General features: G+C 65.8%; 52 protein-coding genes, 7 tRNA genes and 1 pseudogene (2 of these 60 cut by a window edge). 36 read left to right on the plus strand and 24 right to left on the minus strand.

The features are described 5' to 3' along the window. The 6 genes from dxs to H9L16_RS10180 all read right to left on the minus strand — a co-directional run. Positions 1–183, minus strand: partial view of a 1-deoxy-D-xylulose-5-phosphate synthase gene (gene dxs / locus H9L16_RS10155; RefSeq protein ID WP_187551594.1) — the 5' end (the start) only. 1728 nt of this gene lie to the left of the window's left edge; 183 of the gene's 1911 nt are visible here — the first part of the coding sequence; the start codon lies at positions 181–183; the stop codon falls past the left edge of the window. A gap of 161 nt (positions 184–344) precedes the next feature. Beyond that, on the minus strand, positions 345–2432 hold the full coding sequence (locus H9L16_RS10160) for a M13 family metallopeptidase (RefSeq protein WP_187554144.1): 2088 nt from the start codon (positions 2430–2432) through the stop codon (positions 345–347). A gap of 93 nt (positions 2433–2525) precedes the next feature. Next, a complete protein-coding gene (locus H9L16_RS10165) occupies positions 2526–3923 on the minus strand; it encodes a M16 family metallopeptidase (RefSeq protein ID WP_187551595.1) in 1398 nt (465 codons plus the stop codon). Then, complete coding sequence (locus tag H9L16_RS10170; protein WP_187551596.1) at positions 3920–5302, minus strand: M16 family metallopeptidase; 1383 nt, start codon at positions 5300–5302, stop codon at positions 3920–3922. Before H9L16_RS10170 ends, H9L16_RS10165 begins: the two co-directional genes overlap by 4 nt. Positions 5303–5411: 109 nt before the next feature. Then, positions 5412–5834: a DoxX family protein gene (locus H9L16_RS10175; protein WP_187551597.1), complete on the minus strand. Its 423-nt coding sequence runs from the start codon at positions 5832–5834 to the stop codon at positions 5412–5414. Continuing rightward, positions 5827–6240, minus strand: coding sequence for a DoxX family protein (locus H9L16_RS10180; protein WP_187551598.1), 414 nt, complete (start codon positions 6238–6240; stop codon positions 5827–5829). Before H9L16_RS10180 ends, H9L16_RS10175 begins: the two co-directional genes overlap by 8 nt. Before the next feature lie 271 nt (positions 6241–6511). Between H9L16_RS10180 and H9L16_RS10185 the strand changes: the two genes are divergently transcribed. The 5 genes from H9L16_RS10185 to H9L16_RS10205 all read left to right on the plus strand — a co-directional run bounded on the left by H9L16_RS10185 (position 6512) and on the right by H9L16_RS10205 (position 11038). Beyond that, positions 6512–7669, plus strand: coding sequence for a sensor histidine kinase (locus H9L16_RS10185; protein ID WP_187551599.1), 1158 nt, complete (start codon positions 6512–6514; stop codon positions 7667–7669). Further along, positions 7666–8427, plus strand: a complete 762-nt coding sequence (locus tag H9L16_RS10190) for a LytR/AlgR family response regulator transcription factor (protein WP_187551600.1) — start codon at positions 7666–7668, stop codon at positions 8425–8427. Before H9L16_RS10185 ends, H9L16_RS10190 begins: the two co-directional genes overlap by 4 nt. A 64-nt stretch (positions 8428–8491) precedes the next feature. Further along, positions 8492–9865 (plus strand): MBL fold metallo-hydrolase RNA specificity domain-containing protein, encoded by a 1374-nt coding sequence (locus tag H9L16_RS10195; protein ID WP_187551601.1) that lies wholly within the window; start codon positions 8492–8494, stop codon positions 9863–9865. Beyond that, positions 9865–10602, plus strand: a complete 738-nt coding sequence (locus H9L16_RS10200) for a sulfite exporter TauE/SafE family protein (RefSeq protein ID WP_187551602.1) — start codon at positions 9865–9867, stop codon at positions 10600–10602. Before H9L16_RS10195 ends, H9L16_RS10200 begins: the two co-directional genes overlap by 1 nt. 16 nt (positions 10603–10618) lie before the next feature. Continuing rightward, entirely contained in the window at positions 10619–11038 is a 420-nt protein-coding gene (locus H9L16_RS10205) for a DUF1801 domain-containing protein (RefSeq protein WP_187551603.1), read from the plus strand. A gap of 31 nt (positions 11039–11069) precedes the next feature. On the opposite strand, the gene H9L16_RS10210 is transcribed toward H9L16_RS10205, so the two are convergent. Continuing rightward, a complete protein-coding gene (locus tag H9L16_RS10210) occupies positions 11070–11417 on the minus strand; it encodes a hypothetical protein (protein WP_187551604.1) in 348 nt (115 codons plus the stop codon). Positions 11418–11485: 68 nt separating this feature from the next. Between H9L16_RS10210 and H9L16_RS10215 the strand changes: the two genes are divergently transcribed. Further along, positions 11486–11752: a hypothetical protein gene (locus H9L16_RS10215; RefSeq protein WP_187551605.1), complete on the plus strand. Its 267-nt coding sequence runs from the start codon at positions 11486–11488 to the stop codon at positions 11750–11752. Continuing rightward, on the plus strand, positions 11742–13061 hold the full coding sequence (locus H9L16_RS10220; protein WP_187551606.1) for a DEAD/DEAH box helicase: 1320 nt from the start codon (positions 11742–11744) through the stop codon (positions 13059–13061). The genes H9L16_RS10215 and H9L16_RS10220 overlap by 11 nt, the downstream gene beginning before the upstream one ends. Before the next feature lie 123 nt (positions 13062–13184). Here the strand turns inward: H9L16_RS10220 and H9L16_RS10225 are convergent, their stop codons facing one another. The 4 genes from H9L16_RS10225 to H9L16_RS10240 are packed head-to-tail and all read right to left on the minus strand — an operon-like array spanning position 13185 to position 17099. Continuing rightward, positions 13185–13979 carry a queuosine precursor transporter gene (locus H9L16_RS10225; RefSeq protein WP_187551607.1) on the minus strand — a complete coding sequence of 265 codons (795 nt, stop codon included), beginning with the start codon at positions 13977–13979 and terminating at the stop codon, positions 13185–13187. Between the two features lie 39 nt (positions 13980–14018). Then, positions 14019–15014, minus strand: coding sequence for an NADPH:quinone oxidoreductase family protein (locus tag H9L16_RS10230; protein WP_187551608.1), 996 nt, complete (start codon positions 15012–15014; stop codon positions 14019–14021). Positions 15015–15033: 19 nt separating this feature from the next. Beyond that, positions 15034–15867, minus strand: a complete 834-nt coding sequence (locus tag H9L16_RS10235) for an IclR family transcriptional regulator (RefSeq protein WP_187551609.1) — start codon at positions 15865–15867, stop codon at positions 15034–15036. After that, positions 15867–17099 carry an acyl-CoA dehydrogenase family protein gene (locus H9L16_RS10240; RefSeq protein ID WP_187551610.1) on the minus strand — a complete coding sequence of 411 codons (1233 nt, stop codon included), beginning with the start codon at positions 17097–17099 and terminating at the stop codon, positions 15867–15869. Before H9L16_RS10240 ends, H9L16_RS10235 begins: the two co-directional genes overlap by 1 nt. Positions 17100–17293: 194 nt before the next feature. Between H9L16_RS10240 and H9L16_RS10245 the strand changes: the two genes are divergently transcribed. Genes H9L16_RS10245 through H9L16_RS10285 form a run of 9 tightly spaced genes read left to right on the plus strand, consistent with a single transcriptional unit; the run spans position 17294 to position 28250 of the window. Beyond that, a complete protein-coding gene (locus tag H9L16_RS10245) occupies positions 17294–18028 on the plus strand; it encodes a 2-phosphosulfolactate phosphatase (RefSeq protein WP_187551611.1) in 735 nt (244 codons plus the stop codon). After that, on the plus strand, positions 18025–19083 hold the full coding sequence (locus tag H9L16_RS10250; RefSeq protein ID WP_187551612.1) for a phosphotransferase family protein: 1059 nt from the start codon (positions 18025–18027) through the stop codon (positions 19081–19083). The genes H9L16_RS10245 and H9L16_RS10250 overlap by 4 nt, the downstream gene beginning before the upstream one ends. A 43-nt stretch (positions 19084–19126) precedes the next feature. Then, positions 19127–21235, plus strand: a complete 2109-nt coding sequence (locus H9L16_RS10255; protein ID WP_187551613.1) for a 3-hydroxyacyl-CoA dehydrogenase NAD-binding domain-containing protein — start codon at positions 19127–19129, stop codon at positions 21233–21235. A gap of 8 nt (positions 21236–21243) precedes the next feature. After that, positions 21244–22422, plus strand: coding sequence for an acetyl-CoA C-acyltransferase (locus H9L16_RS10260; protein ID WP_187551614.1), 1179 nt, complete (start codon positions 21244–21246; stop codon positions 22420–22422). Between the two features lie 3 nt (positions 22423–22425). Next, positions 22426–24255: an acyl-CoA dehydrogenase gene (locus H9L16_RS10265; RefSeq protein ID WP_187551615.1), complete on the plus strand. Its 1830-nt coding sequence runs from the start codon at positions 22426–22428 to the stop codon at positions 24253–24255. A 10-nt stretch (positions 24256–24265) separates the two neighbouring features. Then, positions 24266–25048 carry an SDR family oxidoreductase gene (locus H9L16_RS10270; protein WP_187551616.1) on the plus strand — a complete coding sequence of 261 codons (783 nt, stop codon included), beginning with the start codon at positions 24266–24268 and terminating at the stop codon, positions 25046–25048. Then, on the plus strand, positions 25045–25941 hold the full coding sequence (locus H9L16_RS10275; RefSeq protein WP_187551617.1) for an SDR family oxidoreductase: 897 nt from the start codon (positions 25045–25047) through the stop codon (positions 25939–25941). The genes H9L16_RS10270 and H9L16_RS10275 overlap by 4 nt, the downstream gene beginning before the upstream one ends. A gap of 15 nt (positions 25942–25956) precedes the next feature. Then, entirely contained in the window at positions 25957–27120 is a 1164-nt protein-coding gene (locus tag H9L16_RS10280; RefSeq protein ID WP_187551618.1) for an acyl-CoA dehydrogenase family protein, read from the plus strand. An 11-nt stretch (positions 27121–27131) separates the two neighbouring features. Continuing rightward, complete coding sequence (locus H9L16_RS10285) at positions 27132–28250, plus strand: acyl-CoA dehydrogenase family protein (protein WP_187551619.1); 1119 nt, start codon at positions 27132–27134, stop codon at positions 28248–28250. 44 nt (positions 28251–28294) lie between these two features. On the opposite strand, the gene H9L16_RS10290 is transcribed toward H9L16_RS10285, so the two are convergent. The 6 genes from H9L16_RS10290 to H9L16_RS10315 form a co-directional block, all read right to left on the minus strand. Continuing rightward, positions 28295–28693 (minus strand): nuclear transport factor 2 family protein, encoded by a 399-nt coding sequence (locus H9L16_RS10290; protein WP_187551620.1) that lies wholly within the window; start codon positions 28691–28693, stop codon positions 28295–28297. Between the two features lie 35 nt (positions 28694–28728). Further along, positions 28729–30270: an exopolyphosphatase gene (ppx, locus tag H9L16_RS10295; protein WP_187551621.1), complete on the minus strand. Its 1542-nt coding sequence runs from the start codon at positions 30268–30270 to the stop codon at positions 28729–28731. A gap of 59 nt (positions 30271–30329) precedes the next feature. Further along, entirely contained in the window at positions 30330–32381 is a 2052-nt protein-coding gene (gene ppk1, locus H9L16_RS10300; RefSeq protein WP_187554145.1) for a polyphosphate kinase 1, read from the minus strand. Between the two features lie 34 nt (positions 32382–32415). Further along, positions 32416–33747, minus strand: a complete 1332-nt coding sequence (gene phoR / locus H9L16_RS10305) for a phosphate regulon sensor histidine kinase PhoR (RefSeq protein WP_187551622.1) — start codon at positions 33745–33747, stop codon at positions 32416–32418. 44 nt (positions 33748–33791) lie between these two features. Further along, positions 33792–34493, minus strand: a complete 702-nt coding sequence (phoB, locus tag H9L16_RS10310; RefSeq protein WP_187551623.1) for a phosphate regulon transcriptional regulator PhoB — start codon at positions 34491–34493, stop codon at positions 33792–33794. An 85-nt stretch (positions 34494–34578) separates the two neighbouring features. Then, on the minus strand, positions 34579–36234 hold the full coding sequence (locus H9L16_RS10315; protein ID WP_187551624.1) for a M48 family metalloprotease: 1656 nt from the start codon (positions 36232–36234) through the stop codon (positions 34579–34581). Positions 36235–36354: 120 nt separating this feature from the next. On the opposite strand from H9L16_RS10315, the gene grxC reads away from it, so the two are divergent. From grxC to H9L16_RS10330, 3 genes are all read left to right on the plus strand, one after another. Then, entirely contained in the window at positions 36355–36633 is a 279-nt protein-coding gene (gene grxC, locus H9L16_RS10320; protein ID WP_229796598.1) for a glutaredoxin 3, read from the plus strand. Further along, on the plus strand, positions 36630–37025 hold the full coding sequence (locus tag H9L16_RS10325) for a carboxymuconolactone decarboxylase family protein (RefSeq protein WP_187551625.1): 396 nt from the start codon (positions 36630–36632) through the stop codon (positions 37023–37025). Before grxC ends, H9L16_RS10325 begins: the two co-directional genes overlap by 4 nt. Before the next feature lie 139 nt (positions 37026–37164). Beyond that, positions 37165–38172, plus strand: coding sequence for an isocitrate dehydrogenase (locus tag H9L16_RS10330; protein WP_187551626.1), 1008 nt, complete (start codon positions 37165–37167; stop codon positions 38170–38172). Between the two features lie 105 nt (positions 38173–38277). Here H9L16_RS10330 and H9L16_RS10335 read toward each other — a convergent pair whose 3' ends face one another. Continuing rightward, complete coding sequence (locus H9L16_RS10335) at positions 38278–39045, minus strand: Bax inhibitor-1/YccA family protein (RefSeq protein WP_187554147.1); 768 nt, start codon at positions 39043–39045, stop codon at positions 38278–38280. Positions 39046–39141: 96 nt separating this feature from the next. Then, a tRNA-Leu gene (locus H9L16_RS10340) sits at positions 39142–39226 on the minus strand. A gap of 164 nt (positions 39227–39390) precedes the next feature. On the opposite strand from H9L16_RS10340, the gene H9L16_RS10345 reads away from it, so the two are divergent. The 12 genes from H9L16_RS10345 to H9L16_RS10400 all read left to right on the plus strand — a co-directional run bounded on the left by H9L16_RS10345 (position 39391) and on the right by H9L16_RS10400 (position 48894). Beyond that, positions 39391–39467, plus strand: a tRNA-Pro gene (locus H9L16_RS10345). Between the two features lie 50 nt (positions 39468–39517). Further along, positions 39518–39594 (plus strand) — tRNA-Arg (locus H9L16_RS10350). A 36-nt stretch (positions 39595–39630) separates the two neighbouring features. Beyond that, positions 39631–39707 (plus strand) — tRNA-His (locus H9L16_RS10355). 61 nt (positions 39708–39768) lie between these two features. Beyond that, positions 39769–39844 (plus strand) — tRNA-Lys (locus tag H9L16_RS10360). Positions 39845–40044: 200 nt separating this feature from the next. After that, the gene (tig, locus tag H9L16_RS10365) at positions 40045–41337 is read left to right on the plus strand and encodes a trigger factor (protein WP_187551627.1); all 1293 of its coding nucleotides are present in this window, start codon (positions 40045–40047) and stop codon (positions 41335–41337) included. A gap of 31 nt (positions 41338–41368) precedes the next feature. Further along, on the plus strand, positions 41369–41992 hold the full coding sequence (gene clpP / locus H9L16_RS10370) for an ATP-dependent Clp endopeptidase proteolytic subunit ClpP (protein WP_187551628.1): 624 nt from the start codon (positions 41369–41371) through the stop codon (positions 41990–41992). A gap of 137 nt (positions 41993–42129) precedes the next feature. Continuing rightward, positions 42130–43419, plus strand: coding sequence for an ATP-dependent Clp protease ATP-binding subunit ClpX (gene clpX, locus H9L16_RS10375; protein ID WP_187551629.1), 1290 nt, complete (start codon positions 42130–42132; stop codon positions 43417–43419). Positions 43420–43584: 165 nt separating this feature from the next. Then, a complete protein-coding gene (gene lon / locus H9L16_RS10380; protein ID WP_187551630.1) occupies positions 43585–46017 on the plus strand; it encodes an endopeptidase La in 2433 nt (810 codons plus the stop codon). Positions 46018–46233: 216 nt separating this feature from the next. Further along, positions 46234–46506, plus strand: coding sequence for an HU family DNA-binding protein (locus H9L16_RS10385; protein WP_187551631.1), 273 nt, complete (start codon positions 46234–46236; stop codon positions 46504–46506). 97 nt (positions 46507–46603) lie between these two features. Further along, a tRNA-Val gene (locus tag H9L16_RS10390) sits at positions 46604–46678 on the plus strand. Between the two features lie 49 nt (positions 46679–46727). After that, positions 46728–46804 (plus strand) — tRNA-Asp (locus tag H9L16_RS10395). 122 nt (positions 46805–46926) lie between these two features. Beyond that, complete coding sequence (locus H9L16_RS10400; RefSeq protein WP_187551632.1) at positions 46927–48894, plus strand: SurA N-terminal domain-containing protein; 1968 nt, start codon at positions 46927–46929, stop codon at positions 48892–48894. A gap of 102 nt (positions 48895–48996) precedes the next feature. Here H9L16_RS10400 and H9L16_RS10405 read toward each other — a convergent pair whose 3' ends face one another. Genes H9L16_RS10405 through gloB form a run of 3 tightly spaced genes read right to left on the minus strand, consistent with a single transcriptional unit; the run spans position 48997 to position 51447 of the window. Next, positions 48997–49785 (minus strand): enoyl-ACP reductase FabI, encoded by a 789-nt coding sequence (locus H9L16_RS10405; protein ID WP_187551633.1) that lies wholly within the window; start codon positions 49783–49785, stop codon positions 48997–48999. A 43-nt stretch (positions 49786–49828) separates the two neighbouring features. Beyond that, complete coding sequence (locus tag H9L16_RS10410; protein WP_229796653.1) at positions 49829–50656, minus strand: lytic transglycosylase domain-containing protein; 828 nt, start codon at positions 50654–50656, stop codon at positions 49829–49831. A gap of 11 nt (positions 50657–50667) precedes the next feature. Continuing rightward, complete coding sequence (gloB, locus tag H9L16_RS10415; RefSeq protein WP_187551635.1) at positions 50668–51447, minus strand: hydroxyacylglutathione hydrolase; 780 nt, start codon at positions 51445–51447, stop codon at positions 50668–50670. Between the two features lie 49 nt (positions 51448–51496). Here gloB and H9L16_RS10420 point away from each other — a divergent pair, with 49 nt between their 5' ends. From H9L16_RS10420 to dnaQ, 3 genes are read left to right on the plus strand one after another with little or no spacing between them, the layout of a single operon-like run. Next, entirely contained in the window at positions 51497–52171 is a 675-nt protein-coding gene (locus H9L16_RS10420; protein WP_187551636.1) for a methyltransferase domain-containing protein, read from the plus strand. Then, a complete protein-coding gene (gene rnhA / locus H9L16_RS10425) occupies positions 52168–52626 on the plus strand; it encodes a ribonuclease HI (protein ID WP_187551637.1) in 459 nt (152 codons plus the stop codon). The genes H9L16_RS10420 and rnhA overlap by 4 nt, the downstream gene beginning before the upstream one ends. Continuing rightward, positions 52626–53339, plus strand: a complete 714-nt coding sequence (gene dnaQ, locus H9L16_RS10430) for a DNA polymerase III subunit epsilon (RefSeq protein WP_187551638.1) — start codon at positions 52626–52628, stop codon at positions 53337–53339. The genes rnhA and dnaQ overlap by 1 nt, the downstream gene beginning before the upstream one ends. Positions 53340–53364: 25 nt before the next feature. On the opposite strand, the gene H9L16_RS10435 is transcribed toward dnaQ, so the two are convergent. Then, positions 53365–54069: a PP2C family protein-serine/threonine phosphatase gene (locus tag H9L16_RS10435; RefSeq protein ID WP_187551639.1), complete on the minus strand. Its 705-nt coding sequence runs from the start codon at positions 54067–54069 to the stop codon at positions 53365–53367. 588 nt (positions 54070–54657) lie between these two features. Between H9L16_RS10435 and H9L16_RS10440 the strand changes: the two genes are divergently transcribed. Together H9L16_RS10440 and H9L16_RS10445 are read left to right on the plus strand one after the other, a co-directional pair. After that, entirely contained in the window at positions 54658–55767 is a 1110-nt protein-coding gene (locus H9L16_RS10440; protein WP_187551640.1) for a glycosyltransferase family 2 protein, read from the plus strand. A gap of 159 nt (positions 55768–55926) precedes the next feature. Further along, positions 55927–56430, plus strand: a pseudogene (locus H9L16_RS10445) (transposase); the annotation flags it as partial. Positions 56431–56797: 367 nt separating this feature from the next. Here the strand turns inward: H9L16_RS10445 and H9L16_RS10450 are convergent. Beyond that, positions 56798–56959, minus strand: the end of a protein-coding gene (locus H9L16_RS10450) for a glycosyltransferase family 87 protein (protein WP_187551641.1). It continues 1002 nt past the right edge of the window; the window shows 162 of its 1164 coding nt (coding positions 1003–1164); the start codon falls outside the window, past its right edge; its stop codon occupies positions 56798–56800.

A 56959-nucleotide genomic window follows, 5' to 3' on the forward strand; every position in this document is an offset into this window, starting at 1 on the left:
CACGGTGGTCAGTTCGACCACCCCGAGGCCGGCCCCGAAGTGCCCGCCGGACTTGCCGACCGATTCGATCAGGTAGGTGCGCAGCTCGTCGGCGATGGCGCGCAGCTCGGTCGGCTCGAAGGTGCGCAGGTCGGCGGGACGGTCGATCCGGGACAGCCGGGGGTAGCGGGAAGCGTCGATCATGTCCCTATTGTCCCCCCGCCCGCGGGCAGGGGCAATGAAGACGATGAACGACTCTCGGGACTCACCGGGGACCACAAAAATGGAGGCCCGGACGTGCCGGGCCTCCAGGGGCGGGTGCGATATCAGGAAGGATCAGCGCCAATCGCCCGCAACCGCCTACATCACCAGATGACGACGTGGCTCTCGCCCGTGCGGACCATCGGGTCGCCGACCTTGCAGCCGAACGCCTGGGCGAACGCCGGCATGTTCGACGGCGCACCGATCGCGCGGAACGAGGCCAGTGCATGTTCGTCGGTCTGCAGGCGCTGCTCCAGTTCCTCCGGGGTGAAGTTGCGACGCCACACGGTGGCCCAGCTGTAGAAGAAGCGCTGGTCGCGGGTCAGGCCATCGATCTTCGGATCCGGTTGACCGGCGCTGGCCTTGATCAGGGCGTCATGCGCGGTCGCCAGGCCACCCAGGTCGGCGATGTTCTCGCCTAGGGTGTGGTTGCCGTTGAGGTTCTTGCCGTTGCTCGCCTTGTAGCCGTCGAACTGCGCGACCAGCTTGCCGGTGCTGGCCTTGAAGCTGTCCAGGTCCGCCTGGGTCCACCAGCCGGGCGAATCGAGCATCGTGCCCTTGGCATCGAAGCGGCTGCCCTGGTCGTCGTAGCCGTGGGTCATCTCGTGGCCGATCACCGCCACGATGCCGCCATAGTTCAGCGCGTCGTCCGCCTTCGGGTCGAAGAACGGCGGCTGCAGGATCGCGGCCGGGAAGGTGATCTGGTTGGCCAGCGGGTTGTACTGCGCATTGACCGTCTGCGGGCGCATGCCCCATTCGGTCTTGTCGACCGGCTGGCCGATCTTGCCGATGTCCCACTTGTAGTTGAACTTGCGCGCGGCCAGCACGTTGCCGATGTAGCTGTCGCGGGCGGTGGCCAGGCCGGTCCATTCACGCCACTTGTCCGGATAGCCCACGCGCGGCTGGAACGACGCCCACTTCTCCAGCGCCTTCTTCTTGGTGTCCGCGCTCATCCATTCCAGACCCTCGATGCGCAGCTTCAGCGCGTCGCTCAGGTTCTTGATCAGGGTTTCCATCTTGGCCTTGGATTCGGCCGGGAATGCGACCTTCACGTACATCTGGCCCAGCGCCTCGCCGACCTGCCCGTCGATGGTGCCGAGCACGCGCTTGCCGCGCTCGCGCAGTTCCTTCTGGCCGCCCAGGGTCTTGCCGTAGAACTCGAAGTTGGCCTGCACGAAGTCGCTGGAGAGGTAGGGCGCCGCGCCATCCAGCAGGTGGAATTTCAGGTAGCTCTTCCACTGCGCCGCCGGCACGTCGGCCAGCATCTTGCTGACTTCGGCGTGGTAGGCCGGCACCGACAGCGAGAACATCGCCGGCACCGCGACGCCCTGCGATTCGAACAGCTTGGTGAAGGGGAAATTCGGCGACAGCTTGTCGGCCTCGGCCGGGCTGACCGGGTTGTAGTACAGGCCGACGTCGCGCGAGAACTCCTCGCTGGACTTGCTGGCCTTGGCCAGGCGGGTTTCGAACGCGAGCACGTCCTTCGCCTGCGTTGCGGCCTCGGCGGTCGGCACGCCGGACAGTTCCAGCAGCTTGGTGGCATAGGCCACGTAGGCATCGCGGATCTTCTGGTAGTCGGGCTTGCTGTAATACGGCACGTCCGGCAAGCCCAGGCCGCCCTGGCCGGTGGCGGCGATGTTGATGTCGGAATTCTTGAAGTCGGGCATCGAGCCGATGCCGATCAGGTAGCCATTGCCATCGGCAGCGGAGGTGCGCAGGAACTCGGCCACCGCGGGGCCGTCGGCGAGCGCGTCGATCTTCGCCAGTTCCGGCTTAAGCGGCTCGACGCCCTGCGCGTTGATCTTCGCTTCGTCCATGCCGGTGGACCAGAAGTCGCCGACGATCTTGTCCACGCCGACATCGGCGTTCTTCGCGGCCGCCTGTTCGGCCAACTGGCGCTGCACGCCCAGCGAACGCTCGGCCAGCATCTCGAACGCGCCCCAGCTGCTGCGGTCGCCCGGGATCGGATTGGCCGCCAGCCACTTGCTGTTGACGTGTCCGTCGAAATCCACGCAGGCATTCTTGCCGGCATCCAGATCGGCCAGGGTGAACTGGTTGAACGGCGGCAGCTTGGACTCGTCCAGCGTGTAGGCAGGCGCTTCGGCCTTGGCAGTGGCCGTGCTTGCGGCGGTGGTATCGGCAGGCTTCTGGCAACCGGCGAGGACAACGCCGATGGACAGGGACAGCAGCAGGATCTTGGGTGTTTTCACGGGATTGCTCCGGTTGCGTAAAGGTGTCGTCCTGCTCGTCATTGCCGCGAAAGCGGTGCTGACGAGCAGGGATGGTCAATTGGGCGAGAAGCGCGGGTCGGTCAGCTTCATCTCGGTCAGCGGGCCATAGCTCTTGATCACGTCACGGATCGTGGCGGCATCGCCGATGGCGACGATGGCCAGGTCCTTGCTCTCCGGGAACACCGCACGCGCTGCGGCGATCTGCGCCGGCGTGGCGGCGGCGATGTTGCCGAGGTAGCCATCGATGGTCTCGCGCGAATCGCCGTACAGGGTCATGTCGACCAGTTGCGCGGCCAGTTGCGGCGCGGTTTCCAGGCCGGGTGCGTATTGCCCGGCCACATAGCGCTTGGCGGAGTCGATCGTCGCGGCGTCCAGTCCATCCTTGTGCAGGCGGTCGAGGGTGGCGATCGCCAGGTCGATCGCGGCCTTGGTGGTTTCGGTCTTGGTGAAGCTGCTGATCGCCACGGGGCCGGGCTGGGACGCACGTTCGATGCCCGAGCGGGCACCGTAGGTCAGGCCGGACTTCACCCGCAGTTCGGTGTTGAGCATCGAGGTGAAGCGGCCGCCGAACGCGGTCTGCACCAGGTCCTGCGCGGCTTCCGCGGGGTCGCCACGCTTGCTGCCGACATTGGCCAGCGCGAAGTAGGTCTGGGTCGCGCCGGGCTTGTCGATCAGCAGCACGCGACGGCCGGTTTCGCGCGCCTTGGCCTCGACTGCCGGCAGGCCGCCGCTCGCCTTCGGCCAAGCGCCGAACGACTGCTTCAGCTGCGCGGTCACCGCCGTGGCATCGAAGTCGCCCGCAATGGCGATGATCAGGCGGTCGCCGCCCATCTGCTGCTGGCGGAACGCTTGCAGGTCGGAAAGGGTGATCGTGGCCAGGCTGGTCTCGTCGCCGCCGGTGGAGCGCCCGTACGGATGGCCGCGGAACAGCCAGCCGCCGGTATAAGTGCCGATCAGCTGGCGCGGATCGGAATCCTTGGCATTGGCGATGCCGTCGATCGCCCGCTTGCGCAGCTTGTCGAACTCGGCACTGTCCATCGTCGGCCGCAGCAGCGCGTCGGCGAGCAGCGAGAGCATCAGCGCGCTGTCCTTGGACAGGAACTGCGCATTGGCGATGATCGCCTCGCGCGAGCTGCCGAAGCCCAGGCTGCCGCCCGCGCCATCGACGGTCTGCGCGAACTGCAGCGCGCTGCGGCTGCCCGCACCCTTGGAGAGCATTTCGCCGAGCAGGTCGGCGGTGCCTTCCTTGCCCGCCGCATCGGCCAGCGCGCCGCCGCGCACGGCGATGTTCGCGGCGACCAGCGGCACGTCCTTGCGCGGCATCAGCAGCACGGTGGCGCCGTTGTCGAGGGTGACGGTCTGGTAGTCGGGGAGCTTGATGTCTGCAGCGATGGCACTGTTGAACGCGAACGCGGCGACCAGCGCGATGGATACGTTGCGGAAGAAGCTCATTTCGCGGCCTCCTTGTCGGCGGCAGTGGCTGCGGCGGCGACCGGCTTGAGCAGGCCGGTGGTGCGGTTCTGGATGCGCAGGATCTTTTTCGCCAGCGCCTGCACGTCCGCGGCGGTGACGGCGTCGTAGGCGGCGGGAGCATCGAATAATTTCCGATAGTCGCCGTTGAACACCTCGTAGGTCCCCAGTGCGCGTGCCTTGCCGTTGATCGTGGCCATGCCGCGCCAGAACGCGGAGGCCTTGAGGTTGCGCGCCTTGTCGAGTTCGGCGGCGGTCACGCCGTCGCGCGCGACCTTCGCGAGTTCGTCGTCCAGCAGCGTTTCCACCTTCGCCATGTCGCCGCCCGGCGGCAGCATCGCGTAGATCCACAGCAGGCCGGGGTCGAAGCCGGCTTCCGCGAACGCACCGGCCTGGGTGGCCGCCTGTTCCTTCTCGACCAGTCGCTGGTGCAGGCGCGAAGACTCGCCCTGCGACAGGATCGTGGTCAGCAACTCGAGGGTCGGGAATTCCTTGCTGCCCGCGCCGATGCCGCTATGGAAGGCGTAGGCGACGATAGGCGATTGCGCGTCGGCGCGTTCCACCACCAGCCGGCGCTCGCCCTGCTGTTCCGGCTCGACGGTGGTGATCGGCGTCGGCTCCGGCTGCTTCGGCAGCGAGGCCAGATACTTGTCGGCCAGTGCGAATACCTGCGCCGGATCGACATCGCCGGCGACCACCAGCACCGCGTTGTTCGGTGCGTAATAGGTCTTGAAGAACTTCTTCAGGTCGTCGAGCTTCCAGCCTTCGATGTCGCTGGGCCAGCCGATGGTCGGGAACTGGTAGGGATGCGCCGTCCAGGCGGTCGCCTGCATCTGCTCCATCAGGGTGCCGAAATTGTCGTTGTCGATGCTGGAGCGACGCTCGCTGAAGACCACCTCGCGTTCGCTCTCGACCACCTTCGGGTCGAACGACAGGTTGGCCATGCGGTCGCCTTCCAGGTCGAAGATCGTCTCCAGTGCGCTGCTCGGGAACCAGTCGGTGTAGATGGTCAGGTCGTTGCTGGTGCTGGCGTTGTTGCTGCCGCCGGCGGCTTCCATCTGCCTGTCGAACTCGCCCGGCGCGCGCTTCGTGGTGCCGTTGAACATCATGTGTTCGAAGTAGTGCGCCAGGCCGGTGATGCCGGGATATTCGTTGCGGCTGCCGACCTTGTAGAAGGTGTAGTAATTGGCGTTGGGAATGTCGTGGTCGGGCCAGACCACGATCTTCAGACCGTTTGCCAGGGTCTTGCTGACGATGGCCTCACTGCCGGGGACCTTCGCCGACGGCTGGGGTGTCGCTGCTTGGGCCGCAACGGAGCTCAGGCCAAGCGCGATCGCGCAGGCCAGTGACAACAGGCGCATGGAGTTCCCTCGGGTGGGCAGGGCGAATCGCGCACCATGCACGAAACACCATGTCCCCGGCACCTGCCGGAAGTCGTGGCCGTGGCCTTGCCGAATCCGTTCGATTCCGTCAGCGCGACCTGAAGGCATGCCAGAGCGGTGCACGGATGCGCAGCGCCACCAGGGCGAGGCTGGCGATCAGCAACACGCTGTACTCCATGCCATTGCGACCGGCACCGACCACGAACCAGCCTTCCGGTGCATGCACCAGCACGATCCCCATCGCGTAGATCGCCACGAACAGGAGCGCGAACGGACGCACGCACACGCCGATGGCCAGGCAGGCCGAGCCGACGATTTCGCCAACGGTGACGCCCCAGGCCACCGCATGCGCCAGCGGAATGCCCTGGATGGCCAGCCAGTCGCCGAAGACCGGCGACGTGCCCGCGCTCAGCCGGTACCAGCCGTGGATGCCGATCAGCAATGCGATCAGCAGGCGGAAGCCGAGCAAGGCGCAATCGGGTGGCGATTGGAGTGGGCGGGTGTCATCCATGCGGGTCTGCCTCGTCGGTGCGGGAATCCCGACGCGATGCGGCTGCGGCATCGTGCGCCGCGACCACCAGCAACATCGCCAGCAAGGCCACGCTGTATTCGCTGCCGCCGGTGCCGTGTTCTCCGACGAACCAGCCGCTGTGGCGATGGATCAACCAGATCCCGGCGGCGACGATCACTGCCAGGCCACTGGCGGCCCAGCGCACACCGCGATTGATGATCAACAGACTGCCCGCGCCGAGTTCGCAACAGGTGATCGCCAGCACCCAAGCTTGTCCGTGCGGGAATCCCTGCGATTCCATGAACGCGCCGAATTGGGGGATGCTGCCATTGACGAAACGCATGGACGCATGCGCCATGAACAGCAGGGCGGTGACGATGCGCAGCACGCGCAGCGCATCGTGCAAGGAGCACCATGGAAAGGGTTGCAACCGGACGCCGGCAAAAAGAACGCCGCGGGTGGATTCCTTCCGGCCGCGCGGCGCAAGGGGAATGTTCGGTGCTTCCATGCGTGCGGTGCCTACTACGTTCCAGGGGTGCCAGTCGGTGTCGAAGCGGCAGCCCACCCTGTCCTGACTCCGCTGCATCGGCAAGCAACGTGGGACGAAGTGCACCGATGCGGTGGCGAACGCGACCCGCCGCGTTGCGGCTGGCAAGGGGCGGGCGTAGCGTTGCCACATGGAACCCGCCGGACACGCTCGTTGGTTGCCGCTGCCGCAGCGTTCGTGGTGGACGCTGTGGCTGTCTGCCTTGGTCGGTTGGACGGCCTACGGATTGCTCTACGCGCACCAGGTGATGTCGATGGCCGCGGACATGGGCAAGGAGTACGCCTGGGCCGATGTCTTGCGTACCAGCCTGGTCGGGATGTGGGGTTGGGTGCCGCTCACGGTGGCGCTGTTCTGGCTGGTGTCTCGCGTGCCGATCCGCCGCGGCAACGTGGCGCGTGCCTGCAGCATCCTGATGCTGGCTGCGTTGGTGATGGTCGTGGTGCGGGCGGTGTTCATCCACACGCTGGATCCGTGGGTCGGCTGGTACGAGAGCCCGCCGGATTTCTGGGCCGACGTGATGCCGACCAGTCTCTACAGCAACGTGCTGATCAGCTGGATCATGATCGGCGTCGCGCATGCGCTGCTGTTCTCCGACGAGGCACGTGCGCAGGAGCGGCGCGCGGCGGAGCTGCAGGGCTTGCTGGCGCAGGCGCGCCTGGATGCTATTGCGGCGCAACTGAATCCGCACTTCCTGTTCAACGCGCTGAACTCGATCGCAGAACTGGTCCACCACGACGCCGCGCGCGCCGACCGCATGCTGGTCGGCCTGTCCGCGCTGCTGCGCCGCAGCCTGGAAAGCTCGCGCCTGCAGTGGGTCGGCCTGCGCGAGGAGCTGGCATTGCTCGCGCAATACCTCGAGATCGAGAAGGTGCGCCTGGGCGAGCGCATGCAGGTGCATTGGCGCGTCGCCGAGGACTGCCTGGATGAGGCGGTGCCGCCGCAATTGTTGCAGCCGTTGGTGGAGAACGCGGTGGTGCATGCGATCGCGCGGCGGATCCGCCCCGGCAACGTGCGCATCGGTGCCGGCCTGGTCGCCGGTGCGTTGTGGCTCGAAGTCGAGGATGACGGCGCGGAAGGCCTGCCCGATATCGAGGGGCACGGCATCGGCCTCGCCAACACGCGCGCGCGCCTGCAGGCGCTGTATGGCGACGATGCCGCGCTGTCGATCGAAACCACCGACGCTGGCGGCACCCGCGTCAGCCTGCGCCTGCCACGGCGCGGTGCGGTTGTTGCCGCGCGCGACGAAAACATGCGCGACATCGTCTTCGATGAGGTGCTTGCGCGATGAGCACGATCCGGGTGGTGATCGCCGATGATGAGCCGCTGGCGCGCCTGCGTTTGCGCAGGTTGCTGGGGGCGATTGCGGGCATCGAGATCGTTGCCGAATGCGCCAGCGGCATCGAGTTGATGCAACTGCTGCCGGACTGTCCCTGCGACCTGCTGTTCCTCGACATCCAGATGCCGGGTGCCGACGGCTTCCAGGCGCTGGAGCACGTGGTTGCGCGGCCGCGCGCGGTGGTCTTCGTCACCGCCTACGCCGAGCACGCGGTGCGTGCCTTCGATGTGCAGGCGGTCGACTACCTGCTCAAGCCGATCTCCGCCGAGCGCCTGCTGCAGGCGGTGGAGCGTGCGCAACGCGCGCTGGCCAACGATGCGCCGCTGGCCGCGCCACCGACGATCCCGCGGCGATTGGCGCTGCCGATCGGTCGGCGCATGCAGATGGTCGAACTCGACGAACTTGACTGCGCGATGGCGCAGGCCAACTACGTCGAGCTGAAAGTCGGCGCGCGCAGCTTCGTGTTGCGGGAAACCTTGCAGGGCTTCCAGGCCCGACTCGATCCGTCGCGGTTCCTGCGCATCCACCGCTCGACGATCGTGCGCATCGATGCGATCCGCGAGGTCGAGCCGCTGGCTTCCGGGCGCTACCGGATCGCCCTGCACAGCGGCTTGCGCGTGGTGTCCGGGCGCAGCCATCGCGAGCTGGTGCGCGAGGCGCTCGGCCTGCGCGAGGCCGAATCGTCGCCGGCGGGACAGGCGCGCGCCTGAACCCTGCACGCGCGGGCCAGCGCGGCTGCGGTACGCTCGGGGGCAGGCCATCCGGGAGTTCGACATGCGTGTGCTTTTCCACGGCGCGGCCGGCGCGGTCACCGGTTCCATGCACCTGGTCGAAGCGGGCGGGAAACGCGTCCTGCTGGATTGCGGCCTGTGCCAGGGCAGCGCGGAGATGGAGGCGAGCAACGCCGATCCGTTTCCGTTCGATATCGCGACGATCGATGCGCTGGTGATCAGCCATGCGCACATCGACCACATCGGCAGGGTGCCGCTGCTGGTGAAGCGAGGCTTCCGCGGACCGATCTTCGCGCAGCAGGCGACCGCCGAACTGATGCCGATCATGCTGCTGGATTCGGCGTCGCTGGCCGAAAGCGATGCCGAGCGCTTCAATCGCCGGCGTGCGCATGGCGAGCCGGAACGCCAGCCGCTGTACACCAAGGATGACGTGGCCGACGCGATGGCCCAGGTCCGGCCACTGGCGTACGACACCCGCGACACCATCCTCGATGGCATCGACATCGCCTTCCGCGATGCCGGGCACATCCTGGGCTCGAGCATCGTCGAGCTGTGGGCGGACGGCAAGAAGCTGGTGTTCTCCGGCGACCTCGGCCCCACCGGTACGCCCATCCTGCGCGATCCGACCGCGATCCAGCAGGCGGACCTCGTCCTGATGGAATCGACTTACGGCGATCGCAACCACAGGGATCGCGCCGAAACCATCGTCGAACTCGGACGCATCCTCGACGAGGCCTGGCGCGACGGCGGCAACGTGCTGATCCCCGCGTTCGCGGTCGGCCGTTCGCAGGAACTGCTGTACTGGTTCGCCAAGTACTGGGACGAATGGCAGATGTCGCGCTGGCAGGTGTTCCTGGACAGCCCGATGGCAGGCAAGGTGGTGCAGGTCTATGGTCGCCACCACGACCTGTTCGATGAGGACGCGAAAGCCGTCTGGCGCGATGCGCCGAATCCGTTCAAGTTGCCCAACCTGCACGTCACCGCCGGCGCCGACGAATCGATGGCGATCAACCGCATCCAGCGCGGCGCGATCATCATCGCCGGCAGCGGCATGGCCAATGGCGGACGCATCCTCCACCACCTCAGGCAGAACATCGGCCGGCGCGAGGCGCACGTCGTGTTCGTCGGCTACCAGGGCGTGGGCACCATCGGCCGGCGGCTGGTGGATGGCGCGAAGTGGATCCGCATCCACGGCCGCGACTATCGGGTCAACGCGAGCATGCACACGGTCGGCGGTCTGTCGGCGCATGCCGACCAGCGCGGCCTGCTGGACTGGTTCGGTCATTTCGATCCGAAGCCGCAGCTCGCGCTGGTGCACGGCGAGGACAAGGCGCGCGAAGCGCTGGCCGGCGAGATCGGCGAGCGCGACGGCATCGAGGTCGTGCTGGTGCGGCCGGGCATGTCCCTCGACGCCTGATGTTCGGGTTCGGGCGCAGCGCGACGTTCCTGTTGCTCGCGTTGCTGGCGGAAATTGCAGGGACGGTCGGAGGCTTCGGCTCCTCGGTGTTCTTCGTCCCGGTGGCGAACTTTTATTTCGATTTCCATTCGGTGCTCGGCATCACCGCGCTGTTCCACCTGTCCAGCAACCTCAGCAAGCTCGGGCTGTTCCGTGGCGGCATCGACCGCGGGTTGCTGCTTCGGTTGGGCGTGCCGTCGGTCGCGTTCTCGGTGCTTGGCGGCATGGCCAGTGCCTGGGTGCTGACGCAGTGGCTTGAGGCCACCCTGGCGGTGTTCCTGCTTGGCTTGAGCGCCTGGATGCTGCTCAGGCCGCGTTGGCGGCTGGCGGCCACCACGCGTAGCGCAGTGCTCGGAGGCGCACTGTCCGGTGGCATGGCTGGCCTGGTCGGCACCGGCGGCGCCGTGCGTGGTGTGACGCTGGCGGCATTCGACCTGCGCAAGGACGTGTTCATCGCCACCTCGGCGGCGATCGACATGGGCATCGACCTCGGTCGCACCGTTGTCTACGCTCGCAACGGCTACATCCATGGCCACGATCTGGTCTGGATCCCGCTGCTGGCGGTGGTCGCGATCGCCGGCACCTGGCTCGGCAAGCGCATCCTGGCGCGGATGCCGCAGGCGATGTTCCGCCGCGCCGCGCTGGTGATGGTGTTCGGGATCGGCCTGGTGACCCTGTACCAGGCGTTGCGCGCATGATCGATGAGGAGGCTCCATGAGTGAATTGAAGACGCGACCGACGACCGCATCGGTGTCCGAATTCCTGGCGTTGCAGCCGGATCAGCGCCGTGCGGATTGCGAAGCAGTGTTGGCGATGATGGAAGCAGCCACCGGCGAGCAGGCCGAGATGTGGGGCGCGGCCATCGTCGGCTTCGGTCGCTATGCGTACAGCGGCAGTTCGAAGAAGGTCATGGAATGGCCGATCGTCGGGTTCTCGCCGCGCAAGACCGACCTGACGCTGTACCTAATGCCGGGCTTCGAAGGCCGTGCCGAATTGATGGCCAGGCTGGGCAAGCACAAGACCGGCAAGAGTTGCCTGTACCTGAAGAAGCTAGCCGACGTCGATGCGGGCGTGCTTCGGGAACTGATCGATTGTTCGGTGCAGGGCATGGAGCCGCAACGCGTCCGTCGCTGAGGCCCAGGCAACCGGTCGTGCCGTCGCGCCCTCAGCGCCGCTTGCCGACGACCAGCGAGGACAGCAGCAACAGGCCGCCGACCAGGCCGACGTTCTTCATGAAGTGCAGCAGTTGCGTGGCTTGCGCGTTGCCTTGCAAGGTCCAGAAGCGATGCGAGAGCACGGCATCCACCACCATCAACAACGCGCCAAGCAGTGCCATCGTCCGCAGGCGCCAGCCGGCGACCATGGCGATGCCGAGCAGCAGTTCGCCGGCACTGAAGGCGAGCGTGGCATTCGCGGTCGGCACGCCCTGCAATGCATGCCACAGGCGGTAGCCGCCCATCACGATGAACACGCTGGCCAATAGCCAGCTGGCGATGCGGATCTCGGGCTTCATGGCGATGCCGGTTGCGATGGAGGAGGCGAGCGTCGCATGGTCGCGTACGACGGGGAAGGGTTTACCTCGTGAACAGCGAATTCAGGATCGACGGGCACCGCGCCGGGGTTTGGCGTATGATCCGCCTCGTTCTGCGCACGGCTGATCGTTTTCCCGGTCACGCCTGCCGCCTCGGCGGCCTGCTTCTTCCACACGCCTTTCGTCGCGCAGACACGGCACCGGATCACCGGCGTCGTGCCATCGTCGACTCGCAGCGCGGTTCCAGGGAAACGCTCGGGTTCGTCCACGCCATCGCGTGGGCTTTTCTACACCGGAGCATTACCAATGACGTTTGAATCCCTCGGGCTTGCGCCCGCGTTGCTGCGCGCGCTCGCCGACAACGACTACACCACCCCGACCCCGATCCAGGCCCAGGCGATCCCGCTGGTGCTGTCCGGCCGCGACGTGCTGGGCGGTGCCCAGACCGGTACCGGCAAGACCGCGGCGTTCGCGCTGCCGGTGCTGAATCGCCTGTCCAAGGAAACCCCGCCGGCCGGCCCGCGCAAGCCGCGCGCGCTGGTGCTGGTGCCGACCCGCGAGCTGGCGGTGCAGGTCGCCGACAGCTTCAAGACCTACGGCCGTCACCTCAAGCTCAACGTGACCACGCTGTTCGGCGGCGTCGGCATGCAGCCGCAGATCGAGCAACTGCGCCGTGGCGTGGATGTGCTGGTGGCTTGCCCGGGTCGCCTGATCGACCATCTGGACCGCGGCAGCGTGAAGCTGGATGCGGTCGAAGTGCTGATCCTGGACGAAGCCGACCGCATGCTTGACATGGGCTTCCTGCCGGCGATCAAGCGCGTTCTCAACCGCCTGCCGAAGCAGCGCCAGACGCTGCTGTTCTCGGCCACGTTCGAGGCGCAGATCAAGCAGCTCGCGCTCGAGTTCATGAACAATCCGGAACAGGTGCAGGTGGCGGCGCAGAACACCATCGCCCAGACCATCACCCATACCGCGCATCCGGTCGACGGCTCGCGCAAGCGCGACCTGCTCATCCAGATCCTGTCGCAGCGCCACACCGACCAGGTGCTGGTGTTCGGCAAGACCAAGCATGGTTGCAACCGCCTGGCCGAACAGCTGGAAGAAGCCGGCCTGCCGACCGTCGCGATCCACGGCAACAAGAGCCAGGCCGCGCGCCAGAAAGCCCTCAAGGACTTCAAGTCCGGCAAGGCGCGGATCCTGGTGGCGACCGATGTCGCCGCCCGCGGTCTCGACATTCCCGATCTGCCGCTGGTGATCAACCACGATCTGCCGATGGTCGCCGAGGACTACGTGCACCGCATCGGCCGCACCGGCCGCAATGGCGCAGCGGGCCAGGCGCTGTCGCTGGTGTCGCCGGAAGAAGGTGGCCTGCTGCGGCAGATCCAGCGTCTGCTGAAGGTCGACCTGCAGATGGACGTGGTACCGGGCTTCGCGCCGAGCAAGCCGATCCGCCTCGATACGCCGATCCCGAAGAACGGCGGTGGTGGTGGCCAGCGTCCGCCGGGTCGTCCCGCAGCGCGTCCGCACGGCCGCCCGGCCGCGCGTCCGACCACGCATGCGGGCCCGAAGCAGCATCGTGCGGCCGGCCAGGGCGCGTATGCCGGCAAGCGCGGTTCGCGCGCGTAAGCGAAGCGACATCGCGATGACGAAGGGCCGGCAATGCCGGCCCTTTTGTTTGGGTTGAATCGGCCTTCAAGTCGTCATCCCGGCGTTTGCCGGGATGACGGCAAGAGCGACGCAGCGTCCGTGTCAGTCTTCCGAGGCGTGCTGGCGCAATTGCGCCGCGCGGGTCGCGCCCAGGTAGCGATGGATGCCGGCACGCATCAGGTACAGCAACGGAATCAACGCAATCGCGGCGAGCATCTTGTAGACGTAGTTGAGCGAGCCGACCGCCAGGAACAGCGAGGTTGGCCACTGCTGCGGGCCCAGCACGAAGGCGATGTACAGCACCACGAAGCTGTCGACCAGTTGCGAGACCGCGGTGGAGCCGGTGGCACGCAGCCAGGCGTGGCGTTCGCCGGTGCGCGCGCGGATGCGATGGAAAACCTGCACGTCGATCAACTGGCCGACCAGGAAGGCGACCAGCGAGCCGACGATGATCCACATGCCCTGGCCGAAGATCGCTGCATAGGCGGTCTGGTAGTCGGGCACACCCTGGTCCTTGGCCGCACCGACCCACCACGAAGCCGGGGCGAGGTGGATGGCGAGGTAGGCGAATACGAAGCTGTAGACGATCAGCCCCGCCGCCAGCCAGCTGATCATGCGCACGCCGCGCTTGCCGAAATACTCGTTGACCGTGTCGGTCATGATGAACACGATCGGCCACAACAGCGTGCCGGCGGTGAAGTTCAGCGAGCCCGTCTGGCCGAACAGGTTCCATTCCAGCGGCGCGATGCCGAGAGTGTCTTCCAGCGCGAAGATCTTGACCCCGATGAATTCAGCCAGCACCGCGTTGGCGCAGAAGAATGCGGCCAGCGCGACGAACAGGCGGGTGGCGCGATCATCCAGCAATCGCAGCGGCGAAACGGTAGTGGTCGTGTCCATCCGCCGAGTGTACGGTGACTCGGCCGGCCGTCGCGCCGCTTACCGCGCCAGCGACGGGACGATGACGAGCTTTCCGATCGCGTCGCGGCCGAGCAGGGCATCCAATGCTTCAGCAGCACCGGACAGCGGATAGCGCGCCGAGATCAGCGGTCGCAGAACGCCATCGTGCAACCAGCCCAGCAGCTGGCGGGTGTTGGCGGCATTGGCCTCGGGCTCGCGGCGAACGAACTCGCCCCAGAACACCCCGACCAGCGCGCTGCCCTTGAGCAGTAGCAGGTTGCTGGGCAGTTTCGGGATGCCGCCTGCGGCGAAGCCGACGACCAGATAGCGTCCGCCCCAGCCGACGCTGCGCAGCGCGGTCTCGGCGATGTCGCCGCCCACCGGGTCGTAGGCGATATCCACCCCGCGGCCGCCGGTGAGTATCTTGAGTTGTTCGCGAAAATCGTCGCGTGTGTAATCGATGACTTCATCGGCACCGCGCGAACGCGCCGCGTCGCGCTTGGCCTCGGTCGATGCCGCGGCGATCACCCGCAAGCCCATTTGCTTGCCCAGTTCCACTGCGGCCAGGCCGACGCCGCCACCCGCACCGAGCACCAGCAAGGTCTCGCCGGGTTGTGCTTCGGCGCGATCCTTCAGCGCGTGGTACGACGTGCCATAAGTGAGCAGGAAACTGCCGGCGAGCTCGAGTTCGTCGTCGGCAGTGTCGGCGGGCAGGGCGACGACTTGGCCGGCATCGGCCAGCACTTCTTCCGCATACGCGCCGAATGCGGCCGTGCCGACGACTTTGTCGCCGATCGCGAGAAACGACACATCGCTGCCAAGCGCGCTCACCGTGCCGGAAAACTCCGCACCGGGCGAGAACGGGAAGTCCGGCTTGAACTGGTATTTGCCGGCGACCAGCAAGGCGTCGGGAAAATTCACCGCAGCTGCCCGCACGCGGACGCGCACCTGGCCCGGCCCCGGCTCGGGCAGCGGCAGGTCCTTGACTTGCAGCGTGTCGGGCGTGCCCCAGGCTTCGCAGACAACGGCTTTCATCGATGCAGTCTCCGTTCGCTTAGAAGCGGCCTTCGGTGGCCTCGTACACGCGGTTGCGCAGCGCGACCAGGCGCGGGCCGAAGTCCTGGACGAGTTTCTCGCGGGTCATCACCGACAACCGGCCGCTGACGTTGAAGGCGAAACGGCGGGTGCGATCTGCGGAGATCATCGGCACGCCGACCGCGAACACGTCCGGGTTCCAGTCGCCCAGCGAGAACACGAAGCCATAAGTCTCGTAGTCCTGGCGGGCGCGCTCGATGCCTGCACGGACCTGCGTCCATGCCTCCGGGCTGGAGCTGCGCTCGAGTTCGGCCAGATAACCGTCGAACGCATCGCGCGATCGCGCGGCCAGGTCGGCCCGCCCCAACGCGGTCGTGCCGTGCGGCACGCGCGCGCCTTTTTCCAGGCGCATGTTGAACATCGCATCGCCCTGGCAGACCTCCAGCAGCAGCATGCGCATGCCTTCGGGCACTGCGAGCATCACCGCGGCCTGGGTGTAGTCGGCCAGTTCCTGCATCAGCGGCTGGGCGATGCCGATGACATCGTGGCCGGCCATGTAGGCGTGGCCGAGGCCGAGCACGGCCGGTCCCAACGCGTACTTTTCCAGCGTCGGCGAATACTCCAGGTAGCCGAGCGTGGCCAGCGTCTGCGACAGCCGCGACACCGTCGCCTTGGGTAGCCGCGTGCGCTTGGCAATGTCCTGGTTGCCGAGGTAACGGTTGTCCGGATGGGAGCGCACGTGCTCGAAGCAGCGCAGGATCGAGAACGCGCGCGCCACCGAATTCACCAGCTGCGGATTGCGGCCCTCCGCGTCGGCCGCGAGCGATTGCAGGTCGCGCTTCGGGTTGCCCATCAGGCGGCGTCCTTCGCCGCGTATTTCTTCAGTTCCAGCTTGGCGATGGTGTCGCGATGCACTTCGTCCGGCCCATCGGCCAGTCGCAGGGTGCGGTTGTGCGCCCAGGCCTTGGCCAGGAAGGTGTCCTGGCTGACGCCGGCCGCGCCATGCGCCTGCACCGCCCAGTCGATGACTTTTTCCGCCGCCTGCGGCGCGACCACCTTGATCATCGCGATCTCCGCGCGCGCCGCCTTGTTGCCCACGGTGTCCATCATCCGTGCGGCGTTCAGCACCATCAGTCGTGCCTGGTCGAGCAGGCAGCGCGACTCGGCGATGCGTTCGCGCCAGATCGACTGGTCCGCGATCGCGCGTCCGAACGCATGCCGCGAGGCCAGCCGCCCGCACATCGCCTCCAGCGCACGTTCGCCCATGCCGATCGCGCGCATGCAGTGGTGGATGCGCCCCGGCCCGAGCCGTCCCTGCGCGATCTCGAAGCCGCGGCCTTCGCCGAGCAGCATGTTGGCGGCGGGCACGCGCACGTCGACAAGGTCGATGTCCATGTGCCCGTGCGGCGCGTCGTCGTAGCCGTAAACGTCCATGGCGCGATTGACGCGGATGCCGCGGGTGTCGGCGGGCACCACGATCATCGAATGACGCTGGTGCGGTGCCGCATTCGCGTCGGTGATGCCCATGACGATGTAGACCTCGCAACGCGGATCGCCGGCGCCTGACGCGTACCACTTGCGGCCATCGATCACGTAATCGTCGCCGTCACGGCGGATAGCGCACTGCAGGTTGGTGGCGTCGGACGAGGCCACCGCCGGTTCCGTCATCAGGAAGGCGGAGCGGATGCGCCCATCGAGCAGCGGGGCCAGCCAACGCGCCTGCTGCGCCCCGCCGGCGTAGCGCGCCAGGACTTCCATGTTGCCGGTGTCCGGCGCGCTGCAATTGAATACCTCGGGCGACCAGTACATGCGGCCCATCAGTTCGCACAGCGGCGCGTAATCCAGGTTGGATAGGCCTTCCGGCGCATGCGGAGAGTTGGGCAGGAACAGGTTCCACAGGCCCTGCGCGCGGGCCTCCGCCTTCAGCCCCTCGATCACGGCGCTGGGTTGCCAGGGGTTGCCGGCCGCGCGGTTCGCGGCGTCCTCCTTGGCATAGGCGGCTTCCATCGGCCAGACGCGCTCCTGCAGGAAGGCATGCAGCTGGCGGTGGAGTTCAAGGGCGCGAGGGCTGGGAGTGAGATCCATTGGTTTCATGATGTGGAACACAAGTTCCGGCAATTCCCGGCATCCTATGGCCCATCAATGTCATACGCAAGTCCATGATATTCGGGAAATCCGCCCAGATCGTTGGAGATGATCCTGCTTGCGGTCTTCGGATCGGCGGTCTACATTATTCCGAACTACAGAATTGTATTCCATGATACGGAATATATGAATTCATGATCGAAGCCGCCACCCGTCCCAGCCTGCATGTCCTCGTACGCCGCGAGGACATCGATGTCTCGCGTCTCGAAGGTCGCGTGGTGGTGGTCATCGACGTGCTGTTCGCGACCTCGACCATCGTGCATGCGTTGGCCAGCGGCGCGTCGCTGGTCTATCCGGCCTTCGATGCCGACGATGCCCGGCGCGCGGCCGCTGCACGCCCCGATGCACTAGTCGCCGGCGAGTACCTGGCGCAGACCTTGCCGGAACACGCACCGGCCACGCCGCTGGCCTTGGCGGCCTGCCTGCGCGACGGCAGCGAGCTGGTCTACTTCACGACCAATGGCACCCGTGCGATCGCCACGTGCGAGGGCGCGTCGGCCGTTTATGCCGGTGCGCTGACGAATGCTGCCGCACTCGCCGCGCACATCGCAGCCACGCATCCGGGCGCGCCGGTGTTGCTGGTCTGCGCGGGCTCCGTGGGGCGTTTGTGCCTGGAAGACTTCATCGGCGCGGGGCATCTGGTGCAGGCGTTACGCGCCAAAGGCGACTACGCGCTCACCGATGCCGCGCTTGCAGCGGCGCTCGCTTGTGGCGATGTCGATCCAGCACAACTCTTGAATGCTTCGAGGGTGGGTCGAATGTTGTCGCGAGCAGGAATGGAGGACGAAATCGCGCACGCTGCCGCTGCTGATTCCAGTCCAGTGGTGCCGGTCCTGCGCGATCGTGTGCTGGTGAGGGCCGTCGCATGAGCGCGCCCTCGCTGTTCCCCGATGTCGAAGGCAATGCAGCACGGCTCCAGGCATGGTTGCAGGCGAATCTGGAGGGCTTCGGCGGGGTGATGGACGTCGAACGCCTGCATGGCGGCCGCTCCAATCCCGGCTGGCGCGTGCGCACCGCGCATCGTGATTGCGTGCTGCGTGCGCGTCCCGGTCCGCGCGCGAACCTGCTGCCATCCGCGCATGCGATCGAACGCGAATTCCGCGTGCAGCGCGCGCTGGCCGGCGGCGCCGTGCCGGTGGCCGCGATGCACGTGTTGTGCGAAGACGAAGCGCTGATCGGCGCCGGCTTCTATGTGATGGATTTCGTCGACGGCGACATCTTCCGCGAGCAGTCGCTGCCCGGCCTCGAACCGGCGCAACGCGCGGCGCGCTACGACGCGATGAACGCCGGAATCGCCGCGCTGCACCTGCTCGATGTCGATGCGCTGGGCCTGCGCGATTACGGTCGCAGCAGCCAGTATTTCGCCCGCCAGATCGATCGCTGGACCCGCCAGTACGCGGCCAGCCGCGATGGCGACATCCCCGACATGGACAGGCTGATCGCGTGGTTGCCGGCCAATCTGCCGCACGAGGCCGACGAGCCGGTCGCGCTGGTGCACGGCGATTTCCGCATCGACAACATGGTGTTCGCGCGCGGTGAGCCGCGCTTGCTCGCCGTGCTGGACTGGGAACTGTCCACGCTCGGTCACCCGCTGGCCGATTTCGCCTATCACGTGATGAGCTGGCACATCGCACCGACGGCACTGTCCGGACTGGGTGGCCTGGATCTGGATGCACTCGGCATCCCGAATGAACACGCCTATGTGCAGGCGTACGAGCGACGCACCGGCCTGTCAATCGGCGAGCACTGGAATTTCAGCCTCGCCTATAACCTGTTCCGGCTGGCCGCGATCCTGCAGGGCGTCGGCGCACGTGCGCGTGCGGGCATGGCCACCGATCAAGCCGCGCTGCAGTTCGCCGCGCAGGTGCCGTACCTGGCCGCGCTCGGCTGGGGCTTCGCGCAACGCGCCGGCAACAACGCATGAGTCCTTCCCGCATTTCCCTCCACGCCAAGGTACAGACGCCGACATGGCTGTAACCACGACTTCGCGCGACGGCATCGCCGTCATTACCTTCGAGAACCCGCCGGTCAACGGCATGGGCCTGGCCATTCGCCGCGGCATGACGGATGCGCTCGCAGCCGCCAATGCCGATGACGCGATCAGCGGCATCGTCATCACTGGCGGCGGCACGATATTTTCCGGCGGTGCCGACATCAAGGAATTCAACACGCCGCGCGCGGAGCAGGCACCCAACCTGCACGATGTCATCGCGGCGGTGGAAGCCAGCCCGAAGCCGGTCTGCATCGCCATCAACGGCACTACCTTGGGCGGTGGGCTGGAGCTGTCGCTGGGCGCGAACTACCGCGTCGCAAATGCGAAGGCCGAGGTCGGCTTGCCGGAAGTGAAGATCGGCATCCTTCCGGGCGCGGGAGGCACCCAACGGCTGCCGCGCGTGGTCGGGCTGGAAACCGCGTTGAACATGATCGTGTCGGGCGCGTCGGTGCCTGCCGGCAAGCTCGCCCGCACCGCGTTGTTCGATGCAGTGGTGGAAGGCGACGTGGTCGATGCCGCCGTCGCGTTGCTCAAGGACAGGATCGCCGCAGGTGGTCCGCATCCGCGCGTGCGCGACCGCAAGGTCGAACATGATGATGCCGAAGCCTTTATCGCCTGGGCGCGCATGGGCGTGGCCGCTGCGTCGAAACATTTCCCCGCGCCGCTGCGATGCGTGGATGCGGTAGCCGCATCGCTGAAGCCGTTCGATGTCGGCATGACGGTCGAGCGAGAAGGCTTCACCGTGCTGCTGAACTCGCCGGAATCCAAGGCGCTGCGCCATGCGTTCTTCGGCGAACGCGCGGCCGGCAAGATCGACGACATCGGCGCGGATGTCGTGCCGCGCGCGATCGACCGGGTCGGGGTGATCGGTGCCGGCACCATGGGCGGCGGCATCAGCATGAACTTCGTCAATGCCGGCATCCCCGTGGTGCTGGTGGAGACCGCGCAGGAAGCGCTGGATCGCGGCCTGGCCACCATCCGCCGCAACTACGAGGCCAGCGCGAAGAAGGGCAAGCTCACCGAGGCACAGGTCGAGCAGCGCATGGCGCTGTTGACGCCTTCGCTGGACTATGCCGCGCTGGGCGAAGCCGACCTGATCATCGAAGCGGTGTACGAGGACTACGCGGTCAAGCAATCGGTGTTCGAGAAGATCGAGGCCGTGGCCAAGCCCGGCGCGATCCTGGCGACGAATACGTCGACGCTGGACGTGGACCGGATCGCAGCGTTCACCAAACGGCCGCAGGACGTGCTGGGTCTGCACTTCTTCAGCCCGGCGAACGTGATGCGCCTGCTGGAAGTGGTGCGTGGTGCACAGACCGCAAAGGACGTGATGGCGACCGCGATGGCGATGGCCAAGCGCATCCGCAAGACCGCGGTGGTGTCCGGCGTCTGCGACGGCTTCATCGGCAACCGCATGATCGAACAGTATTCGCGGCAGGCCGGTTTCCTGCTGGAGGAAGGTGCGCTGCCGCAGCAGGTGGACCGGGCGATGGAAGCCTTCGGTTTTGCGATGGGGCCGTTCCGGATGGGCGACCTCGCCGGCAACGACATCGGCTGGGCGATCCGCAAGCGTCGTTACGTCGAACAACCCGGCATGGTCTATCCAAAGAACGGCGACCTGCTGTGCGAGATGGGCCGCTACGGCCAGAAGACCGGCAAGGGTTGGTACGACTACGTGCCGGGCGATCGCACGCCGCATCCGTCAGCCGAGGTCGAGGCGATGATCATCGCGCAATCGCAGGAACTCGGCATCACCCGTCGTGCGATCAGCGACCAGGAGATCGTCGAGAGGCTGGTGTATGCGCTCACCAACGAAGGCGCGCGTTTGCTTGAAGAAGGTATCGCCGCCCGCGCATCCGATATCGACATCGTCTATCTGTCCGGCTACGGCTTTCCGGTCTGGCGTGCTGGGCCGATGTTCCATGCCGACCAGGTCGGTCTGTACAACGTGCTCGCGGCGATGCGCGGCTACGCGCGCGGTCATCGCGGCGAGTGCTGGGAACCGGCACCGCTGCTGGTCGAACTGGCTGGTGCCGGTCTTTCCTTCAACCAATACACCGCGCGCCCGCGCGCTGCCGCGTGAGGTCCGCCGTGAAAGACGCTGTCATCGTTTCCACCGCGCGCACCGGCCTGGCCAAGAGCTGGAAGGGCGCCTTGAATCTCAGCCATGGGGCCACCGTTGGCGGCCATGTGGTACGCCACGCGGTCGAACGCGCCGGCATCGATCCCGCCGAAGTCGAGGACGTGGTGATGGGGTGCGCCACGCCGGAAGGCGCAACCGGCAGCAACATCGCACGGCAGATCGCGATCCGCGCCGGCCTGCCGGCCGGCGTGCCCGGGGCCACCGTCAACCGCTTCTGCGCCTCCGGCCTGCAGGCGATCGCGCAGACCGCGCAGCGCATCATCGCCGGCGAAGGCGAGGTGTTCGTGGCCGGTGGCGTGGAATGCATCTCCACCGTGCAGGGCACCATCAACCAGCACATGCTGGAAGACACGTGGTTGAAGCGGCACTCCCCGGCGATCTACATGCCGATGCTGCAGACCGCGGAGATCGTGGCAAAGCGTTACGGCATCGACCGCGAACGGCAAGATCGTTACGGCACCGAAAGCCAGTTGCGCGCAGCTGCTGCACAGGCCGCCGGCCGCTTCGATCACGAGATCGTGCCGATCACGGTGCGCATGGCAGTTGCCGATCCGGTGACCAAAGCCGTCAGCACGCGCGAGGTCACGCTGGATCGCGACGAAGGCGTGCGCGCCGACACCACTTACGAGGCCGTCGCGAAGATCCGCAGCGCGGTGCCCGGCGGCGTCATTTCGGCAGGCAATGCCAGCCAGTTTTCCGATGGCGCATCCGCCAGCGTGCTGATGTCGTCCGACGCCGCTGCACGCAAAGGTCTGCAAGCGCTCGGCATTTTCCGCGGTTTCGCGGTAGCCGGCTGCGAGGCCGACGAGATGGGCATCGGCCCGATGTTTGCGGTGCCGAAGCTGCTGAAGAACGCGGGCCTGACCGTGGACGACATCGGCCTGTGGGAACTCAACGAGGCGTTCGCCGTGCAGGTTCTCTATTGCATGGACAAGCTCGGCATCCCGCACGAGCGGCTCAACGTCAACGGCGGCGCGATCGCGGTGGGCCACCCGTATGGTGTCAGCGGTGCGCGCCTAGTGGGTCACGCGCTGATCGAGGGCAAGCGCCGTGGCGTGAAGTACGTGGTGGTGACCATGTGCGTCGGCGGCGGGCAGGGCGCGGCCGGCTTGTTCGAGGTCGCCTGATCGATGTCCGTGCCGCTGATCCCGCGCCGCGAGTTGAACTTCCAGCTGCATGACTGGCTGGACGTCGGTGCCCTGCTGCAGGCGCCGCGTTTCGCCGCGCATTCGGCGGAGACCTTCGACGCGGTGATGGACGGTTGCGATCGTCTCGCGTGGGAAGTGTTTGCGCCGTGCTACCAGAACGCCGACCGCGAGGAGCCGCATTTCGATGGCGACCGCGTCACCGTGCATCCGCAGGTCGCGGAGGCGGTGCGCGCGTTCGCCGGAAGTGGACTGGTGTCGGCGACCGAAGACGAATCCGTCGGTGGCATGCAGTTGCCGGTCGTGGTGGAGAAGGCCGCGCTGGTGAACCTCTACGCCGCCAACATCGGTGCCTGCGCGTATCCGTTGCTGACGATGGGCAACTCGCGCCTGCTGCTGGCGCACGGCACGCCGGCGCAGGTCGAGGCCTTCGCGCTGCCGCAGTTGCGCGGTGAGTGGACTGGCACGATGTGCCTGTCGGAGCCGCAAGCGGGCTCGTCGCTGTCCGACATCACCACCCGCGCGACCTACGAACGCGAATCCTCATTCGGCCCGCAATACCGGCTCGATGGTCGCAAGATGTGGATCTCCGGAGGCGAGCACGAAATCCTCGGCAACATCGTGCATCTGGTACTGGCGAAAGTGCCGGATGCCGATGGCAAGTTGCTGCCCGGCACGCGCGGTATCTCGTTGTTCATCGTGCCGCGTTCATTGGTGGACACGCACGGCAACGCGGGCGAACGCAACGACGTCACCTTGGCCGGCTTGAACCACAAGCTGGGCTATCGCGCGACGGTGAATTGCGCGCTCAATTTCGGCGAAGGGCGCTTCAAGCCGGAAGGCCGCGCGGGCGCGATCGGTTACCTTGTCGGCAAGCCGGGCGAAGGCCTCGCTGGCATGTTCCACATGATGAACGATGCGCGTATTGGCGTTGGCCTTGGCGCGGTGGCGCTGGGCTATGCCGGTTATCTGCACGCGCTGGAGTACGCACGCAATCGTCCGCAGGGACGGCTGCCCGGCCCGGCGGGGAAGGATCCGTCGCAGCCGCAACAACCGTTGGTCGCGCATGCGGACGTGCGGCGGATGCTGCTGGCGCAGAAGAGTTATGCCGAGGGCGGACTGGGCCTGGTGCTGTACTGCGCCAAGCTTGTCGATGAAGCCCGCATCGCCCGCGAGACCGGGAATGCAGCCGCGGCGGCGTCGTGCGACTTGCTGCTCGACATCCTCACCCCGATCGCCAAGAGCTGGCCATCGCAGTGGTGCCTGCACGGCAACGACCTCGCCATCCAGGTGCACGGCGGCTACGGCTACACGCGCGACTACAAGGTCGAGCAGCTTTGGCGCGACAACCGGCTCAACCCGATCCACGAAGGCACCCACGGGATCCAGGGCATCGACCTGCTCGGCCGCAAGGTGTCGATGTTCGATGGCGCGGCGTTCAGCGCCTACGGCGCGTTGCTCGATGCGAGCATCGCGCGTGCTGTCGACACGCCATGGGCGGCGCTTACCGATGCCTTGTCGATTCGCTTGGCGAGCCTGCGCGCAGTGACCGCATCGTTGTTGCAGGTCGCCGATCCGGTGGCGCGGCTTGCCAATGCAAGCGCCTACCTCGAAGCATTCGGCCACGTCACCGTCGCGTGGATCTGGCTGGATCAAGTGCTGGCGCTTGGCGATCGCGACGACGATTTCGCCCAGGGCAAGCGGCAGGCGGCGCGCTATTTCATGCAGTGGGAGCTGCCGCGCGTGGATGCGTGGCTGGACCGGCTGGCCGACAACGACGACACCGCACTGGCGATGCGCGACGACTGGTTCTGAAGGAGTAGACATGCAAGGCAACAAGACATTGTTCGACCTCGACGGGAAGGTGGCCCTGGTCACCGGCGGATCACGCGGGCTTGGCCTGCAGATCGCCGAGGCACTCGGCGACTACGGCGCGACCATCGCGATCTCCGCGCGCAAGCAACATGAACTCGATGCCGCGCTGGAGCATCTGCGCGCACGCGGGATCCGTGCCGAAGCCTTTGCCGCCGATGCCAGCAAGCCGGAAGCGCTGACGCAACTGGTCGACAGCGTGCTCGCTGCATTCGGCCAGGTCGATATCCTGGTCAACAACGCCGGTGCCAGTTGGGGCGCGCCGGCCGAGGACTATCCGTTGGAGGCCTGGGACAAGGTCTTCGATCTCAATGTGCGTGGTCTGTTCGCGCTGTCCCAACAGGTCGCGAAACGTTCGATGCTGCCGCGTAGCGGTGGCCGGATCATCAACGTCGCCTCGGTCGCCGGCCTGCGCGGAAACGCCGGCGGCTTGCTCAAGACCGCGGCGTACAACGCCTCCAAGGGTGCAGTGGTCAATCTCACGCGCGCGCTGGCGGCGGAGTGGGGCGGCCGTGGCATCACCGTCAACGCGATCGCGCCGGGCTTCTTCCCGTCGAAGATGAGCCAGGGCGTGATCGCCGCCGTGGGTGAAGAAGCGCTCATGGGCAACGCGCCGCTGCGACGTCTCGGTGGCGATGAAGACCTGAAGGGCGCGGCGCTGTTGTTCGCCTCCGATGCCGGCCAGCACATCACCGGCCAGGTGCTGGCGGTCGATGGCGGATACACCGCGGTATGAAGATCGAGATGCTAAGCGGGAAGGTCGCGGTCATCACCGGCGCGGGTTCGGGCTTCGGTCGCGAATTCGCACGCATCGCCGCAGCCGAAGGCATGGCGCTGGTACTCGTCGATGTGCAGGCCGACGCACTGGCCGAGACCGTTGCCGAACTCGACGGCACCGACATCCTCCATCGCACGCTGGATGTCACCGACGGCGACGCGATGGAGACGCTGGCCGCCGACACGTTCGCGCGATTCGGCTCGGTGAACCTGCTGTTCAACAACGCAGGCGTGGGTTGTACCGGCCTGATGTGGGAAGCCACCACGCGCGACTGGGAATGGGTGCTGGGCGTGAACCTGTGGGGCACGATCCATGGTGTACGCACGTTCGTACCGCGCATGTTGGCCACCGCGAAAGCCGATCCGGATTACCGCGGGCGGGTGATCAACACCGCCTCGATGGCCGGGCTGATAGATCCGCCGCTGATGGGCCCGTACAACGTCGCCAAGCACGCAGTGGTATCGCTGTCGGAAACGCTGCATCAGGATCTGTCGTTGGTCACCGACCAGATCGGTTGTTCGGTGCTGTGCCCGTCATGGGTGGCGACCGGCATCGCGAAGTCGCATCGCAATCGCCCGCACGACGATCCCACCCGCACGCGCGCCGCGGCATTGGGTGGAGCCATGGTGGAGAAAGCGATCGCTTCGGCCAAGGTCAGTGCGGATGATGTCGCGCGCCTGACTTTCGATGCCATCGCCCACGATCGCTTCTGGGTGCTGCCACATCCGCAGGCGGTTGAAGGCGTGCGCGAACGTGCCGATGCGCTGCTCGCAGGCGGCGCGCCCGCCGATCCGTATGCCGCGATCCCGCACGTGCGCCAGCAACTGGTCGCGGCGCTGCGTGCACCCTGACCGCATGGAGTTCGCATGGACCTGAATTTCAGCGCCGACGAGATCGCCTTCCGTGACGAGGTGCGTGCCTTCGTCGCCACCCACCTGCCCGCGGACATTCGCGACCGCGTGCAACGCGGCGACGAGCGCCATGTCGCCGACGACCTGCGCCGCTGGCAACGCATCCTGTTCGAACACGGTTGGGGCGCAGCGATGTGGCCCGCGGAGTTCGGCGGCACCGGCTGGGACAAGACCCGGCAATACCTGTTCGACATCGAGTGCTTTGCCGCCGACGCCCCGATCCAGTTGCCATTCGGCCTGAAGATGGTGGCACCGGTGATCATGCGTTATGGGTCGGATGCGCAGAAAGCGCGCTTCCTGCCGCGGATCCTCGACGGCACCGACTGGTGGTGCCAAGGCTATTCGGAGCCGGGCAGTGGTTCCGACCTGGCATCACTGAAGACCCGGGCCGAACGCGATGGTGATCACTATGTCGTCAATGGCCAGAAAGCGTGGAACACGCTGGGCCAGCACGCCGACTGGATCTTCTGCCTGGTGCGCACGGATGCGGCAGCCAAGCCGCAGCGCGGGATCAGTTTCCTGCTGATCGACATGAAGACGCCAGGCATCCGCGTGCAGCCCACGCGCCTGCTGGATGGCCGCCACGAGGTCAACGAGATCTTCTTCGACGACGTGCGGGTGCCGGTCGAAAACCTGGTCGGCGAAGAGAACGCCGGCTGGACCTACGCCAAATTCCTGCTTGGGCACGAACGCACCAACATCGCCGGGATCGGCGCGAGTCGTCGCGAACTCGCGCGACTCAAGCGCATGGCCGGCCATGCCAGACGGCATGGCGCGCCGTTGCTCGATGATTCGATCTTCGCCACCCGCATCGCCCAGGTCGAACTCGAACTGAAGGCGCTGGAAGTCACCAACCTGCGGGTGATCTTCGCCGAGGCACGGCAGCAGGCACCGGGGCCGGAGGCGTCGATGCTGAAGATCCGCGGCACCGAGATACTGCAACGCATCAGTGAACTGCAGATCGAAGCGCTTGGTCCGCGCGCACTGCAGTTCGACGGCGATGGCGAAGACGTGCCGCGTGCGGTCGGCCAGTACATGAACCTGCGCAAGTTGAGCATCTACGGTGGATCCAACGAGATCCAGCGCAACATCATCGCGCAGATGGTCCTGCAGCTCTGACAAGGACGACCATGGATTTTTCCTTCACCGACGAGCAGCAGATGCTGCAGGACTCGATCCAACGTTACCTGGAATCGAGTTACACGCTCGAACATCGTGCCGGCATCCTGGCCGGGAATGCCGGTTGGTCGCAATCAACGTGGAACGAATTGGCCGAGCTTGGCCTGCTGGCGCTGGACATCGATGAAGCCGATGGCGGCATCGGCGCCGGTCCGGTCGGCACGATGCTGGCCTCGCAGACCATCGGTGCCGGGCTTCTGGTCGAACCCTTTCATTCCAGCGCGGTCGTGGCGACGCGGGTGGTGTCGTCGCTGGCGCGGGGCACGCAACGCGAACAACTGCTCGGCGCACTCGCATCCGGTGAAGCCATCGCGGTGCTTGCCCATGACGAGGATGCCGACTGGTTCGCACCACGCACCAGCACCGCCGCGCGCGCGGGCGATGGCTGGCGCCTGCAAGGCCGCAAGGTCTGCGTCAGCCATGCACCGATGGCGCACTGGCTGCTGGTGAGCGCGCGCGTCGGTGACGGCGTCGGTGTGTTCGTGGTCGACCGGGACGCGGCAGGCGTTGCCTTGCGCGAATACCGTACGGTCGATGGCATGCGCGCCGCCGAGATCGATTTCGACGTCATGCTCGCCGCCGACACGCGGCTTGGCGATGCCGATGCGAGGCAGGCACTGGACGAAGCGCTGGATCGTGGCATCGCGGCGTTGTGCGCGGATGCACTGGGCGTGCTGGATCGCATCCTCGCCGCCACCGTGCAGTACACGCGCGACCGCGTGCAGTTCGGCACCGCCATCGGTCGCCTGCAGGCGTTGCAGCACCGGATGGCGGACATGTACATGCAGGTCGAGCAGGCGCGTTCGATGACCTATCTCGCCACGTCTGCCTGCCTGCAATCGGATGCGCGCGCGCGACGCGACGCGGTGTGCGGCGCGAAGGTCGTGGTCGGCCAGGCAGCACGCAAGGTGGGGCAGGAAGCAGTGCAGTTGCACGGCGGCATGGGCATGACCGACGAACTGGATGTCAGCCATTGCTTCAAGCGCCTGCTCGCGTTCGAGCTGCGCATGGGCTGTACCGACGAACACCTGGCGCACTATCGCGGACTTGTGCAGTCGCGTGCTGCATAGCGGCAAGGGACAATCCACCAAGCGGATGCATCGGCCGAATCGGATCACGCTTTCCGTTGCGCAGCCGCCAGCATCGCGCCCATGCGTTCATGTATGAGATTGACCGCCTTGAGCGGTCGGATCATCACCTTGAACTCGATGATCCGGCCGGCCTCGTTCCACTTGATGATGTCGACGCCATTGACCATCACGCCATCGATCTCGGTCTCGAATTCCAGCATGGCATCGTGCGGTCCGATGATCTGGCGCACGTAGCGAAAGGACGGGTTGAAAAACACCTGGAACGCGGCGGACAGATAGGCCTTCGCAAGCGCCTTCCCGTGCTGCGGCGTGTGCACGATCGGCGAGAGAAACACCGCGTCATCTGCAAGCAGGCTGTTCAGTCCCGAGGCGTCGCTGCTCGCGACGAGCTGGTGCCAAATCTCGATCGGATGTGGATTCATGGGCGGATCAGGCGTGGGTGTCCGGATGCATGGCGTTACTCCGCGGCAAGTTTCAGGGTCACGCCCAGGCCGAGCATGTCGTCCGGTTCGCCGGCCAGGTCGGCGCGCAGCAGCGGGCGGGCGCGCAGCCAGCGTTCGTCCAGCGTCAGTTGCAGGCGTTCGCCATCGGCCTGCAGGCGCAGCACCGGCATGTCGTCGGTTTCGTGCGCGCGATGCAGCAGCACCGCCAATCGCAGCAACGCCGCGACGTGCCGGGTGTTGGCCAGCAAGCGGTCGGGAATCATGTCGAAGGCCGACTTCGGGATGCCGCGTCGATGCGTGCGCACCAGCGCGGCCAGCACCCGCTGCTCCTGCTGCGAGAACCCGGCGATATCCGAGTGTTCCAGGATGTAGGCACCGTGCCCGTGATAGCCGCTGTGGGCGATGGCGAGGCCGATCTCATGCAGGCGTGCGGCGCGCGACAGCACGCGGCGGTCGTCACCATCCAGCGCCCACGCCGGCGCGACCTGGTCGAACAGGCGCAGCGCGCTGGCCTCGACCCGTGCGGCCTGCCCGGCATCGATGCCGTATCGGCGCATCAGCGCATCCACCGAGACTTCGCGCGGATCGTCGGCGCCGCCGCGGCCCAGCAGGTCGTACAACACGCCTTCGCGCAACGCGCCCTTGCTCACCTGCATGCGCTGCAGGCCGAGCGCGGCGAATACAGCCTCCAGCACCAGCACCCCACCGGCGATGATCGGCCGGCGGTCGGTGGACAGGCCGGGCAGGTTGATGTCCTCGATGCGGTCTGCCTGCAGCAGGCGTTCGCGCACCTGCGGCAGCGCCTCGGCGGTGATCGCGCCCTTGGTGAGTTTGAGGGCAGCGCAGATCTCGCCGATCGCCTTGTTGGTGCCCGACGAGCCGACCGCCTCGTCCCAGCCCAAGGATCGATACGTCGAGGCGAACTGCTGGAACTCGGCGGTGATCTCGGTCAGCGCCGAGTTCCATTTCTTCTTCGACAGGCGACCGTTGGGAAAGAACCGGCGGGTGCTGGCGATGCAGCCGGCCTGCAGGCTTTCCCGCTCCAGCGGCTGCATGCCGCGGCCGATGATGCATTCGGTCGAGCCGCCGCCGATGTCGATCACCAGCCGCAGCTGGTCGTCCTTGGGCGGCTGCGCATGGGCCACGCCCAAGTAGACCAGGCGCGCTTCCTCGCGGCCCGAGACCACTTCGATCGCATGTCCCAGCGCGGCTTCGGCCGGGACCAGGAAGCTGCTGGGCGCACGCAGCTGGCGCACCGTGTTCGTCGCCACCGCGCGCACATGAGCCGGAGGGATATCGGCGATGCGCTGGCCGAAGCGCGACAGGCAGTCGATGGCGCGCGCCTGCGCGTCCGCGGACATCCCGCCGAAGCCGTCCAGGCCCTCGGCCATGCGCACGGTCTCGCGCAGGCGATCGACCACCCGCAACTGACCCAGCACGCGCTGCGCCACGACCATGTGGAAACTGTTGGAGCCCAGGTCCAGCGCGGCCAGCATGTCGCCGTCGCGCGGCGCGGCCGAGCGGTTGGCCGGGGTGCGGCGCTGGGTCGTCCTCATGCGGTGTGCGGGCGGGGTGGCGTCATCCGCGCATTATCGCCGCATCGACGCATGCGGCGTCACGCGTACAGGTCTTCCAGCAACGACAACTGCGCGGAGAACGCGGCCTCGCCCTCGGCCGGGACGCATTGGACATAGCTGCCATCGGGCTGCACGTCCCACGCATTCTGGTTGTCGCGCAGGTAATTGAGCAGGCCTTCCTGATGCACGCGCTGTGCGCAGGCGGGATCCAGCAGCGGGAACGCGGTTTCCACCCGCCGTAGCAGGTTGCGCTCCAGCCAGTCGGCGGACGAGCAATACAGCTCGGGTTGGCCGTCGTTGCCGAACCACCAGGTTCGATGGTGTTCGAGGAAGCGACCGACCACCGAGCGCACCCGGATGTTTTCCGAAATGCCCTCGATGCCCACGCGCAAGGTGCAGGCACCACGCACGATCAGATCGACCTGCACGCCGGCCTGCGAGGCTTCGTACAGGGCGAGCATCACCTGCGGTTCGTTGAGCGCGTTCATCTTCGCCACGATCCGCCCGGGACGGCCCTCGCGGGCATGCGCGGTCTCACGCGCGATCCGGTCGATCACGCCCTTGTGGAGGGTGAACGGCGATTGCAGCAGGTGCTTGAGGGTCAGCGGCGCGGCCAGGCCGGACAGCTGCTGGAAGATCAGATGCACGTCGTTGCCGATGTCGGGATCGGCGGTCATCAGGCTGAAGTCGGTGTACGCGCGCGCCGTGCCGCTGTGGTAGTTGCCGGTACCCAGATGCACGTAGCGACGCAACGATTTTCCTTCGCGGCGCACGATCAGCAGCATCTTCGCGTGGGTCTTGTAGCCGACCACGCCGTACACCACCTGCACGCCGGCGTCCTGCAGGCGGTCTGCAAGGCCGAGGTTTGCTTCTTCGTCGAAGCGCGCACGCAGCTCGACCACCACGGTCACGTCCTTGCCCATGCGCGCCGCCTGGATCAGGGAATCGACGATCGCCGACTCCTTGCCGGTGCGATACAGGGTCTGCTTGATCGCCAGCACGTTCGGGTCTTCGGCGGCCTGGCGGATCAATTCGAGCACCGGAGTGAACGCATCGAACGGATGGTGCAGCAGCACGTCGCCCTGCTGGATCAGGTCGAACATCGCATCGACCTCGCGCGGGATGCGCGGCTGGAACGCCGGGAATTTGAGGTCCGGGCGCTGCACCAGGTCGTACACCTGGACCACCCGGTTGAGGTTGACCGGGCCGTTGATCTTGTAGACCGCGTTCGCGGGCAGGTCGAAATTCGCGAGCAGGCTGTCGACGATGTCCTGCGGGCACTGTTCGGCGATCTCCAGGCGCACCGCGCGCAGGTAGCCGCGTCCCAGCAGTTCGTCGCGCAGGGCCAGCGCCAGGTTGTCCACATCCTCCTCGTCGACGATCAGCTCGGAGTTGCGGGTGACCCGGAACTGGTAGGCACCGTTGACCTGCATGCCCGGGAACAGCTCGTGCACGAACGCCGACAGCACCGAGCTCAGGAACACGAAGTCGTGGAACTGGTCGCCATCGCCATCCTGGTCGGGCACGCGGATGATCCGCGGCAGCGAGCGTGGCGCACGCACGATCGCCATGTGGCCCTCGCGGCCGAACGCGTCCTTGCCTTCCAGCAGCACCACGACGTTGAGCGACTTGTTGAGGATCTTCGGGAACGGGTGCGCCGGATCCAGCCCGAGCGGCGACAGCACCGGCATGATCTCGTCGCGGAAATGGTCGCGCAGCCAGCGGGTCTGCTCCGGCGTCCACTGTTCGCGCTGCAGCAGGCGGATGCCTTCGTCGGCCAGCGCCGGGCGCAGTTCGTCGTAGAAGCAGCGGTACTGCGCCTGCACCAGGTCGGCGGCGCGGTCGTGGATCTTGTTGATCAGCACGGTCGGTGCCAGCCCGTCGGCTGCGGCCGGCAGCCCGAACTCGATCGCGTGGCGCACCGAACCGCCGCGGATCTCGAAGAACTCGTCCAGATTGGTGCAACTGATGCAGAGGAAGCGCAGCCGCTCCAGCAAGGGCACCGATGGATCCTGCGCCTGCGCGAGCACGCGGAAATTGAAGTCGAGTTGCGACAGTTCGCGGTTGGCGTACAGCGCGGGGTCGCGCAGCGAGAGTTCGCGGGGGCAGGCGAGGGGGTGGGGGTCATGGCGTTGTCGTGGAAGTGAGAGTGGCGTCGCGCGCGAGCACTCGGGCGGGACCGAAACGGCAGGCGAAAGTACTGCCCTTGCCGACCTCGCTGGCGATGTCGAGGCGGGCGTCGTGCAGGCCCAGCACGTGCTTGGCGATGGCCAGGCCCAGGCCGGTGCCGCCGGATTCGCGCGAACGACTGGTGGAGACGCGATAGAAGCGTTCGGTGATCCGCGGCAGATGAGCGGCGGGGATGCCGTAGCCGGAATCGCGCACCGACAGTGTCGCGCCGCCATCGCCATCGCGGACGAAGCGCACGTCGATCTCGCCGTCGGTGGGCGTGTAGCGCACCGCGTTGGCGACCAGGTTGGAGAAGGCGCTGTGCAGTTCCTTGGTCGAGCCGCAGAGGTCGATGCGTGCGTCATCGACCACGCTGATCCGGTGACGGCCCTGGCTGAGCGCCTCGGCCTCGCGGCGCAGGGTGGCGAGCATCGAGGCCATGCCGACGGTATCTTCCGGCAGGGTGTCGCGTGCTTCCAGCCGCGACAGCGTGAGCAGGTCCTCGACCAGTTGGGTCATGCGCTGCGACTGCCGTTGCATTTCCGCGAGCATCGGCGTCCAGTCCGGGTTGTCTTCCGGGTCGAGCATTTCCAGGTAGCCGTGGATCACGGTCAGCGGCGTGCGCAATTCGTGCGAGACATTGGCGACGAAATCGCGGCGCATGTGTTCCAGCCGCATCATCTTGGTCACGTCGCGAGCGACCAGCAGCCAGAGTTCATCGGAATACGGGATCAGCCGGAGGTGCAGGCGCAGGTCGGGATTGGCCGGCGACGCCACATCGATCATCGGCTCGGCGTTGCGCCCGCTGGCCAGCCATTGCGCCATCGGCAACGGCTGCAGCGCGGCCACGAGCGATGCGTCCTGGTGGCGCGGGTAATGCAATCCGAGCAGGGGCGTGGCGGCTTCGTTGAACCAGAGCACGCGCTGGGTATTGCGTTCGACCACCACGACCGCATCCGGCAGCGCGGCGGCGGCGGCACGATACGCCCGCAACATCGCCAGCAGCCGACGCTTGCGCGCACGCATCTCGTGCTGGCTGCGTGCGAGCAGGCGATCCAGTTCGTTCCAGACGCCGACACCCGACGATGGCGCGAGCCGTTGCCGCGCGGTCAGCCGCAGCAGCACGTTGCGCAATTTCCAGTAATGCCAGGCGACGACACCGAGCGCGGCAAGGGTCAGCGCCGGCCACGGCTGCCCCAGCAGCAGGCCCACACCCAAGCCCGCCACCAGCACCAGCGCGAGCTGGCCGAGCGTGCGGAACCAGGCGGAACGGGCGTCGGGCGACATCAGGGAAGTCTAGGCGCTCGCCTGACGGCGGGTGAACAGGTCACTCACGCGGAGGCCGAAAACCGGTAGCCCGCGCCACGCACGGTCTGCACCATCGGATCCAGCTGGTGCGGTTCCAGGGTCTTGCGCAGGCGGCGGATATGCACGTCGACCGTGCGTTCCTCCACGTACACGCTGCCGCCCCAGACGTGGTCGAGCAGTTGCGAGCGGCTGTACACGCGCTCTGGATGGGTCATGAAGAAATGCAGCAGGCGGTATTCGGTGGGGCCGATGTGGACCGGGGTCGGGCCGCTGGTGGAGTCGGCGAACACACGGTGGGCGGCGCCGTCGATGCGCAGCCCGCCGACCTGCACGCTGCCGTCCTCGTCGTCGTCGCGCGAGCGGCGCAACACCGCACGGATCCGGGCCAGCAATTCGCGGGCGGAAAACGGCTTGACCACGTAGTCGTCGACCCCGGCCTCGAGCCCGCCGACGCGGTCGTTTTCCTCGCCGCGCGCGGTGAGCATGATGATCGGGATGTCGCGGGTGAGCGCGTCCTTGCGCCAGCGCCGCGCCAGTTCCAGGCCGCTGGTGCCGGGCAGCATCCAGTCCAGCAGGATCAGGTCGGGCACGCGTTCGGCGATCGAAGCCTGTGCCTCGCGGGCGTCGCCGGCATGCGCGGGCTCGTACTCGCCCTTGCGCAGGGCGTACGCGACCATGTCGCGGATCGCGGGTTCGTCGTCGACGATCAGGATGTGCTTCTGCATGCCGGATCCTGCATGGCGGGGGAGTGCCGCGTCCTGCGGCGATCCTGCCATTACACGACGGTTTGGTGACGGTTTGGTGACACCGTCACCGTTCGGCCGCGGACCCGCCCGCGCGCACGCCCACGCTCAGCCGGCCGGTGGCTTCTTCGTCCTTGATGCCCTGGCGGCGCAGTTCGAGCACGGTCGGGGTGATCGCGGCGATCCGCGCCTCGATCCTGCTGCGCGCGTAGTAGTCGAGGGTGGCGCGCTTCTTCAGGTTGTTGAGCTGGACCAGCGCCTGTTCCGGACGGCCGCCGAGGAACGCGGCCTCGGCCCAGGCCTCGCCGGCGCGGACATCGTCGCCGGCGATCTCGTTGGCGCGGGCATAGGCCTGCTGGAACAGCGGATCGCCGCTGGCGGTGGTCGACAGGGGGCGCAGCACCGCGACCGCTCGGCTGCCGGCATCGCGGTTGTTGCGCTCGGCCAGCACCCGCGCATAACTCAGTGCGAGCGCGCGATGGGTCGGCATCCGCGCCAGCAGCAATTCAAAGCGCTTGTCTGCTTGTGCCAGCTGGCCGGCGCGGGCCTCGGCCTCGGCCACCGCGACCTGCAGCCACAGGTTGCCGGGGTGGGCGGCTGCCAGCGGGGTCAGCTCCTGCAGGGCTTCGCGGCCTTGGCCGGCCTGCTGGTGGGCGATCGCCAGTCCGTAGCGGCGGGCATCGTTCAGCGGCTCCTTGCTGCGCATCTGCTGGTATTCGCGGATCGCCTGCGCGGGCGTGTCCGCGCTCAACACGCGCAGCCGCTCGCGCGCCCAGCCGAAGTCGCCGGTCGCCCCCTGGCCGCGCTGGCCGGCAGTGGTGGTGGCGATGCTCAGGCCGGGCGGCAGCAGTGGATTGCTGCCGGCGGTGGTCGTGCTGGCGACGGTCGGGGCCTCCAGCTTGGCGGCACGCTCGCGCGCCTCGCTGACCCGGGTCAGGGTGACCGGATGCGTCTGCAGATAGCTGGGAACCCTGGCGCGCTCGTCGCCCTGGTTCATCCGCACCACCGATTGCAGGGTCTGGAAGAAATCGGCCATCGCTTCCGGGTCGTAGCCGCTGCGCGAGAGGTTGCGGATGCCGACACGGTCGGCCTCGGCCTCGTTGTCGCGGGTGTAGTCGATCTGCCGTTGCTGCAGCAGGCCCAGCCCGGTCATCACCGCGGCCGAAGTGGCATCACCGCTGGAATTGCCGCCGGCCTGTTGCGCTGCCACGATCGCGCCCAGCATGGCAAGCATGATCGGCAGGCTGTCGCGCTGCGCCTTCTCGGCTCCGCGCAACACGTGCTGCTGGGTGACATGGGCGATTTCGTGGGCCAGCACGCCGGCCATCTCGTCTTCGCGCTCCGCGGACAGGATCAGGCCCGCGTTCATACCGATGTAGCCACCGAGCGTCGCAAAGGCATTGATTTGCCGGTCGCGCAGGAGGAAGAAGGTGAAGGACTGCTGGGGGCGGTCGCTGGCACCGGCCAGGCGCTGGCCGACATCGCGCAGCCAGCCGTCGAGCAATGGATCTTCGAGGACGTAGCCCTCGTGGCGCAGCTGGGCCAGCACCATGTCGCCGTATTCGGCCTGCTTGGCCGGCGACAGCACGTTGCCGGCGGATGAACCTATGTCGGGCAGGCGGTTGTCCTGGGCGGTGGCCGCGCCGATCGCCAAGGCCAGGCCGAAGGCGAGGGCGGCGGGCAGGAGGCGGCGCGGGGCAGTGCGGTATCGGGCAATCGTCATGGGATCAGAATGCTGCGTTCGCGTGCGATCGGTGTGAACGGGGCTTGAGCAGCTGGAAAATACCCGCCGCTGCCCGCAGATACGACAAGATTGCAGCATCCGCGTTCCCGGAGATCGAACTTGAGCGACAACAGCCCCCCCGTGATCACCCTGTACTCCTCGGCCATCTGCCCATATTGCGTGATGGCCAAGAACTTCCTGAAGAGCAAAGGCCATGCTTGGACCGAGGTGCGGATCGACACCAATCCCGTCGCCCGCGAGGCGATGATGGCGAAGGCGCGCCGTACCAGCGTGCCGCAGATCTTCGTGGGCGATGTCCATGTCGGCGGCTATGACGACATGATGGCCCTGCATCGCGCCGGCAAGCTGGAGCCGTTGCTGGCGGGAGAAGGCGCATGAGCGGCGAAGGCGGCGAACAAGATCGCGTCAAGGCCTTCACCGAGTTCCGCCAGCGCATGAATACGCGCATCCTGGCCGAGCCCAACCAGGTCGTGCGCCGCTTCTTCGCGCTGGACACGCAGACCTACCAGGCCGGCGCGCTGGACGTGAAGACCAAGGAATTGTGCGGGCTGGTGGCGTCGATGGTGCTCCGCTGCGACGACTGCATCAGTTATCACGTTGCCCAGTGCAAGGAGGCCGGCGTCAACCGCGACGAGATGTTCGAGGCGTTCTCGATCGGCCTGGTCGTCGGCGGCTCCATCGTGATCCCGCACCTGCGCCGCGCCGTCGATTTTCTCGACACGCTGGAGCAGGGCGAAGCCACATCACCGGCCCCGCACGACCACGGTTGAACGCAGGCAGCCGGCCTGCGACCAAGGTCGGATGCCGGGGAAGGCGGCCACTTCGGGCATAATTGCGCCTGAAACCTTCTCGCGTTTCCCGCGCGGCCATGCCGCCGCGCGCTCCCCCTGCCCTGGAGCAAACACTGCAATGACTCAGACCATCACGGTCATCCGTGGCGATGGCATCGGCCCGGAAATCATGGATGCCACCCTGCACGTGCTCGACGCGATGCAACTGGGCCTGTCCTACGAATTCGCCGATGCCGGCCTGGCCGCCCTGGAAAAGCACGGCGAATTGCTGCCGGCATCGACCATGGATTCCATCCGCAAGCACCGCATCGCATTGAAGTCGCCGCTGACCACGCCGGTCGGCGAGGGCTTCAGCTCGATCAACGTCGAGCTGCGCAAGCGCTTCGACCTGTACGCCAACGTGCGCCCGGCCAAGAGCTTCCCGAACACCAAGTCGCGGTTCCCGTCCGGTGTCGACCTGATCACCGTGCGCGAGAACACCGAGGGTGCCTACATCGGCGAGGGTCAGTCGGTCTCCGAAGATGGCGAAACCGCTGTGCTTACCCAGAAGATCACCCGCAAGGGTTCCGAGCGCATCGTCCGCTATGCCTTCGAGCTGGCCCGCAAGACCGGCCGCAAGAAAGTCACCGTGGTGCACAAGGCCAACATCCTGAAGTCGACCTCGGGCCTTTTCCTCAAGACCGCGCGCGAAGTGGCGCAGTTGTACCCCGACATCCAGTGCAACGAGATGATCGTCGACAACACCTGCATGCAGTTGGTGATGAAGCCGGAGCAGTTCGACATCATCGTCACCACCAACCTGTTCGGCGACATCATTTCCGACCTGTGCGCCGGCCTGGTCGGTGGTCTGGGTCTGGCCCCCGGCGCGAACATCGGCACCGAGGCGGCGATCTTCGAGGCCGTGCACGGTTCCGCGCCGGACATCGCCGGCAAGGGCATCGCCAATCCCTGCGCGTTGCTGCTGGGCGCGGCGCAGATGCTCGACCATCTAGCGCTGCCTGAGCAGGCCGAGCGCCTGCGTGCCGCGATCATCGGAACGCTGGAAGCCAAGGATTCGCTGACCCCGGATCTGGGTGGCGAGGGCAACACGATGTCGTTTGCCAAGGCGATCGCCACGCGGCTGTGACGGGCGCGACGTAGATGGCGGGATTGCCCGGCAGTCTCGTCATCAGTGGTTCCAAAACGAAAAAGGGCACCTCGCGGTGCCCTTTTTCTTTCATCGCAACGAAGGTCAGTTGCGCGACTGCAGCTTGCTCAGCAGGCGCAGCATCTCCAGGTACAGCCAGATCAGTGTAACCAGCAGGCCGAATGCGGCGTACCACTCCATGTACTTCGGTGCGCCCTGCTCGACGCCGGTCTCGATGAAATCGAAATCCAGCACCAGGTTAAGTGCCGCGATCACCACCACGAAGCCGGAAAACGCGATGCCCATCAGGCTGCTTTCGTGGATAAAGCCCATGCCATCGAAGCCGAACAGGCGCATGCCGATGTTGACCAGGTAAAGCAGGGCGATGCCGCCGGTGGCCGCGACCACGCCCAGCTTGAAGTTCTCGGTCGCCTTGATCAGGCCGCTGCGATACGCCATCAGCAGGGCGGCCAGGGTACCGAAGGTCAGGCCGACCGCCTGCATGACGATCCCAGGGAAGCGCAGTTCGAACATCGCCGACACCGCGCCGAGGAACAGGCCTTCCAGCACCGCATACAGTGGAGCGGTGTACATCGCCCACTCTTTCTTGAACACCGTGACCAGCGCCACCACGAAGCCGCCGATCGCGCCGCCCCAGACATAGGGCATCACCGCACCGGGATTGCCCGCGGCCATCGCTGTGGAGAACTGCGACCAGGTGAACAACGCGCCGGCCAAGGTGATCACCAGCAAGAGCGCGGTCTTGTTGACCGTACCATTGATGCTCATCGCACCGGCATCGTTGCGGACCAAAGTGCCGCTGCCGAGGTCGAGGAACGTGTTGTCCTTGAGGGCCGGATTGCCGCTGCGCATCATGTCGTCGATTCCCGTGTGAGCGCGGCTCTCGCCGCTCGCGCAGAGCATAACGCGACTGGTATACGTTTTGCCGACAGTTGGGCTGTCTCTGGTTGGTGCGAAAGAGGGGACTCGAACCCCTACGCCTTGCGGCACTGGTACCTAAAACCAGGGCGTCTGCCAATTCCGCCACTTTCGCGCCGGCGCATTGTAGCGGCGACCGGCACCGGCCAGTAGCCGTGCTGATTCGCTTCCGCGGCGTCGTGCGTTGACACTGCGCGCCCGGGGCCGGACAATACGCGGCTGTTTCGTCGTACTGGTGTGTGCGGGAAGCTGCGAAGGCACCAGGTCGGGTTCCGTCGGCGGGGTATAGCGCAGTCTGGTAGCGCGCCTGCTTTGGGAGCAGGATGTCGGGGGTTCGAATCCCTCTACCCCGACCACTCCGGCGCGGCATTCTGGCAGTGGAGTTCGATGCGACAATCCGGAACGAGCGCCCGTAGCTCAACCGGATAGAGCACCGGCCTTCTAAGCCGGCGGTTGCAGGTTCGATTCCTGCCGGGCGCGCCAATGTGGTGGATGTTTCGTTCCAGTCAAGCAACTTTGGTGGGTGTAGCTCAGTTGGTTAGAGCACCGGATTGTGATTCCGGGGGTCGTGGGTTCAAATCCCATCATCCACCCCAATGTTGAAGTGATGCGACGCGGTTGCGCTGGCATCCCTGCAAACGCTACAATTTTTGTTCGGGGCCGTTAGCTCAGTTGGTAGAGCAGTTGACTCTTAATCAATAGGTCCAAGGTTCGAATCCTTGACGGCCCACCAAGTCCCACAAACGCCCGGCTTGCCGGGCGTTTGCTTTTTGGCTCACGAGATCCCCGGCTTGCCAGCGAATCCCGAAACGGGTGGCGGGATGCCGGCGGATCGGCCAAACTAGCGCGTTCCGCCGGGCACTTAGCTCGGCATCCGTCCAACCCCTTACGCGCAACCGGGTTCGCGCGAACCCGTGCAGGAGTCATCGCATCATGCAAGTCTCGGTCGAATCCACCGGCAACCTCGAGCGCCGCGTCATCCTCAGCCTGCCTGCGGGCGATGTCGACACCCAGGTCGGCGGCCGCCTGCGCGAGATCGCGCGTACCGTGCGCATCAAGGGTTTCCGCCCCGGCAAGGTGCCGACCAAGGTCGTCGAGCAACGCTACGGCGGCCAGGTTCGCGCCGAGATCGTCGACGGCCTGCTGCGCCAGGGCATGGACCAGGCCGTGCGCGAGAACGAATTGCGCATCGCCGGGGCCCCGCAGATCAGCCAGGACGTCGAGGCCGGCGAGGGCGAGCTGAAGTACGTCGCTTCGCTGGAGCTGGTGCCGGAGTTCGGTGACCTCGACATGACCAAGCTCGAAGTCGTCCGCAACACCTCGGAAGTCACCGATGCCGACATCGAGCGCATGCTCGAGAACCTGCGCCAGCAGCGCGCCAGCTGGAGCAAGGTCGAGCGCGCTGCCAAGACCGGCGACATGGCCAACCTGGAAACCGCCAGCATCCTCGACGGAGCGCGCATGCCGGCCGAAGGCTTCGAGAAGACCAGCACCGTGCTGGGCTCCGGTGCGATGTATCCGGAAGTCGAGGCCGCCATCGCGGGGATGCAGCCGGGCGAGGAAAAGACCATCGACGTGACCCTGCCGGCGGACTGGCACATGCCGCAATTCGCCGGCAAGACCGTCACCTCCACGTTCAAGCTGATCGACATCGCCGAGCAGGTGCTGCCGGAGGTCGATGCCGCGTTCATCCGCAGCTTCGGCGTGAAGAGCGGCGACCTCGAGCAATTCAAGGCCGAGATCCGCAGCAACCTGGAGCGCGAGCTCAAGGGCGCATTGATGAATCGCCTGCGTCGCGAAGTCGGCGAGCAGCTGATCGCCGCCTACGCCGACATCGAACTGCCGCCGCGCCTGGTCGAGAACGAGGCACGCGTGCTGCTCGCCAATGCCACCGAGCAGGCGCGTCGCCAAGGTCAGCAGATCGGTGCCGGCATCGAGGCGTTCCAGGATGCAGGCCGCAAGCGCGTGCTGGTCGCCCTGCTGGTCGGCGAGGTCGCTCGCCGCAACGAACTGCGTCTCGAGCAGTCCAGGCTGAACGAAACCATGCGCCTGATCGCCTCGACCTACGAACAGCCGGAACAGGTCATTGCGTTGTACCGCAACGATCCCCAGTTGATGCAGGGCCTGCAGAACCGCGTGATGGAAGAGCAGGTGATCGACTGGATCGCCGAGCGCGCCCAGCACACCGAACAGGCGATCGGCTTTCAGGAAGCGATCGGCCAGTAAACCGCACTCCCCCAGCTTCAAGCGAGAACCCATGGACCCGATCAAAGCCCTCAACCTCGTGCCGATGGTGGTCGAACAGACCAGTCGCGGCGAGCGCGCGTACGACATCTATTCGCGCCTGCTGAAGGAGCGGGTGATCTTCCTGGTCGGCGGCATCGACGATCACGTCGCCAACGTGGTCGTCGCGCAGATGCTGTTCCTCGAGGCCGAGAACCCCGAGAAGGACATCAGCCTGTACATCAACTCGCCGGGCGGCATCGTCACCGCGGGCATGGCGATCTACGACACCATGCAGTACATCAAGCCGGACGTGAGCACGATCTGCGTGGGCCAGGCCTGTTCGATGGGCGCGGTGCTGCTGGCGGCGGGTTCGTCCGGGAAGCGTTATGCATTGCCGAACTCGCGGGTGATGATCCACCAGCCGCTCGGCGGCGCCCAGGGCCAGGCCACCGACATCGACATCCAGGCCCGCGAGATACTGTCGATGCGCCAGCGTCTGAACGAGATCCTGGCCCATCACACCGGCCAGCCGATCGACACCATCGCTCGCGACACCGAGCGCGACAACTTCAAGTCCGCCGAGGCCGCCCGCGAATACGGCTTGGTCGACGAGGTGCTGGTGCGTCGCCCGGACGAATCGATCCAGGCCGGCTGAGGCCACGAAGGGGTGGCTTGGCTGCCCCGCAAAGCGCGTACTGGAGCCATTCCAGGCGAATTCAGGCCCTGCTTGGCCCGGCGGGGGCGTATGGTATCCTCGGGCCGAAGCCGCGTAGCGCGGCGAGTGAGCAACGAATGAGCGAAGACCGTCAGGGACGCACCACCGGCGACAGCACCAAGATCCTGTACTGCTCCTTCTGCGGAAAGAGCCAGCACGAGGTACGCAAGCTGATCGCGGGGCCGAGTGTGTTCATCTGCGACGAGTGCGTCGAGCTCTGCAACGACATCATTCGCGAGGAGTTGGAGGAGAAGGCGCAGTCCACGCGCAGCTCCCTGCCGAAGCCGCGCGAGATCCTCGAGGTCCTCGACCAGTACGTGATCGGCCAGCAGCGAGCGAAGAAGACTCTCGCCGTGGCGGTCTACAACCACTACAAGCGCATCGAGAGCCGGCAGAAGTCGGACGATATCGAGCTGGCAAAATCCAACATCCTGCTGGTGGGCCCGACCGGGTCGGGAAAGACGCTGCTCGCGGAAACGCTGGCGCGCATGCTCAACGTGCCGTTCACCATGGCCGATGCGACCACGCTGACCGAAGCGGGCTACGTCGGCGAGGACGTGGAAAACATCATCCAGAAGCTGCTGCAGAAGTGCGACTACGATGTCGAAAAAGCGCAGCAGGGCATCGTCTACATCGACGAAATCGACAAGATCAGCCGCAAGTCCGAGAACCCGTCGATTACTCGTGACGTGTCCGGCGAAGGCGTGCAGCAGGCGCTGTTGAAGCTGATCGAGGGCACCGTCGCCAGTGTGCCGCCACAGGGTGGGCGCAAGCATCCGCAGCAGGAATTCCTTCAGGTCGATACCCGCAACATCCTGTTCATCGTTGGCGGGGCATTCGCCGGCCTGGACAAGGTGATCCAGCAGCGCAGCAGCGAAGCCGGCGGCATCGGGTTCGGCGCCAAGGTCAAGAGCGTGGAGCGCAAGGCCGACATCGGCCAGGTACTTGCGCAGGTCGAACCGGAAGACCTGATCAAGTACGGGCTGATTCCGGAGTTCGTTGGCCGCCTGCCGGTAGTCGCGACGCTGGAAGAGCTCGATGAGCCGGCGCTGATGAAGATCCTCACCGAGCCGAAGAACGCGATCACCAAGCAGTTCAGGAAACTGTTCGAGATGGAAGGCGTTGAACTGGAAATCCGCCCCGATGCGCTTGCCGCGATCGCCAAGCGGGCGCTCAAGCGCAAGACCGGTGCGCGCGGCTTGCGCACCATCGTCGAGTCGGTGCTGCTCGACACGATGTACGACCTGCCGTCGCTGGAAAACGTCAGCAAGGTGGTGGTCGACGAATCGGTGATCGAACACAAGTCCGAGCCGTACCTGATCTACCAAAGCGTGCCGGCACCGGCCAAGGCCGCCTCCGCGGACTGACAGGCCCTTGGCGTGTGAAGGAGGCCGCCGCGAGGCGGCCTTCCTGTTTGCAGGAATCGATATCGACGTGCGTTCGGCACGCATCCCGCTTGCATCCCGCTGCGTATAACCCCATAACCGTCGCATGGCGGCGCCATCGCGCCGTATGACGTGAATGGAGTCCGCATGAGCAACCCCGCCGAACATCCTGCGCTTGTCCTGCCGGTGCTGCCGCTGCGTGACGTGGTCGTGTTCCCGCACATGGTGATCCCGTTGTTCGTCGGTCGCGACAAGTCGATCCGTGCGCTCGACATCGCGATGGAAGGCGACAAGCGGATCCTGCTGGTCGCGCAGAAATCCGCTGAGACCGATGACCCCGGCGCGGGAGATCTGCATCCCATCGGCACGCTTGCGCAGGTGCTGCAATTGCTCAAGCTGCCGGATGGCACCATCAAGGTGCTGGTCGAAGGCTTGGTGCGTGCCCGCGTGGATGGCGTGCGCGAAGAGGGTGGCGCATTGTCGGGTAACGCTGAGGTGGTGGATTCCGCCGAGACCCGTGAGCCGCGCGAAATCGAGGCGATCGCACGGTCGCTGATGTCGATGTTCGAGCAGTACATCAAGACCAATCGCAAACTGCCGCCGGAATTGATGCAGACACTGTCCGGGATCGACGATCCCTCGCGCCTGGCCGACACCATCGCGGCCCACCTGGGTGTGCGCCTGGCCGACAAGCAGAAACTGCTGGAAACGCTGGACACCGCCGAGCGGCTGGAAATGCTGGTGGGCTTGGTCGATGGCGAGATCGACGTGCAGCAGATGGAGAAGCGGATTCGCGGTCGGGTCAAGTCGCAGATGGAGAAATCCCAGCGCGAGTACTACCTCAACGAGCAGATGAAGGCGATCCAGAAGGAGCTCGGCGAGCTCGACGACGCGCCGAACGACCTCGACGAGATCGCCAAGAAGATCGCAGCCGCCGGCATGCCGAAGCCGGTGGAGACCAAGGCCAAGGCCGAATTCGCCAAGCTGAAGCAGATGTCGCCGATGTCGGCCGAGGCCGGTGTGGTCCGCAATTACCTCGATTGGCTGCTGGGCGTGCCATGGAACGCGCGAAGCAAGATCCGCAAGGACCTCAAGGCCGCGCAGGACGTGCTGGACGCCGACCACTACGGGCTGGAGAAGGTCAAGGAACGCATCCTCGAATACCTCGCGGTGCAGACCCGCGTGGCCAAGATGAAGGGCGCGATCCTGTGCCTGGTCGGGCCGCCGGGCGTGGGCAAGACCTCGTTGGGGCAGAGCATCGCCAAGGCAACCAACCGCAAGTTCGTGCGCATGGCATTGGGCGGCGTCCGCGACGAGGCCGAGATCCGCGGGCATCGCCGCACCTACGTGGGTTCCATGCCGGGACGGATCGTGCAGAACCTCAACAAGGTCGGTGCCAAGAACCCGTTGTTCATGCTCGACGAGATCGACAAGATGTCGATGGATTTTCGCGGCGATCCGTCCTCGGCGCTGCTCGAAGTGCTCGACCCCGAGCAGAACCACGCTTTCAACGATCATTACCTGGAAGTCGACCTTGACCTGTCCGAGGTGATGTTCGTGGCGACCTCCAATTCGCTGAACATCCCGGGTCCTTTGCTCGACCGCATGGAAGTGATCCGCATCCCCGGCTACACCGAGGAAGAAAAGCTCAACATCGCGATGCGCTATCTGGTACCGAAGCAGTTGACCGCGAACGGCCTGCGAGAAGGCGAGCTGAAGATCGCCGACAACGCGATCACCGACATCATTCGTTACTACACGCGCGAATCCGGCGTGCGCAACCTGGAGCGCGAGATCGCCAAGATTTCGCGCAAGGTGGTCAAGGAGATCGCGTTGAAGGGGCCCCAGCCCAAGGGCGCGAAACCCAAGACAATCAATGTCACCAGCAGGAATCTGGACAAGTATCTCGGTGTGCAGCGCTTCGACTTCGGTCGCGCCGAGGCTGAGAACGAGATCGGCCTGGTCACCGGGCTGGCTTGGACCGAAGTCGGCGGCGACCTGCTGCAGATCGAGTCAACGTTGGTGCCGGGCAAGGGGGCACTGATGTTGACCGGCCAATTGGGCGACGTGATGAAGGAGTCGGCGTCGGCGGCGTTGTCGGTGGTGCGCGCTCGCACGGAACGGCTCGGCATTGATCTCGATTTCCTGCAGAAATACGACGTGCACGTGCATGTGCCGGATGGCGCGACCCCGAAGGATGGCCCAAGTGCTGGCATCGCGATGGCGACTGCGTTGGTGTCGATGCTCACTCGCATCCCGGTGCGGAACGACGTGGCGATGACCGGCGAGATCACCTTGCGCGGCCGCGTCAGTGCGATCGGAGGCCTCAAGGAGAAGTTGCTGGCCGCGCTGCGCGGCGGGATCAAGACCGTGATCATCCCGGACGAGAACCGCAAGGATCTCGCCGACCTGCCGGCAGCGGTCACCAGGCACATGAAGATCATGCCGGTGAAGTGGATCGACGAAGTGCTGGACCTGGCGTTGGAAAGACCGCTGCCGGGGCGAGTGGTGTCGGGCGACGACGCGCAACCACCGCTGTCGAAAGCCGGGGATCGCGCAAGCAACGATGTCAAGCATTGACTCTCGGGATCCGTGCCATTCGTCGGCGTGACGCTGAAAGCCGCGCCAGTGCTTGCTTTCCGGGTTGCATGCAAAAAAGAGCGCTGGTATAAAGTTTCGCAACCGTGGCGTACCGCATCTGTACGTCGTGGCAAGCCCGGGATCGAGGCAGGTAGCGCCGCCGGATCCGGTCACCGAATACTTCTGTACCCATTCCGCAAGGGAGCAACCAAACAAATGAACAAATCCGACTTCGTTGACGCCATCGCCGATGGTGCCGAGCTGACCAAGGCTGACGCCGGCCGTGCGCTCGACGCGATGGTTGCCGCCATCACCAAGGCACTGAAGAAGGGCGACACCGTGACCCTCGTGGGTTTCGGTACCTTCTCGGTGCGCAAGCGTGGCGCGCGCACTGGGCGCAACCCGCGCACCGGCGAGACGATCAAGATCAAGGCGTCGAAGAATCCGGCGTTCAAGGCTGGCAAGGCGCTGAAGGACGCGGTCAACTGATCGCAGTCGCATCGTCCGAAAAAAAGCCCGGCATCGTCGGGCTTTTTTGTTGCGGGAAGGTTCCGCTGGTGGCGTTGCGCTGCGATAATCCGGGGGCGGGCACTTAGCTCAGCGGTAGAGCGGCTCCTTTACACGGAGCGGGTCGGGGGTTCGATCCCCTCAGTGCCCACCAAAAAAGCATTGCGTGCGCATTGCTCGCACGCTATGATGTTCGTCTCAGCGGAGTGGTAGTTCAGTCGGTTAGAATGCTGGCCTGTCACGCCGGAGGTCGCGGGTTCGAGTCCCGTCCACTCCGCCATTTATTGAGAAGCCTCGCAGCGATGCGGGGCTTTTTTTTTCAGTAACCGTGTCGCTGATGGATCGAACCCATTTGACGGCGGCGCGCTAGACTAGTCGGCTACGCCTCATCGTAATCCGACCATGCTGCAGACACTTCGCGACAAGACTTCCGGCTGGATCGCCACGGTCATCCTCGGCCTGCTGATCATCCCGTTCGCTTTCTTCGGAATGGAGTCCTACCTCACGCAAAAGGTGGACGCTTACGCTGCGCGCATCACCCAGCCGCCTGCGTGGTGGCCATCCGCGCCCCAGGCATGGCCGGTGAGCTACCTGTGGAAGACCCACGACATCGATGCGCAGGACTACCGGCAGCGGCTGGAGACGATGCGCATGCGGCTGCGCGACGAGCAGGGCGACAAGTTCGACAGCAAGGCGTTCGAGTCGGCGGAGAACAAGCGCCAGATCCTGGATGACATGATCGACGAGCAACTGATGCGGCTCGCGGCCGAGAGCGACGGCATCGTGGTCAGCGACGCCGAGATCCGCCAGGAGATCCAGCAGATCCCGGATTTCCAGGTCGATGGCAAGTTCGACGCGGATCGCTACCAGCTGCTGCTGGCTTCACAGAACCCGCCTCAGACGCCGCGCACGTTCGAGCAGACGGTTCGCGACAACCTGCAGTACGGATTGATCCCGAGCCGGCTGGCGCGGTCCGGGTTCGTCACCGACATGGAGCTCGATCGGCTCATGCGCCTGCTCGGTGAACGTCGTGACGTCAGTTTCGTGGTGATGCCGCCGATACCGGCGGACACGGCGCCGATCACGCCAGCGCAGATCCAGGCGTGGTACGAAGCGAACGCGCGCGACTATCGCAGCCCGGAGACGGTGCGCCTGGAATACGTCGAAGTCGACGCCAGCACGCTGCCAGTGCCGGTGGCTGATGAAGCCGCGTTGCGCAAGCTCTACGAGGAACAAGCTGCGAAGTTTTCGACCGCCGAGCAGCGTTCGGTCTCGCACATCCTGGTGCAGGTCGCGGCCGATGCCAGCGACGCTGACAAGCAGGCGGCCGAAGCGCGCGCGAAGAAGCTGGCGGATCAGGCCCGGGTGGCGGGTGCGGATTTCGCGGCCCTGGCACGGGCCAATTCCGATGACGCCGGCTCCAAGGCCGCGGGCGGCAGTCTGGGCTGGCTGGCCAAGGGCGGCATGCCCGGCCCCTTCGACGATGCGGCATTTGCAATGGCGGCCGGTGAAGTGCGTGGGCCAGTGAAGACTGATTTCGGCTGGCATGTGATCAAGCTCGACGAACTGCGTGGTGGTACCCGCCAGCCGTTCGAGGCGGTGCGTGCCCAACTGGAGCAGGAACTGGTCGAAGGCGGGCGCGAACGTGCGTTCAACGAGCTCAGCGGCAAGCTGGTCGATGCGGTGTACAAGAATCCGAATTCGCTGGAGCCGGCGGCAAAATCGCTGGGCTTGATGGTGCAGACCACCCCGGCGTTCCCGCGAGGTGGTGGCCCAGGTATCGCTTCCGATCAGAAGGTGTTGCGCGCTGCGTTCTCCGACACCTTGATCCGCGACGGCACCGCAAGCGACCCGATCGAGCTGTCGCCTACCCGCACTGTGCTGATCCGGGTCGTCGAACACAAACCGGAAGCAGCGTTGCCGTTGTCGCAAGTCGGCAATGCGGTGGTGTTGGCGATCCGTGCCGATCGCCAGCGCAAGGCGGCGGAAGCCGCAGCGGATACGCTGGTCAAGGCGGCGAAGGCCTCAGGCCTGCCGGCGGCGGCCACGGCCGCCACCTTGGCAATGGGCGAGGCGAATGACGTCCGTCGCGGCAGTGCCGTGCCTTCCCCTGAGGTGGTGGAGGCGTTCTTCCGCGTCCCGCGCCCGCAGGACAACTTGATCCCGGTCGGCAAGACAGAAGCCGGCGGACAGTTCATCGTGTTCGCGATCCGCGCGGTGCGCGATGGGGACATCGGCCAGGTCACCGCGGAAGAACGTGATCAGTTGCGCCAGCAGTTGTCGCAGGCGTCCGGCTTTCAGGCACAGAAAGCCTTCGTCCGCGCTGCGCGCGGCAAGTACCAGATCAAGGTTGCCGAAGACCGGTTGTGAGATGAGGCAACGCATGCCCGGTGATCGCCGGGCATGGCCAACGAAAACGCCCGGCATTGCCGGGCGTTTTCGTTGTCGAACAGGATCACGGGATGACGCGGATCATTCGATCCCGCTCATTCCCATGATGTTGTAACCGGCATCGACATAAGTGATCTCGCCGGTGATGCCGGCGGCAAGGTCCGAACACAGGAACGCGGCGGCATTGCCGACGTCCTCGATGGTGACCACCCGGCGCAGCGGCGCGACGGCCTCGAACTGGGTGAGCATCTTGCGGAAATTGGCGACGCCGCTGGCGGCCAAGGTGCGGATCGGACCCGCCGAGATCGCGTTGACGCGCGTGCCCTCCGGACCCAGCGCCATCGCCATGTAGCGCACGGTGGCTTCCAGCGAGGCCTTGGCCACGCCCATGGTGTTGTAGTTGGCCAGCGCGCGTTCCGCACCCAGGTAGCTCAGGGTCAGCACCGAGCCGTTGCGGCCCTTCATCAGTGGGCGCGCAGCCTTGGCGATTGCCGCCAGCGAGTAGGCGCTGATGTCGTGGGCGATGTGAAAGCGTTCGCGGTTGATGCCATCCAGAAAATCGCCCTCGATCGCCTCGCGCGGGGCGAACGCGATGCAATGCACGAGGATGTCGAAACCGTCCCTCCAGTGCTTGCCGAGGTGGTCGAAACAGGCGTCGATCTGGCCGTCATCAGCCACATCCAGCGGCAACACGATGCTACTGCCGTAGTTGGCCGCGGCGTCGTCCACCCGCGATTTCAGCTTCTCGTTCTGGTAGGTCAGTGCCAGCTCGGCGCCTTGGCGATGCATGGCATCGGCGATGCCGGTGGCGATCGAACGCTGACTGGCGATGCCGGTGATCAGTGCACGCTTGCCTTGCAGGAATCCCATGGTGTCTCCTTCGATGCCGCGCGGGTCGCGTCGAGCAATCCTTCTAGTTTGCCTCGTCGGGCGCGGTGCGGCCAGCGTCGGTGCCGATGGGTACTAGCGCGTCACGCGCGCCGGGATGCCATCCCGGATTGAGGGCGATGACGAAGTCCGCATCGAGACCTTGCGCGATGGCCCATGCGCGCAGGTCGCGTGTCGCGGCAGGCAGCCGTCGCGGGACCAGCCGCGGCACCTGTCGCTCGATCGCGCGTTGCCAGCGCGGGTTGTCGGCGTGCTGGTCGAACAGGCAAGCGATCGCATGCAGCTTGAGCGGATAGCTGCGGGTGATGCCGGACAGTCGCGCGGCACCTTTGCGACGCGACGCGCGCAATGCGCCTTCGCCGGCGTTGTATGCCATCGCTGTCTGCCGCCAGTCCTGGCCGAACATCGCGTGCAGGCGATTGAGGTAGCGAACCGCTGCCCGGGTGGAAGCGACCACCGACAGTCGATCATCCACCTTGCCGTGCACGCTCATGCCGTGGCGGCGCGCGGTGCCGGCGGTGAACTGCCACAGGCCAGCAGGGCCACCGGTGCTGCGTGCATCGGCGCGGTAGCGGCTTTCCACGAACGGAATCAGCGCGAATTCGCTCGGCAGGCCTGCCTCGCGCACTTCATCCAGCACGTAACCGAATACCGCGAGGGCGGTTTCATCCTGATCCGCGAGGTGTTCAGCGACGTGTGCGTAATGGCTGCGCCAGCGCGCGCTGGGCTTGCGGCAATCGGGATCAGCCAGGCCGACGTGGAAGCGCTGCATGATCTCGCCGCCGCTGCGGGTATGCGGCGCAGACGAGGCGAGCGCGATTGCACTGGCGAACACCAATGCCCCCGCGAACATGCGCACCCGCCTCATCCGCGAAAGCCGTCCTTCCAATGGCGCAGACTGGCGAAGACCTCGGCCGGCGATGCCAGCGCATGCCCTGCATGCGTTTCTGCCGAGGCGCGCACAGCGGGGTCGTCGCAGCGCAGGAACGGATTGCAGGCGCGCTCGACGTGGAGGGTGGCCGGCAGGGTGGACTGACCGGTCTGGCGCAACTGGCGAACCTCGCGTGCGCGTTCACGCAGCGCGATGTTGCCGGGATCGACCGTGGTCGCGAAGGCGGCGTTCGCCAACGTGTATTCGTGCCCGCAGCAGACCCGCGTCTCGCCCGGCAGGGCGGCCAACCTTTCCAACGAGACGTGCATCTGCGCCGGCGTGCCTTCGAACATCCGCCCGCAGCCCAGGCTGAACAGTGTGTCCCCGCAGAACAGCAGCGCGCTGCCGTCGAGGTCATCGCCGTGGAAGGCGACATGGCTGCGCGTATGCCCTGGAATTTCGATGGTCGTGAACTGCCACGGCCCGGCATCAACCGAATCACCCTCTGCCACGCGCCGGGTGGCGATGGGGATACGGTCGTCGTGCGGCGCGATCACCGGCACATGTGGCCAATGCCGCAACAGGTCCGCCACGCCGTCGATATGGTCTTTGTGGTGGTGGGTCAGCAGGATCGCGTGCGGCGGTGGTGCGCCTGCAAGCGCAGCGAGTACCGGCGCGGCCTGGCCGGGATCGACGATCACGCTGCCACCGGCCGCGTCGCGCAGCAGCCAGACGATGTTGTCCTCGAACGCTGGGACCTGTTGCAGCGGCATTTGTCCAGTCCGTGACGGGTCGCGGGCTTTCCCGCAGAATCCGGCGGGTATGTCGCCGACCTTGCCGCCGTCCGTGTTCCGCCGTCAACCCGATGCCGTCGCCGCCGAGGCCTGGTTCGCGGGCCGGGCCGGGCAGGCGATCCTGGCCAGCCAGGCCGAATGCCTGCGCGTGGCCCTGCAGCAGCGCACCGGCCAGGCGGCCCTCTGGTTGCGCCCGGCCGCAGCGGAACAGGCGTGCATGCTGGAAGACAGCGCTTTGTTGCGCTTGTGGCCGGATGCCATCGGGTTTGGCGGCGATCTTCGCTGCGCCCTGCCATTGCCGTTGGCCAGCGAGTCCTGCGGTGTGGTCCTGGTCCAGCACTTGGCCGATGCCTCCACGGACCCGCTGGGCTTGCTGGACGAATGCGCGCGCGTGTTGCTGCCCGGAGGCTGGCTGTGGCTGCTCGCCCTCAACCCGCTGTCGCCGTATCGCTGGCGCTGGCGTGGGCAGGGCCTGCGGGTGTCGGAGCCGGTGACTTGGCGTCGACGGCTACGCGCGGTCGGGTTGGTGCCGGATGCTGTGTCGCAGGGGCTGGGCCCGAGCTGGGAGGTCGCCCACGATCCCTGCCTGCAGGACGGCGCCGGCCTGCGTGCCGCCTTCCTGCTGCGCGCGCAGAAGCGGCGTCTGCCGATGACGCCGGGGCGCGGCCAACGCGTGCTGCGCCTGCAGGCAGGTTCCGCATGAGCGCCGCGCGCAAGCAGATCGAGGTGCATACCGATGGTGCTTGCCTCGGCAACCCCGGGCCGGGCGGCTGGGGCGCGCTGTTGCGATGGCGCGAGGTCGAACGCGAGCTGTCCGGTGGCGAACCCGATACCACCAACAACCGGATGGAACTGATGGCCGCGATCGCCGCGCTGGAGGCCTTGCGCGAGCCCTGCGACGTGATCCTGACCACCGATTCGCAATACGTCCGCCAGGGCATCCTGGACTGGCTGGCCAACTGGATCCGGCGCGGCTGGAAAACCGCCGGCGGCGATCCGGTCAAGAACCGCGACTTGTGGGAACGCCTGCAGCTGGCAGCCGCGCCGCACAAGGTCGACTGGCGCTGGGTGAAGGGCCATTCCGGCCATCCGGAGAACGAGCGGGTGGACGTGCTGGCACGCACCGCGGCGGAACAGATCAGGGACAAGGCAGGCTGATGCGTCAGGTCGTACTGGACACCGAAACCACCGGCCTGGAATGGCAGAAGGGCAATCGCGTGGTCGAAATCGGCTGCGTGGAGCTCGTCGAGCGCCGTCCCACCGGGCGCACCTTCCACGCCTATCTCAATCCCGATCGCGACATGGAGCCGGGCGCGCAGGAAGTCACCGGGCTGACCCGCGAGTTCCTGTCCGACAAACCGCGTTTCGCCGAGGTGGCCGACGAGTTCCTGGACTTCATCGACGGTGCCGAGCTTGTGATCCACAACGCCGCGTTCGATGTGGGTTTCCTCGATGCCGAATTGGGTCGGCTGGAGGGTCGCGGCAAGATCCGTGAGCGCTGCGCGGTCGAGGACACTCTGTTGATGGCGCGGCAGCGCTTCCCGGGCCAGCGCAATTCGCTGGACGCGCTGTGCAAGCGACTTGGCGTTGACAACTCGCAGCGCCAGTTGCACGGCGCGCTGCTCGACGCGCAGATCCTGCTGGATGTCTACATCGCGCTGACATCCGGGCAGAGCGAGATCGGTTTCGCCAGCGATACGGCGCCGCGTGCAGCTGAAACGGTGCAGTTCGTCGCACGCGTCGCCGATCCGTCGTTGCGGCCACGTGTGCAGGTCACGAGTGAGGATGCCGCCGCGCATGCCGCGCGGCTGGCGGTATTGCAGAAAAAAGCCGGGCGTTGCCTGTGGCTGGAGATCGAACAGGCCGGTTGAACTGGTCCGTTGAACCGGTCGCGAGTTAGTGGCTGCGCACCAGCACCACGGTCACATTGTCGGAGCCGCCGCCGTCAAGCGCGGCGGCGACCAGTCCGTCCACGCATTCCTGCGCGCTGCATTCCTGGTGCGCGAGCACGCGGGCGATGCTGCGGTCGTCGACTTCCTCGGTCAGGCCGTCGCTGCACAACAACAACTGCATGCCTGGCCGCAACTCGCCGCCCAGGGTTTCCACGTTTAGCTGCAACGGATCGGTCACGCCCAGCGCCTGGGTCACCACGTTGCGGTGCGGATGGCTGCGCGCCTGGTCGGCGGTGATCGCGCCCTGCGCGATCAGTTCCTGCACGTAGCTGTGGTCCTGCGAGATCTGGGTCAGCGCGCCGTCCCGCCACAGATAAACCCGGCTGTCGCCGACCCATGCCACCTCGAAGCGATTGCCGTTGACCCGTGCAGCAACCACGGTGGTGCCCATCGGCAGGCTATCGCCGCGGCGCTTGGAGCAGCGGATGATTTCCTCGTCGGCGGTGCGGATCGCCTCCGCCAGGGTGTTGCCGGCGCGAACCTCGCGGACGATCGCCTCACGCGCCAGCGCGCTGGCGACTTCGCCGTACTCGTGCCCGCCCATGCCGTCCGCGACCAGCCACAGCCCCAGCTCGCTGTCGCCGTAATAGGTGTCCTCGTTCAACTCCCGGCGCAGGCCGACGTGGGTCAGGTGTCCGAATTCGATCATGCGGGCGGCATTCGTCCGGGAGTCAGAGGTGGTAACGAAATCGCACGGACGAACCGGACGAGGCGGATAAAGTAACGTGTTGCAGTGTAGAAGAGGTACGAAGGGTGGGCTATCCCGTTTCCACGGACTGCTGCGTTGAGAGTCTATGGGCTTGATCTTTTGCGTCCAGCCTAGGCTGCATGCGCGGGTAGTGGATACGCCGCCACATCTCGCAACAGACCCGCAGTTGCTTCATCGGGCCAGCTAAAGCTTGAGCACCAGCAACTCCTGGTCTGTGACCGTGCCTGCGCCGGGGAGCGATCCCTGGTAAAGATCGCGAATCATCGGGGATCAGCGTAGTGATCGTGCAAGAAGCTATGCAAAGACCTGACTCCGCCTTGTCAGAAAATATCGACATCCGTACACTGGCCTGCAGCACTGCTGCGCCGTGTCGTTATGCAGTTTGCGTTGGTCAAGTTCCAGGTTCACCCTCATCTTCATTCGGGATTGGTGAGTGCCAATCCAGCCTCAAGCTTTTGATCATGCCGCCGCCTTTGCTCGGCCAGGCGCGCTTTTGATCAAGAAGCTACGACGTGCACGGAGGCACTGATGCTCAAAGGTCCGCTCCATGATTCCGGTCCTGCGGCTTTGGTCAGTGTGATTGTGCCGGCCTACAACGCTTCGACGACGATCAACATGTGCCTCGCACCGCTTTTGCAAATGCAGAGCCGGGGCGAGATCGTCGAGATCATCCTGGTTGATGATGGCTCTACAGACTCAACGGCGGATGATGCAGCTGCAGCCGGCGCGCGCGTGATGGAATCGGGTGGCAGATTGGGCCCTGGGGCTGCCCGAAATGCGGCGGCACGTGTGGCCAGAGGCGACGTCCTATGGTTCGTGGACGCCGACTCGGTCGCGCACGAGAATGCCGCACGAATGGTCACTGCAGCCATTTCACAGGATGGCGTCGATGCTGTCTTTGGCTCCTACGACGATCAGCCCGCGGCAGCTGGCTTCTGGTCACAGTACAAAAATCTCGTGCATCACCACTACCATCGCCAAAGCAATCGGGAGGCGGAAACCTTTTGGGCAGGGTGCGGTGCTGTCAGGAAATCGGTTTTTCTTGATGTTGGCGGCTTTGATGCGTCTGCATTCACTGAACCCTCAATCGAGGATATTGAACTTGGCTGGCGATTGCGGCAAAGAGGTTCGCGAATTCTGCTGATACCGGAACTCCAGGTCACGCACCTCAAGGTCTGGAGTTTCCTGAATCTGCTGCGCACCGAAATCTTCTGCCGGGCTTTGCCTTGGTCGCGCCTGATTCGGTCACGCACGGGGTGGGTCGATGCCTTGAACGCAAGCAGGGGCGAAAGGCTTCGTGCCTTCATTCCGTTGGCGATCCTAGCCAGCATTCCTATCGCGCTGGTGCCTCTTTGGGTGCCGGTTGCCGCCCTTGTGGTGGCGATGGCCGCGAACGGAAAGCTGCTCGCATTGTTCCATCGTAGACGTGGCCCCTTGTTCGCGGTGAGCGCGATGTTGTTCCATCAGGTCTATTACCTCTACTGCTCGGGTGCTGTCGCATGGTCGTGGCAGGAACAAATCTGGGCAACGCTGCGCCGCTTGCTCGGTGGTCGGCACAAGGCGTCTTTTGAGACTCTCGATCGCGGGTCGTTCTCAGACGATTCGGGTGATCCCATATTGACTTCAGTGAAAGAGTAGGTGCTTGTCTGGGATATATGGGCAGCTGCGTACAGCGCCGTCCCGTCGTTTCCGGCGTCCCGTGAGGGATCCATCCTCTCGTGGCCGATAAAGAACGAGCCTGTGTGAAAACCCTGCCTCTGCTGGAAAGGTCTGAGCACCGGTCGATGGGTGCTTTGCATGAAGCGATTCGTGGATGGAGTTGATCGTTCTCAAGGCCTCCTGCTTCCTGATCGACTGGAGAATTACGTCCGCGAAGACAACCCGGTGCGGGTGGTCGATGCTTTCGTCGAAGCACTCGATCTGAGCCAGCTGGGCTTCGAGGCCGCCAATCGTGTAGCAGGCGGGCGGCCTGCATATCATCATGCTGCGCTGCTCAAGATTTACATCTACGGCTATCTCAATTGCATCCAGTCCAGCCGGCGCTTGGAGCGGGAAGCACAGCGGAACCTCGAACTCGTCTGGCTAACCGGTCGGTTGGCGCCGGACTTCATCGCCGACTTCCGCAAGGACAACGGCAGCGCGATCACCGCAGTGTGCAGCCGCTTCGTCGGCCTGTGCCGGAGCATGAAGGTCTTCTCGCACGCGATCGTCGCGATCGATGGCAGCAAGCTCAAGGCGGTGAACAGCCGGTACCGCAACTTCACCGTTGGCAAGATCAAGGGGCGTCGGCAGCAACTGGAGCCCGGCACTTGTCCCGGATCCCAACACTGTGTGGGTCGGACTCGGGTATTTTTGCAATGAAGACGACGAACTCTGGCGGCTTTCCGACGCAGAGATGCAGGCACTGGCGCTGCGCGAACTGCTCAGATCAATCTTGCAGACGCGGAGGACGTGATTGCCGCCACGGTGATTCGGTTCCCCAAAGCCTTTCGGTGCATGCACGGACTTCGGCCGGGTTCGCTCGCATGTCGACAAGATCGCCAACCTGTTCCTGGTGGGTCGCAATGGCATGCCCGGTACAACAACCAGGATCACTCGATGCTGACCGCAAAGGCGGCTGTGGACAACATCATTTCCGGCCGGGTCAGCACGGACAACATCTGGGACATCAACTTCGATGATGACTACCATGAGTCGGAGTCGACTGCAGGATCAGGAATGCCGCCGTTGCAAGCCAGAAGCACAGCAGTGCGGCGTCCAGCCAAGCAGACCTGATCAGCGAGGTCAGAGGTATCCACAGGGTTACCCCGAATACGGCGGCGACCAGGCG

The sequence above is a fragment of the Thermomonas carbonis genome, from assembly GCF_014396975.1.
GTDB classification, from domain to species: domain Bacteria; phylum Pseudomonadota; class Gammaproteobacteria; order Xanthomonadales; family Xanthomonadaceae; genus Thermomonas; species Thermomonas carbonis.

Coding starts and splice junctions, on each gene's coding strand:
- H9L16_RS10165 (WP_187551595.1), bottom strand. CDS start 3,923: ATGAGCTTCTTCCGCAACGTATCCATCGCGCTGGTCGCCGCGTTCGCG.
- H9L16_RS10170 (WP_187551596.1), bottom strand. CDS start 5,302: ATGCGCCTGTTGTCACTGGCCTGCGCGATCGCGCTTGGCCTGAGCTCC.
- H9L16_RS10175 (WP_187551597.1), bottom strand. CDS start 5,834: ATGGATGACACCCGCCCACTCCAATCGCCACCCGATTGCGCCTTGCTC.
- H9L16_RS10185 (WP_187551599.1), top strand. CDS start 6,512: ATGGAACCCGCCGGACACGCTCGTTGGTTGCCGCTGCCGCAGCGTTCG.
- H9L16_RS10190 (WP_187551600.1), top strand. CDS start 7,666: ATGAGCACGATCCGGGTGGTGATCGCCGATGATGAGCCGCTGGCGCGC.
- H9L16_RS10195 (WP_187551601.1), top strand. CDS start 8,492: ATGCGTGTGCTTTTCCACGGCGCGGCCGGCGCGGTCACCGGTTCCATG.
- H9L16_RS10200 (WP_187551602.1), top strand. CDS start 9,865: ATGTTCGGGTTCGGGCGCAGCGCGACGTTCCTGTTGCTCGCGTTGCTG.
- H9L16_RS10205 (WP_187551603.1), top strand. CDS start 10,619: ATGAGTGAATTGAAGACGCGACCGACGACCGCATCGGTGTCCGAATTC.
- H9L16_RS10210 (WP_187551604.1), bottom strand. CDS start 11,417: ATGAAGCCCGAGATCCGCATCGCCAGCTGGCTATTGGCCAGCGTGTTC.
- H9L16_RS10220 (WP_187551606.1), top strand. CDS start 11,742: ATGACGTTTGAATCCCTCGGGCTTGCGCCCGCGTTGCTGCGCGCGCTC.
- H9L16_RS10225 (WP_187551607.1), bottom strand. CDS start 13,979: ATGGACACGACCACTACCGTTTCGCCGCTGCGATTGCTGGATGATCGC.
- H9L16_RS10230 (WP_187551608.1), bottom strand. CDS start 15,014: ATGAAAGCCGTTGTCTGCGAAGCCTGGGGCACGCCCGACACGCTGCAA.
- H9L16_RS10235 (WP_187551609.1), bottom strand. CDS start 15,867: ATGGGCAACCCGAAGCGCGACCTGCAATCGCTCGCGGCCGACGCGGAG.
- H9L16_RS10240 (WP_187551610.1), bottom strand. CDS start 17,099: ATGGATCTCACTCCCAGCCCTCGCGCCCTTGAACTCCACCGCCAGCTG.
- H9L16_RS10245 (WP_187551611.1), top strand. CDS start 17,294: ATGATCGAAGCCGCCACCCGTCCCAGCCTGCATGTCCTCGTACGCCGC.
- H9L16_RS10250 (WP_187551612.1), top strand. CDS start 18,025: ATGAGCGCGCCCTCGCTGTTCCCCGATGTCGAAGGCAATGCAGCACGG.
- H9L16_RS10255 (WP_187551613.1), top strand. CDS start 19,127: ATGGCTGTAACCACGACTTCGCGCGACGGCATCGCCGTCATTACCTTC.
- H9L16_RS10265 (WP_187551615.1), top strand. CDS start 22,426: ATGTCCGTGCCGCTGATCCCGCGCCGCGAGTTGAACTTCCAGCTGCAT.
- H9L16_RS10270 (WP_187551616.1), top strand. CDS start 24,266: ATGCAAGGCAACAAGACATTGTTCGACCTCGACGGGAAGGTGGCCCTG.
- H9L16_RS10275 (WP_187551617.1), top strand. CDS start 25,045: ATGAAGATCGAGATGCTAAGCGGGAAGGTCGCGGTCATCACCGGCGCG.
- H9L16_RS10280 (WP_187551618.1), top strand. CDS start 25,957: ATGGACCTGAATTTCAGCGCCGACGAGATCGCCTTCCGTGACGAGGTG.
- H9L16_RS10285 (WP_187551619.1), top strand. CDS start 27,132: ATGGATTTTTCCTTCACCGACGAGCAGCAGATGCTGCAGGACTCGATC.
- H9L16_RS10290 (WP_187551620.1), bottom strand. CDS start 28,693: ATGAATCCACATCCGATCGAGATTTGGCACCAGCTCGTCGCGAGCAGC.
- ppx (WP_187551621.1), bottom strand. CDS start 30,270: ATGAGGACGACCCAGCGCCGCACCCCGGCCAACCGCTCGGCCGCGCCG.
- phoR (WP_187551622.1), bottom strand. CDS start 33,747: ATGTCGCCCGACGCCCGTTCCGCCTGGTTCCGCACGCTCGGCCAGCTC.
- phoB (WP_187551623.1), bottom strand. CDS start 34,493: ATGCAGAAGCACATCCTGATCGTCGACGACGAACCCGCGATCCGCGAC.
- H9L16_RS10315 (WP_187551624.1), bottom strand. CDS start 36,234: ATGACGATTGCCCGATACCGCACTGCCCCGCGCCGCCTCCTGCCCGCC.
- H9L16_RS10325 (WP_187551625.1), top strand. CDS start 36,630: ATGAGCGGCGAAGGCGGCGAACAAGATCGCGTCAAGGCCTTCACCGAG.
- H9L16_RS10330 (WP_187551626.1), top strand. CDS start 37,165: ATGACTCAGACCATCACGGTCATCCGTGGCGATGGCATCGGCCCGGAA.
- H9L16_RS10335 (WP_187554147.1), bottom strand. CDS start 39,045: ATGCGCAGCGGCAATCCGGCCCTCAAGGACAACACGTTCCTCGACCTC.
- tig (WP_187551627.1), top strand. CDS start 40,045: ATGCAAGTCTCGGTCGAATCCACCGGCAACCTCGAGCGCCGCGTCATC.
- clpP (WP_187551628.1), top strand. CDS start 41,369: ATGGACCCGATCAAAGCCCTCAACCTCGTGCCGATGGTGGTCGAACAG.
- clpX (WP_187551629.1), top strand. CDS start 42,130: ATGAGCGAAGACCGTCAGGGACGCACCACCGGCGACAGCACCAAGATC.
- lon (WP_187551630.1), top strand. CDS start 43,585: ATGAGCAACCCCGCCGAACATCCTGCGCTTGTCCTGCCGGTGCTGCCG.
- H9L16_RS10385 (WP_187551631.1), top strand. CDS start 46,234: ATGAACAAATCCGACTTCGTTGACGCCATCGCCGATGGTGCCGAGCTG.
- H9L16_RS10400 (WP_187551632.1), top strand. CDS start 46,927: ATGCTGCAGACACTTCGCGACAAGACTTCCGGCTGGATCGCCACGGTC.
- H9L16_RS10405 (WP_187551633.1), bottom strand. CDS start 49,785: ATGGGATTCCTGCAAGGCAAGCGTGCACTGATCACCGGCATCGCCAGT.
- H9L16_RS10410 (WP_229796653.1), bottom strand. CDS start 50,656: ATGTTCGCGGGGGCATTGGTGTTCGCCAGTGCAATCGCGCTCGCCTCG.
- gloB (WP_187551635.1), bottom strand. CDS start 51,447: ATGCCGCTGCAACAGGTCCCAGCGTTCGAGGACAACATCGTCTGGCTG.
- H9L16_RS10420 (WP_187551636.1), top strand. CDS start 51,497: ATGTCGCCGACCTTGCCGCCGTCCGTGTTCCGCCGTCAACCCGATGCC.
- rnhA (WP_187551637.1), top strand. CDS start 52,168: ATGAGCGCCGCGCGCAAGCAGATCGAGGTGCATACCGATGGTGCTTGC.
- dnaQ (WP_187551638.1), top strand. CDS start 52,626: ATGCGTCAGGTCGTACTGGACACCGAAACCACCGGCCTGGAATGGCAG.
- H9L16_RS10435 (WP_187551639.1), bottom strand. CDS start 54,069: ATGATCGAATTCGGACACCTGACCCACGTCGGCCTGCGCCGGGAGTTG.
- H9L16_RS10440 (WP_187551640.1), top strand. CDS start 54,658: ATGCTCAAAGGTCCGCTCCATGATTCCGGTCCTGCGGCTTTGGTCAGT.